The following is a 57,671-nucleotide window of genomic DNA, read 5'->3' as shown; positions in this document are numbered from 1 at the left end:
CAGCCACAGTTAATGGTACAGAACAAATTAGCGGAACAACCGCCAATGATTTTACCAACCCGGTAGTGTATACTGTTACTGCTCAGGATGAAGTTACCACAAAAGACTGGACTGTTACTGTAACTACAATTGCCTCAAGTGAGACAGAAATTTTATCTTATAGCATCCCCAACCAATTGACCTCCGAAATTGATGCTGCAGAACACACAGTGCATATAACCATGCCTATGGACACTGATTTGTCTGCATTAGTAGCTGATTTCACGCTGTCTACTGGTGCAACCGCTACGGTGGAGGGGGTAGTGCAGGAAAGTGGTGTCACAGTAAATGATTTTACCAACCCTGTATTGTACACCATAACAGCACAAGACGGCACTACTACTGCTGAATGGACTGTGACCGTGACAGCGCAGGAAATATCTCCGGCCGATTTTATTTCGTACAGTATTAATGGACAGCCTGGAGTGATAGATTATAATAATGCTTATGTCAGAGTAGAAATGCCAGCCGGAACAGATGTTGCCGCCCTCGTTGCCGAATTTGAAGTAGTGGATGGAACAGAAGTTACCGTGAGTGGCCAATCGCAGGCAAGTGGCGTTACAACCAATGATTTTTCCGAAATAGTGCAATACCGTTTAAATCCTGCTAATGGCATTCCCAGAAAATGGTATGTGGACGTAGTAGTAAACGGTGAGATGAATAATGGAACTCAAATTGAATATTTCGGATTTTACGGGCAAACAAGTCCCGCGGAAATTAATAACCAGACGCATACAATTTCAGTAAACCTTGCTTCTCAATTAGATGTTACTGCTCTGATACCCATGTTTTATTTGTCAGAGGGAGCTATTGCCTATATTGGCAATGAAATACAGTGGAGTGGCGAAAATATTGTTGATTTTAGCAACCCTTTAACCTACACTATTGTTGCCGAAAATGGAACTGATATGCAGGATTGGACAGTCGAGGTAACAACCAATCAAAATGCTTCAGCGGAGATTCTGACTTATTACTTCGATGATGTGCCATTGGCCAATCAGCAAACTACCATTTATGATAATTCCAATAGTATTTATGTGGATATTCCGGCAGGTACGCCGCGTGATAGTCTGGTGGCTAATTTCGAGCTCAGTTCAGGTGCCACGGCTACCGTTAATGGAAATGTACAGCAAAGTAGTGTGACAGTTAATGATTTTTCGAGTCCTGTTTCGTACGTGGTAACTTCACAAAACGGCGCCAATGAAAGAACCTGGACTGTTAATGTGCGCTATGTAACAGGAATTCAAGATGAGATGAACGAGATATTCAGCGTATATCCCAATCCCGCATCGCATATAGTGAAAGTGAAAGTTCCGGCAAACCAATACGGAATGCTCATTATTTCCGATATAACCGGTAAGGTTCAAAAAATTATTAAAACAGAATCAGAAGAAATGGAGATAGATGTGACTAACCTGAGTTCAGGCATGTATTTCGTAATATTCAGAAACGGAGCAATACAACTGACCAGACAATTGGTTGTTGATTAATGATACTTGTTTTTATTTAGAGGAGGCTGTCTGTTGAGGCATCCTCCTTTTTTATTCGTCAAGAATGTTTTTGTGCCGGGAGTATTAGAGTGTAATAGATTTTTTATTTTTACTTATTCAAAACAACTAAGAACAATAAATACTTATGAAGGAAAATAATTATGCAATTATTATGGCTGGTGGCATTGGAAGCCGTTTCTGGCCATGGAGCAGAACAGAACAGCCAAAGCAATTTCTGGATGTGCTGGGCACGGGCAAAACGCTTATACAGCAAACTTTCGAAAGAATAACCCAAATATGCCCGGCAGAAAACATCTTGGTGATTACGAATAAAAAATATGCAGGTACTATTGCAGAGCAAATACCGCAAATGCCAGAAGAAAACATTCTTAGTGAGCCACAAGGGAAAAATACGGCTCCATGCATCGCCTATGGGGCTTTTAAAATTAAAAAGCTGAATCCCAAAGCTAATATACTTGTTGCACCTTCCGATCACATCATCTTAAAAGACGACTTATTTGCCAGGGTGGTAAATGAAGGTTTCAATTACGTGAGTGAGCACAATGTTTTGCTTACCATAGGCATAGAACCACACAAACCGGAAACAGGTTATGGCTATATTCAGTCTGATGGCAAAGTAATAAAAGAGGACTCGGGTAATTGGCAATTATCCTCAGTGGATGCTTTTCGCGAGAAACCCGATTTGAAAACAGCAAAGACCTTTCTTGAAAGTGGAGACTATTTCTGGAATGCCGGCATCTTTATCTGGTCCGTAAATGCTATTTTAGACAGTCTGAATCAGTATTTACCGGAAATGTTTCAGCAATTTTCTTCCTGTGAGTCCGATTTTAATACCGGCAAAGAAGGAAAAGCTATAGAAACGATATTTGACCAGTGCCAAAGCATTTCAATTGACTATGGTGTGATGGAGAAGGCTAAAAATGTTGTCGTCATCAGTACAGATATTGGCTGGTCTGACTTAGGCTCCTGGAGTGCTTTACACGAATTGTCGGACGCAGATATTAATAATAATACCAGCAACAGCAATCAAACCTTGTTCTATAATTCAAAAGATTGTATTGTAAGGACGCTGGACAATAAAGTAACCGTATTAGAGGGTCTTGAAGACTATATCGTGGTAGAAGAAGATAAAGCCTTGTTGATTTGTCGGAAGCAAAACGAGCAAATGATAAAGCAATTTGTGAAAGATGTGGGTCATAAATTTGGGAACGAATATATTTAACAGGTAAGAAAAAAGGGGCTGTCTAAAAGGAATGATATCAAAATTTGACTTTTTAGACAGTTTTTTTTTGTTTTTAGTGCAAGTCTGAATGCCAGTTTCGGGTTATCCTAAAAAAAATTAATTCATTCATTATCAGATTAACAGTGAAAATGTTTATTTTCGCACTCATTTATAAAATGAATAGAAATTAGTTGTTAGTAATAACTTGATGTAATGCCGGGAGGTATTTAAAACGACACTATTTTGCAAAAAAAATATGGGTAATATGAGTGATAAATTTCAGGAGTACAAAGGATTAAATCTTGCTGGTGTAACCGATAGCGTGCTGGCTAAATGGAAAGAAGAAAATACTTTTGCAAAATCAATTGAATCCCGCCAGGGCAAGCCTTCATTTGTTTTTTACGAAGGGCCACCCTCTGCCAATGGAATGCCGGGAATTCATCACGTTATGGCCCGTACCATTAAAGATATATTTTGCCGCTACAAAACCATGAACGGTTACCAGGTAAACCGCAAAGCCGGTTGGGATACACATGGGTTGCCTGTTGAATTGAGTGTAGAGAAAAGTCTTGGTATAACCAAAGAAGATATTGGCAAAAAAATCTCTGTAGAAGAATACAATGCCACTTGTAGGAAAGAGGTGATGAAATATACAGACAAGTGGGAAGAGCTCACAGACAAGGTAGGCTATTGGGTAGACATGGACGATCCATATATCACTTATGATAATCGCTATATCGAAACACTCTGGTATTTGCTGAAAAACCTGTTCGATCAGGGCTATTTATACAAAGGCAAAACCATTCAACCTTATTCGCCGGCCGCAGGAACAGGACTTAGCACCCACGAACTTAACCAGCCCGGATGTTATCGCGATGTAAAAGATACAACCATCACAGCGCAGTTTAAGGTTGAAAAAAATAATGAAAGTGCTTTCCTTTTTGAGGATACAGATACCGATGTTTATTTACTGGCCTGGACAACCACACCATGGACCTTGCCTTCCAACACCGCCCTGGCAGTGGGCGCCAGAATTGAATATGTAAAAGTGCGTACTTTTAACCAGTATACCGGAGCACCCATTACAGTTGTGCTTGCCAAAGACCAGTTGTATACTTATTTCAATAAGAAGCATGAAGAGCTTGCACTCGAAGATTATAACGAAGGTGATAAAAAAGTACCTTTCAAAGTAATTGATACATACAAAGGCGACAAGCTTGCCGGAGTGCGTTTTGAGCAACTTGTACCCTGGGTAAAACCTGATGGCGATGCGTTCCGCGTAATTACCGGCGATTATGTAACCACCGAAGAGGGTACCGGAATTGTACATATCGCACCTACTTTTGGTGCCGATGATGACCGTGTGGCCAAACAAGCCGGAATTGCCCCATTGATTCTAATCGACAAAAACGGTTATGAAGAACCTATGGTCGATAAAAAAGGACGTTTCTACCCAATCGAAGCACTCGATAATGAGTTTGTGAAAAACTTTGTAAACGAAGCATATAAAGAATTTGCCGGTCGTTACGTGAAGAACGAATACGATGAGTCTGCCAGTGAAGATACGCCGCTTTTGGATGTGGATCTTAGTGTGATGCTTAAAAAGGAAAACAAAGCCTTTAAAATTGAAAAATATGTCCACAACTATCCACACTGCTGGCGCACCGATAAACCTATTTTGTATTATCCGTTAGATTCGTGGTTCATTAAAACTACGGCTTTCAAAGAGCGTATGCTGGAGCTGAATAATACCATAAACTGGAAACCACAATCTACTGGTGAAGGTCGTTTTGGAAAATGGCTCGAAAATTTGGTTGATTGGAACCTTTCCCGTTCTCGTTATTGGGGAACACCTTTGCCTATATGGTCCAAAGAAGACCGTTCACAGGTGAAATGTATTGGCTCTGTAAAAGAACTCATGGAAGAGATAGACAAGTCTATCGAAGCCGGGGTGATGCAGGAGAATCCATTCCCGGAATTTAAAGTAGGCGAGTACAATAAACAAAATTATGAGCTGATTGACCTGCATAAACCTTATGTAGACAAAATTGTTTTGGTAGCCGATGATGGCAAGCCCATGCACCGCGAACCGGATCTGATTGACGTGTGGTTCGATTCAGGAGCCATGCCTTTCGCACAGTGGCATTATCCTTTCGAAAATGAAGACAATCTGGACCAGGTGTATCCGGCCGATTTTATCGCCGAAGGCGTGGACCAAACACGTGGGTGGTTTTTTACTTTGCATGCCATCTCCACCATGACTAAAGATTCCGTGGCATTTAAAAATATTATTTCCAATGGTTTGGTGCTCGATAAAAAAGGCAATAAAATGTCGAAACGATTGGGCAACGCGGTTGACCCGTTCAAAGCCATGGAAAAATACGGTACCGACCCATTGCGCTGGTACATGATTACCAATGCACAGCCATGGGATAACCTTAAGTTCGACATATCGGGCGTAGAAGAAACCAGCCGCAAGTTTTTCGGCACACTATACAATACCTATTCATTCTTTTCATTGTATGCCAATGTAGACGCTTTTACATACAAAGAAGATGAGGTGCCGGTTGAGCAACGACCCGAAATTGACCGCTGGGTGCTTTCACTACTCAACTCACTGAAGCGCGAAGTGATGTCTTTTTATGAGGACTATGAGCCAACTCGCGCTGGTCGCGCAATTGAAGAATTTGTGCTTGAGTACCTTAGCAACTGGTACGTGCGTTTGAACCGTAAACGCTTCTGGGGCGGAGAGTATAACGATGATAAAGTAGCTGCATACCAGACACTTTATACTTGTCTGGAAACAGTAGCACGCCTGGCAGCACCTATCGCACCATTTTTTATGGATCAGCTTTTCCGCGACCTGAATGCTGTGAGTGGCAAAGACAAGAGCGAATCTGTGCACCTGGCCTACATGCCCGAAGTCAATGAAAAACGCATTGACAAAGATTTGGAAGAACGTATGGATTTGGCACAGCGAATCTCCAGTATGGTGCTTAGTTTACGCCGCAAAGTGAACATTAAAGTCCGTCAGCCGTTACAGAAGATTATGGTGCCGGTATTTGATCAGGAAACACGTCGCCGCATTCAGGCGGTTGAAGATATCATTAAAACAGAGGTGAACCTGAAAACAATAGAGATTCTGGAAGATACCACCGGTGTACTGGTGAAAAAAATTAAACCCAATTTTAAAACATTGGGGCCAAAATATGGTAAACAGATGAAAGCAATTGCAGCTGCCATCAACCAAATGGATCAGGATGCCATAGCCCAATTTGAGCAGGATGGAAGTTACAGCATCGATGCCAATGGCGAAACCATCAGCCTTGATTTGGGTGATGTAGAAATTATATCGGAAGATATTCCCGGTTGGCTGGTGGCCAACGACGACAAGCTTACGGTAGCACTGGATATAACCATTACCGACGAACTGAAGCAAGAAGGGCTGGCCCGGGAGTTTATCAATCGCATACAAAATATGCGAAAAGATTTGGGACTTGATGTGACAGATAAAATAAATTTGTATATTGGAACACACGAAGCAATAAATATTGCGGTAGAAACCTTTACAAAATATATCGCAGCGCAAACCCTGGCGAATGAAATTACGTTAACAGATAAAATGCCAGCGGGCAATGCAAAAGAGGTGGAGATAGATACAGACGTGAAAACCACCATTTTAATAGAAAAGGTTTAATTTCCGCTAAAAAAAGGAGGAGATATGACTGAAAAGCAACGTTATTCAGACGAAGAGTTGCAGGAATTTAAAAAAATAATTCTTGATAAACTCGATATGGCTAAAAAAGATTATGAAGATTTACGTGCCACTTTAGCGCATTCAGATGGGAACGACGTACAAGATACATCGCCCACGTTCAAGGTACTTGAAGAAGGCGCCTCTGTGCTTTCTAAAGAAGAAACCGGCAAGCTTGCCCAGCGTCAGTTGAAGTTTATTCAACACCTGGAAGCAGCCCTGGTACGCATCGAAAACAAAACTTACGGCATTTGCCGCGAAACCGGCAAACTTATTGCCAAGGAGCGCCTGAAAGCCGTTCCACATGCCACTTTGAGCATTGATGCAAAAATGGGTCGCCAGTAAATTTTTAGCCTTAGTCAATACAATACACTGATAAGCAGGTTTCGGCCTGCTTATTCTTTTATAAGCATTGGTTGCCAAATGGACCTTTAAAACAAGCCAATTTGATACAGTTTTGCCCTGTGCCATAACTTATGCCATAAAACTATGTCGAAAAATTTGCGTGTCATAATTCTTATCTTGCTTGTTTTGGCCGTAGACCAGACACTAAAGTTGTTGGTAAAATCGCATTTGATGCTTGAAGAAGAATACCCTTTGCTGGGCAACTGGCTTTATCTTCATTTTACGGAGAACAATGGTATGGCCTTTGGATTTCAGTTTGCCGGTGTTGCCGGAAAATACATACTTAGCAGCATCCGAATTTTGATAGTCATCGGAATTGGCTGGCTCATTCATTCTTTTTTGAGAAAAGATATCGGTTTTAGTGTTGTTTTTGGATTAGCCCTGATTATGGCTGGTGCGATAGGGAATATCATTGATAGTGCTTTTTATGGCATGTTCTTTACCGATAGTTTTGGTCGTGTAGCTGAAACCGTCCCCATGGGAGAAGGTTATGCTCCTTTTTTACAAGGTAAGGTCGTGGATATGTTTTACCTGGAATTGCTCAACTTCCACCTGCCCGAGTGGTTCCCTTTCTGGCCCAAACGCCATATGATTTTCTTCCGGCCAGTATTTAATGTAGCAGATATGGCCATTAGTTTTGCTATTATATATTTGCTTGTCTTTAAACGAAAATCTTTTAGAGAGGCTTTTCAGTAAAAAAATAAAATTTTTCCGGTTTTGCTTTATTGATTTGAGCTAAAATTTGCAGCTTATCATAAGATATTGTTATTTTAGGCGTTGGTTTTAATAACAATCATTACGTAAAACTATTTTTTAATGAAGAAAAAAGGGTTCATTTGGGGCGGTGCATTACTTGTAATACTCATCATTGTTTGGATTGCTTTTGGCTCTTCCGACAAAGAGCAAGCTGCACAAATTTATTATAAAGTCAAATACGATAATTTTGATGTGGTTGTAACAACCACCGGCGAGCTGCAGGCCGAAAACAGCATGGATATTCGTGGTCCGTCCGGGTTGCGGCGCAGTGGTTTGTACCGTATAAAAATAACCGATCTTGTGCCCGAAGGTACCATCGTAGATTCGGGCGATTTTGTGGCTTCGCTCGATAAGTCTGAGCTCTCGAAAAAGCTTAAGGATATTGAAACCGAAATTCAAACCAAACAAAACCAGTATCTGCAAACCAAGCTCGATACTACCCTTGAAATGCGGCAAACACGCGATGAGCTCATAAACCTTAATTATGCCCTCGAAGAGAACAAAATAAAACTCGAACAATCGAAATTTGAGCCACCCGCTACCATACGTCAGGCCGAAATTAATCTGGATAAGGCAAGGCGGAGATACAATCAGGCTGTTGAGAATTATAAAATTAAACGCGATAAGGCTGAGGCAAAAATGCGTGAAGTAGAAGCTGATTTGGCAAAAGTTAAGCGTAAAAAAATGGAGTTGATTGAATTGCTGGGCAAATTCGATGTGAAAGCCCCTAAAGGCGGCATGGTAATTTACCAGCGTAGCTGGGATGGCGCCAAACGTAAAGTCGGGTCATCCATAAGTCCATGGAATCCCATCGTGGCCACCCTGCCCGATATGTCGTCCATGATTTCCCGGGCATATATCAATGAAGTAGACATCAGTAAGGTTTCCGAAGGGCAGCCAGTTGAGGTTGGTATTGATGCCTTCCCCGACAAACGATTTAATGCTGAAATTATTGATGTGGCCAATGTAGGCGAACAACGGCCGGGTTCCGACGCCAAAGTGTTTGAAGTAATTATTCGTTTAAACGACACGGATTCGGTGCTCAAACCCGGCATGACTACCAGCAATCGCATTATGGTCTCGCACTTTGATTCCGTACTGAGTGTGCCGCTTGAGGCCCTCAAGGTTACAGACTCTACGCGGTATGTGTATAAGAAAGCAGCTGTGGGCCTGAAAAAAAGCCAGGTGACCACCGGAGAAGCCAACGATAATTTTATCATTGTGCAGGAAGGACTGAATGAAAACGAAGAGGTCACCTTAAACCTACCTGAAGAATAGTCTATGAACCGATTTTTGCTCGACATAACCATTGCGCTCGAAGCTATTCTGGCCAATAAGGTTAAAACCATATTAACTGCACTGGGTATTATTTTTGGCGTTGCTGCAGTGATTACCATGTTGGCTATTGGTAATGGTGCCCGTCAGGAAATTATGAATCAGATGAAAATGGTTGGTGTCAATAACATTATTGTTCAACCTGTTATTGAAAGCAACGAAGAAGAACAAAATGACAATCAGTCCCAGGCAAAAAGATTTTCCCCGGGATTAACACTAAAAGATGTCGCGGCTATAAAAGATGTGTTGCCTTCTGTAGAGCAAGTGTGCCCACAAGTAATACAAAACAAAACCCTTATAAGGCAAGGTAAGTCTTCTCGTGTAAAAGTTATCGGAACGGCCAATAATTATTTTAATTTGTTTAATAAAGAGCTTTCAGAGGGTAGTTTTTTTAATTCTTACCAGATCGAACACGGACAGCCAGTGTGTATTGTCACAGACCAGATTAAAGTTTCTATTTTTAACAATCAAAGCCCTATAGGCAAGGAAATTAAATGTGGCGATATCTGGTTGCGGGTCGTTGGCGTGGTAGAAAAACCGGTTCTTGATGAAAATAGTAGCGATCTCGGGCTTGTACGAGCTAATCAGGTTGTTTATGTACCCGTACAAACCATGTTGCTCAGGTATGTAAACCGGGCTCTGGTTACTAAAAAAGAAATTGAAGCTGAGGAAGATGAAGAAGAGAATACCTCCGAAGTAGAGAAGAAAAATTATCATCAGCTTGATAAAGTTATTGTACAGGTAAATAAAAGTGAAAAGCTGAAGCCCACGCGAGCCGTTTTGGCCAAATTGCTGCGTCGTTTACACAATGATGTGGACGATATTGAAATTATTGTGCCCGAACTTTTATTGCAACAGCAACAGAAAACACGCGATATTTTTAACCTTGTACTGGGCGCCATTGCCGGTATATCTTTGCTGGTGGGAGGTATAGGTATTATGAATATTATGTTGGCCACGGTAATGGAGCGGTTCAAGGAAATAGGTATACGCATGGCCGTGGGTGCCCGCAAAAGAGATATTCTGACACAGTTTGTGGCCGAGGCAGCTCTTATTAGTTTCAGCGGTGGTATCATAGGCGTGATATTGGGTATTATTTCATCGCATTTTGTGACCACCGTAACCGGCATCATTACCATCGTTTCTGGGTGGTCGGTAATAATTTCGTTTGGCATATCAGTGGCCATAGGTATTATATTTGGCTACATGCCTGCCCGAAAGGCTGCCACCCAGGATCCGATTGTTTCACTGAGAAGCGAATAATTATGAACCCAAATTGAGCGATTATCGCTCACGATAAAGAAATTGTATGCTTTTCACCTCATCTATTCGGTGAAAACCGACAATTTCTAAATCGGGGTTATCCCTAAGTAAAGCGTTTTTTCACTACGTTCAAACCGCTCAACTTAGGTATGAAGTAACCATGTTATTTTTTAATCAAAACACACAATATTTAGTTTCTTTATTTTCAGAAAACTAGAAATTTTAAACAGATGAGATTTATACAGCGAATAGCGATAATTATTTTGATATTGTTTACAGCGTATTTACAGGGTGCGGCACAGGAAAAGAACGAGCGCTTGGTTTCACTTAACGAGGTTATTGATATGGCCGTGCATAATTCGCCACGGGCCATTATGGCGCGGCATACTTTTAGAGCTTCTTACTGGAGTTTTCGTTCCTTCAAAGCCAATTATCTCCCTTCGTTGACTTTAAACAGCACACCTTTTGATATGAACCGTTCCTACGAATCTATCACCATCGACGACGGTAGCGACAAGTTTGTAGAAAGGCGTTCTATGAGTAACAATGGGTCGTTGGAGATTTCTCAGCGCATTGCACCTACCGGAGGAAATTTTTACCTGAGCTCTTCGCTCGAACGCGTGCGGCTTTTAACAGGCAATAAATCTACTACGTATCTTATCGCCCCAATTCGAATTGGTTACCGGCAACCTTTGGTAACTTATAATGCGTACAGGTGGGAAAGAAAAATTGAGCCTTTGAAATTTAAAGAGGCAGAGCGAAATTATTTGCTCACACTTGAGGATATTTCCCGTATGGCCATCCGCTACTTTTTTGACCTGGCCCTGGCGCAAATTAATAAAGAAATCAGCGAAACCAATTTTCACAATAACGATACCCTGTATAAAATTGCTGAGGGACGTTACAATATGGGAACAATTGCAAAAGATGAGCTGTTGCAGATGGAACTTAGCTATCTTACTTCTAAAAAAGCATTTAACGAGGCAGATCTCAACCTCAGGGTGGCCCGTTTTAATTTAAAGTCATACCTTGGACTTACAGACGCTAATTCGTTGAGGTTGGTAATACCTTCTGACATACCTAAATTTAAAATAGATGTAGATACGGCGTTACATTATGCCCATAAAAATCATCCGAAAATGCTTTCGTTTAAAAGGCAGCGCATAGAAGCCAACAGGGATGTGGCCGAAGCGCGTGCAGAAAATCTGTTTAATGCCAACCTGAATGCTACTTTGGGACTGAATAAGTTTAGCGAGGGGTTAGATAATGCATTTAACAATTTGGAAAATTCTCAAATGGTTTCTGTGGGGGTGTCTATCCCGATACTTGACTGGGGCGTGGGTAAAGGCCGGTACGAAATGGCCAAGTCGCAACGCGAGTTGAGTCTGGTAAATATTGAACAGGAACAGGTAGATTTTGACCAGGAAGTTTTTCTTGAGGTTACGCGTTTTAATATGCAGGACGAGCAACTTTTGATTGCTGCCAAATCAGATACAATTGCTCAAATTCGTTACAATATTACAAAGCAGCGTTTTAAAGTGGGCAAAGTAAGTATTCTGGACCTGAATGTGGCGCTGCAGGAAAAAGATGTTTCACGCAGAGATTACATTGCTGCGCTTCGCGATTATTGGCAAAATTATTACCGCATAAGGGGTTATACACTCTATAATTTTAAGCGTAGAAATGAGATTGAGGCTGATTTTTCCAGTTTAATCGATTAGTGTTACCGGAACAAAAAAATCAAATGTGGAACCCATACCCACAGTTGATTCAACCCGGATTTTTCCACCCATCATTTCTATAAACGACCGTGTGATGGCAAGGCCCAAACCTGTTCCTTCTTCAGGTTTAAATGGGCTGTTGTCTGCCTGTACAAACCTTTCGAATATTATTTCCTGGTTGTTTTTGCTTATGCCAATACCGGTATCCTGCACCCTGATTTTAAGTTGGTCATCTGTAAGTTGATAATTTACTCTCACTTCACCTTTTTGAGTGTATTTTATGGCATTGTCTATAAGCTTTCTTATGGCATAATCTAATTTATACAGGTCGGTTTGAATGGTTTTAGCAGGGTAGTTATTTGTCTTTTCTTCAACAATGAGTTTTAATGCTTTATTGTGTGCCAATGGTTCAAAATGCGCTTTAATTTGGTTGAGTAAGGAGGTAATGTCCACGTTTTCAATACGTGAGCGTGTTTGCCCTGACTCTATTTGCGCTATATTTACCAGGTCGTCAATGATGTTGAGCATCCGCTCACTGCTACGCTGAATTACATTGATGTATTTTTTTTGTGACATGGGTGTAATTTCCTTGCTGCGAAGTAGCTCGGCAAATCCAATGATGCCATTCATTGGTGTTCTTACTTCATGCGCAATATTGGCCAGAAAAGCTGATTTAAGCTTATCACTCTCTTCGGCCCGTTCTTTGGCCTCTTCTAATGCCAGATTGCTTTCGCGTAACTGTTCTTCAATTTCTTTTTGAGTCGAGATATCCGTAACAATTCCTTCCATAGCCACCGGATGCCCGTCATTATCGTAAACGAGTACACTACGCTGGTTCACCCATTTTAGGTTGCCTGCTTTGTTTTTTACCTGGAGCTCATAAGTGCCGGTAATCATTCCGTTTTTAAGTTCCAACCAGCGGCTGAATACGTATTTTTTCCATGCTTCAGGAATAAACTGCTTTATGAGTGAGGGTTTCCGGTAAAGTTCATCAGGGCTGTATCCAAGTATTTCCCTGGCTGCGGGACTTACGTATTCAAATTGCCCCTCGGGAATTTTTATTCGGTAGATGAGGTCTTTGGCGTTTTCTGCCAACCGGCTGAAACGTTCTTCACTATCGATAATTTTGGTAATGTCGCTAAATGCTACCACATAGCCCGATTCTTTAGTTTTACCTTTTACCGGATTCACAGACTTCGATATTTTATAGCTTGAGCCATCTTTTGATTTTAGAATGAAATAGGCTATTTGCTCATTGGCTGTTTTTACCGGTGTTGTGCTGAGCATATCATCGATGTTTTTGCCTTTGGCCTCTTTTTCCGTATGTCCGGTTAGTTTTTCAGCCAGGTGGTTCATGTTTTTTATTTTATTGTTCATGTCCACATCAATAATACCCTCCCCAACCACATTGAGGAGCGTGCGAAGGTAGTAGTGGTTCTGCTCGAGTTTATAAAGCAGACGACGGTATTTGAACACAGATATTATTAAAAAAACAGAAAGCAGCAACAGAATTGCTATTACAGCTACAATTTTCCAAAACAGCGCTCTGTCATGTTTATAGAGCGAGTAAGGTTCGTTTATTAATTTGCTGTTTTCAGGGAGCTTGTCAGTATCGATTTCAAATTTTTGCAGTTGCTCGTAATCGAATTTGTAATGATTGGGACTTTCCCATTTTATTGGAATTTGATTGGCTTTTTCTCCGTTCAGGATTTTTTTGGCCATTTCGCCGGCAGTTTTTCCCTGTTCAAATGCATCAACCATATAACCGCCCAATGTGCCATAGCCAAGGTTGAAATCCCATAAAATGTATACCGGCACAGCACTGCTTAATGCTATTCGTTTGGCGCTTTCACGGTAGCTGTAATAGGTGTCATTTACATCTCTGAAAAAGAGTACTAAAAGTACGGCATTTCTTGGGCTAAGTTTTGGTAGTTCCCTTTCCAACTCACCCATGCTTAAGTGGTTTAGTATTTTGACAGACTTAAACAGCGATTGCTTTTTTTGAGCCACTGTGGATAGTTTTTTGGTGATTTTTAGAGCTGTTGGGGTTTCATCGCTTACAACTATCAGTGTGTCTACTCCGGGTTGAAGGGTTTTGATTAATTGAAAATTTCTCATCAAATCAACTTCTTCGCTTACCCCTGTAATTTTATGAAAAGGGGTGAGATCCTGCTTTGAGGCATAATTAATTCCGCAGAAAACTATGGGTGTTTGCTCAAATATGGTATCGTGGTGTTTTTTAAGAAAGTTGAGTGCATTATTATCTGAAACTATTATCACATCATATTGATGTTTTTTGTGCTTGTGGTATATCAGTTCGAATAATATTCTTTGATAATCAGCATCAAATTGTCGTTTAGTATCCATGTACTGAACTTGCAGGTCACAGATTCCTGAAAGTTCATTTTCTATACCCCTTGTAATTTCATTGGTCCATTTAAATTGCTGATGATAGGAATGCAGAATTAAAACTTTTGGCAGGTCGTTGTTATTACTAAACAAGTAGTTTTGGGGCACAAAAGTTAAAAGTAGGAATAGATAAAATACTTTAATTGTGGTTGCTATGTGCCTAATCTTTAGTATCATGTTGGTTTGTGCTTGGCATTTCTATGAAAATATTTAACAATTTAGTTCTTTTATTTTAAAAGAAAAAGGGTAAAATGTCCTGAAAAAAAATAAGCTGCCGGGGTTACCAGCAGCTTATTCTGACGGGGTGTAATTGTATTACTCTTCTTTGCTCTTTGCTTCGTTTTTATCTTTTTCTAAATTATCCGTCGATTTCTCATCACTGGATATTTGCTGTGAGATGGTGTCTAATTTTTCCTGAAGTGCATTAAAAGCCGTACTGCTTTCGCTCATATCTTTGGTTTGCATTTTAAATAACACTTCTTTGAGCTTTAAGATCTCAATATCTTTCTCAAGCAGATTCTTTTCGCTTTTTTCTTGTTTCTCTTTGCTGGCTATCTTAAGCACTGTAAAGTGATAACTGTATTTTATTACAATTAAACTTAAAAGGCCCAGGACAAAGAAAAATACGATTGGGTATCCTGTAATTACAGCAAATCCGAGGTTAATTTTCAGCTCGATACTAAAAACAGCCCAGTTAAATGCCAGATAGTAAACCCAGACAAAGAGCCAGATTATGAGTAAGATATCAATAATAATTTTATGCTGATTGTTTTTCATATAAAACTATTTTAATTTTTGTTTATGATTTTTTTTCTTCCTCTTTAGTTATCTCGAGTACTTCCTTATCAATTCCTTCTAACTTGCTTATGAGGTTCTTGATGTCATTTTCATCCAGAAATCCTCTGGGAATTTTGTTCTCGTTGTTTTTTACGTCAAGGTAAAATCTCATGCCCAATTGCGTGGCATAGTGTTTCTTTTGATTGTTGAGCTTATTTACCTCATACTTATCTTTGTACTTTTCAGCAAGTTCCTGTGCTGAGTTTACGGCCTCTTTCGTGAACTCTGTGCTGATTTTGTAAGCATCAGAAGCAGATTCTGATATTTTACCAAAGATTTTCTCAGAATAAGAAGATATTTTACCTCCGATACGTTTAGCTTCTTCACCAACTATGCGGGCACCTTCCGATACGTTTTCTTTAGCATCGTCCCAAAAGCCGCTATCGTCTGTTTGTTGGTTGCTTTTTTGTTCTTGCGTTTTATCCTGAGTGTCTTGAGTCTTTTTTTCTTCAGTTTCTTTGGCTTTATCTTGTTCTTTCTTGGTTGTCATAATTATTCGATTTTAAAAGGTTAAAAAATAAATTCATTGCTCTGGATTATTGTTTTTTGGCTTTCTTTTTCCTTGCAGCACTGCGCCCAATTACATACAGCAACAATACAACAATAATTCCCACAATAATTAGGATTATGGTGGTTTTGGCTATTTTTTTAACATTTTCAGAGCGCTTTTCTTCAATCTGAGCCTGTTTTTCGGCCAGTTTTTTTCGTTCCATAGCAATCTCATTTTTGAGATTTTCTATGTTTTGGCGTTTGGCTTGTATCTCTTTTTCAACATTTTTGAGCAAATCTGCCCCTTCTGCAGTAGAATCAAATTGTGTGTCCTGAGTTTTAACGTCTTGTTTTTTATGGAGTTGTTGTTCCTGATCCGATAGCTTCGCTGCCTCTGTTTCAAGAACTGATTTTTGAGCTAAAATCTCAGATAACTCTTTACTTTTAACAATTTCAATTTGTTGGTCTACATTGGAGAGTTGGTTGTCTACAGCTTTTTTCTTTTCTGCAAGGCTTTCTTTAGCTTGTTTCAGCGATTTCATTTCATCTTCAATGTTTGTTTTCTCCTCTTTCAGTCTTGTTGTTTCTTTGTTTGTGAATTCCGTAATGATTTCGTTTTCGCTGTATTCCTCTTCCATCATTGTTCTCAACCTTGCCTGGAGCTCATCCACATCTCTCATCCATTCTTTAAGGTTAGAGATGCGTTTTTCAGCAACCATTGCCTTGCTTTCTTCGTCGGTGATTTTGCTCTCAATGTCTTTGATTTTGAGCGTATATTTTTCTAATTCACCTTCGTCTCCGTCATTTGCAAGCACCTGATTTTTTTCTCTCAGGTACACATTTTTTTCATCTTTGAGTAATTCAATTTTTTGCTGGGCAAGCTTTTGTTTTTGCTTGTTTATTTCTATTTCTTTTTGTTTTATCTTACGCTGGCCTTCAATCTCATCCAGCCTGGAGTCAATTTTTTCAATACCGGTTACAAGCTTTGTGCGGGCTTGCCTTTTCTGGTCTTTAAGCTGTTTTTCCTGCATGGATAATGTGTCTGTTTTTTCATTCAGGTTGCTTAGGTTTTTTTCTACAGCATTAATGCTGTCTTCCAGTTCGGCAAGACGGTTTATTAGCTTATTCTTCTTTTGTTCAAGGTCCGCTTTTTGTTCTTCTTTCAGGGATTTTGCAAATTTTTTCTCTTCCTCCTGAAGTTCACTTACATTTTTTTCTACTGTAGCCTTTTGCTCTTTAAGCCATTGTTGCTGCTGTGTTAGTGAATCTTTGGCTTTGTCCAGCTTATTGAATACTTCTTCTACAGATTCCTGTTCCTTTTCAAGGGCTTTTGTTTGCTTGTTTAATAGCTTTTGTGCCTCATCTTTTGTTTGTTCGTTGCTGCATGCCATTGTAAAAAGAAAAATGGCTATGGATAAGAAAATGGTTATTCGTTTCATAATATAATTAGATTTTTGGTTAATGATTCAGGCGTATTATCAAGAATCAGCTTTGAGCTAATCCTGAGGATCGGTTCGTATGTAAAAAATATCTTAAAACAGGAATGCAGGTAACCTGTTGGCGCTTAATATTCAGTGGCCCTGACTGGTATTTACGGTAAAGCTAACAGACAGGGTGTTGGCACGATTATTTTTCAATCTGTTCCACTGAAATGTGTGTTCTATGTTGAGAATATAACTCATTCATTTACAGTTTCTATATATTAAACGCAATGCATGGGTAGAAAGTTCAAAAAAAATGGTTTTTTCGATATGAAAAGGGCGAAAAGATACTAATTGATTGCTTTTCAGTTTTTAGCCGTACAATTTTTAACAGGAGGAAGTTTATCTGTACTTTCTTAATTTAATTTTTTACGTCAAACGCATCTCTCAAACCATAACCTAACACATTGAAAGACCATACCATAAGCATAATGGCAATTCCGGGAACAATGGCCAGGTAAGCCTGGTCTACCACTATGTAGCCGTAGTGATCACGAATCATGTTGCCCCACGAGGGCATAGGTGGTTGCACGCCGATGCCCAGAAAACTGAGTCCAGCTTCAAGAAGAATAGCAGTGGCGAAGTTGGCAGCTGAAATTACAATCAAAGGTCCGGTTGTGTTGGGCAGAATGTGTCTGAACATAATTCTGCGATTAGAAATGCCCAATACTTTGGCAGACATTACAAAATCCTTCTCTTTCAGGCTTTTTACCTGTCCGCGAACCACGCGAGCTACTTCCACCCACATAGTTAGCCCAACAGCCAGAAATATTTGCCAGAATCCTTTGCCCAAAACCATACTGATGGCAATTACGAGCAATAATGTGGGAATTGACCAAACCACGTTAATTAACCACATGATGAGTTTATCGGTAACTCCTCCGTAATATCCGCCTATCAGACCCAGTACAATGCCCACAAAAAGTGAAATTCCTACTGCTATGAGCCCAACAGAAACAGATATTCTGCTGCCTACTATAATGCGGCTTAGCAAGTCGCGGCCAAAGCGGTCTGTTCCAAGCCAAAAGGTTTGTTTGTTAATGGCTTTTTCCGGTATTTGCTTTTTTAGTTTTGATGAAGCAATGCTTTTTATTTGACCGTTTACCGTTGTGAATATGAATTTGTTATTTTTTTCCTGAATCGTTTTATCACGGTCAATTGCGAAAAATACATTGGCCAGGTGGTAGCTGCTCTGAAATTTTGTTTGGCTTGTACTTCCATATTCTGTAATAAAAATGCTGTCGCCTTTTATCTTGTATTTTTCAAAAGGTATGCGAATGTGCTGCGTGGGGAAGCCGTGCATAATTTTATAACCCCAGGAATGTGTTTCTGTTTTTTTGTTGCTTTTGATGTTCAGAAAAGAAACCGTTTTGCCCGGCTTTAGGTTGCTTAATGTAATTTGCTGATCATTTGCGTATGGTGTGTTGTCAGGTGCGATGGCATAAGCCAGAATAGCCATGACAAAAATTAATGATATGATAATTAACCCCGCTACGGCAACTTTAATTTTTAAGAAGTTTTTTAGCGTTCTGCTTATAATCATGGGGTTAATTAATTGCAATTATTACAGTGAGCAAAGGTATAAAAAATGTAAACGGGTTCGATTTCCCGCTTTTAATTTATCCGTTGTCATTCATGCTGTTTTTTTGATTTCTTTTAATGTACATAAAAATCATTGCTATTAGGAGTGTTACTCCAACAAAGAAAACCCACCACGGAAAATAATCTGGTGTATATTTCATCGAAAGTGCAGTTAACCTGTCAATAATGTTGCCTGTTTGAATTGTTTTAATGTTTGCAACCAAATACAATGAGTAGTCAAGTATAAATCCTATAAAAACAACAAAAGCACCACTGCCCAGCAACCACCATTCTTTTTTGTTTATTATAGCCGGCGCTTTGTACATTTGTGTAAATCGGAGAAGTGCTACGCCAAGGGCGATCATGATAAAAGAGACAATTACAGGTGCAATAACAGGGCCTGTCCAGTGTACGGGTATAAGGAATAAAATATCCCAGGTCATAAGCGATTCAGGCCATCCGAGTATCATTTTAAGAAAGACGTAGTAGAAAATATCCCAAATGGCAAATATAATAAGAAACCAGGCAAAGCGCTGTGTGAAACCTCTCCCGGCCAGCCATGCCACAGAACCTATCATTATTAGCGATGCGGCTTCTCTCAAAAATTCTGTAACGGCAACGCTGTCGCTTGTAAGTTTTAGCGGAAAGGAAAATCCTTCCGGGTAGTAGAGTTCTCGAAGGTAAACAACCACAGAGGCTTCAAACATGGCCATGGTAATGCCAAATGCAATAACCGGCCAGATGATTTTTCGTGAAAGGTGTAGTACGTTCTGCATTTTTTGCGTTGAATTTATAAGATTATCGGTTTTTTGTCAAAATAAATACTGATACTGTTCGTACACGGACGTTTTTTATTTTGTTCAACAAAATGTTAATTTTGCGTGCGCTTTATTTTTAAACCAATCTGCTATGTATTTGAAATATTTTGCATTGACCATGTTGATGTTCGCTTTGGGAATCTTTTCCATTAGTGGGCAGGAGAAAAAATCGCTCACTGTTGAGGATTTTGACCATTGGAACCACTTGAATAACGAAACAATTGCTCCAAATGGTATGTTTGTGGCTTATGAGATTAATCCATACCAGGGCGATGGTGTTGTGAAACTGTGGCACGCTTCTTTCAAAGAGAAAGTTGCTTTCCAGCGTGGAGATAATCCCAAATTTTCATCAGAATCAGGGTTTCTGGCATTCTCAATTAAACCTCAATACGACTCATTAAGGCAGAAAAAGCTCGATGGCGTAAAAAAAGATAAACTGCCGAAAGATTCATTGGGTATCTATTTAACGGAGTCCAAAAGTTTGAAAAAATATGCGCGGGTAAAATCATTCAGAATACCTGAAGATAATGGTGAATGGATTGCATGGCAACACGAAAAACCGATAGAAGACAAGGCTGAAAAAGATACAACAGTGGTCGACTCGGCTAAGGAGAAACCGGAAAAGAAAAAGCAAAAAGCCGATAAAAATGCACCGGATACTTATGAATTAGTGCTTCATAACCCATCGGAAGGTATTACTTACAAATTCGACCATACTACTGAGTATGCATTTTCAGATAATGGCAGATTACTGACATTCATACGGTTACAAAACGATTCTATGCTGCGTTCAGCAGTTGTTGCTTTTGATACCCGTAAAGAAAAAGCAGACACCGTTTTTGTGGCTGACGGATTAGCCAAAAAAGTTGAGCCGGGTATTGATGATAACCATTTGGCCTTCGTACACAGCGCCGATACCATAAAGGCTAAAGTCTACAGCCTGCATTACTGGAATGGTAGGGAGACATATAAGTTAGTGGATACGCTGACAACTGACATCCCCGAAGGTTGGACGGTTAGTGAGCATGGACGTGTTTACTTTTCAGATAATGATGAACGCCTGTTCTTTGGCGTGGCAGATGCTCCAAAACCTGAACCAAAAGATACTTTACTTGATGAGGAAAAAGTGAACCTTGACCTGTGGAGTTGGACCGATGGTAAATTGCAACCCGAACAACTTAAAGAGAAAAAGAGGGAAGAGAATCGTAGCTATCTCACAGTATACCATATAAAAGATCAAAAAATTGTGCAGCTTGAGCATACTAAGCTGAAAAATGTCCGCTTAACGCTTGATGGCAATGGAGATAAAGCCTACGGAGTCGACTATGAGCCTTACGAAAAGCGCGGTTCATGGGAGATGCCTTATTACAGGGATGTGTATGTTGTGGATGTAAAGACTGGTGAAAAGACCAAAGTGCTGGAAGAAATTCAGTCTGCTACAAGCATATCTTTTTCCGGGAAATATATAAATTACTACAACTATAGCGACAGTGCCTGGTATGTGTATGATATTGCTGAAAGAAAACACCGCAATCTTACGCAGAACTTAGATGTGCCATTTTATCGAGCCACACATGATTATCCCAATGAACCCTCTTCATACCGCTATGCCGGTTGGACAGAGGATGATGATTGGTTTTTGGTTTACGATGAGTACGATATTTGGCAGCTTGATCCCGCCGGCCAAAAAGATGCCGTATGCTTAACCAATGGCTTTGGCCGTAAAAACAACATTCGTTTTCGTTATCATCAATTAGATCGCGATGCTAAGTACATCGATCCAAAAGCTGATTTATGGCTTACGGCTTTTGATGAAAAAACCAAAGCATCTGGCTACTATGTGGCCGAAGCTGGTGGGAAAAACAACCCGGAAAAAGTGATAATGGACGATTATCGTTTTTATGCTCCGCAAAAAGCGGAAAATGCAGACCAGCTTATCTGGCAAAAAAGCTCATTTAAGGCTTATCCCGACGTATGGTACAGCGGTATGGAAATTACAAATCCCGTAAAAGTTTCAGAGACTAACCCACAACAGGAAAACTACAAATGGGGCAGTGTAGAGCTTGTAAAATGGATAACTTCAGAAGGTACAGAAGAAGAAGGCATGCTTTACAAACCCGAAAATTTCGATCCCGATAAAAAATACCCGATGATGGTGTATTTTTACAGGTTATATTCCGACAGGCTTCATGCCCACTGGGCACCTTCACCAAGCCGTTCCATCATTAACACAACTTTTTATACCAGTAACGACTATGTTGTTTTCATTCCCAATATTCGATATAAGGTAGGATATCCCGGTGAAAGTGCCTATAACTATGTAAGTAGTGGAACCGTTGCATTGCTTAATCAACATGATTTTATCGATAAAGACCATATTGGCATTCAGGGCCAAAGCTGGGGTGGATATGAAGCGGCCTATATCATTACTAAAACCGATATGTTTGCCGCAGCCTCTGCTGGTGCTCCAGTTACCAATATGACATCGGCCTACGGCGGTATTCGCTGGGGAAGCGGTATGAGTCGTATGTTCCAGTATGAAGAAACCCAAAGTCGAATCGGAGGTACATTGTGGGAAAAACCATTGCATTATATCGAGAATTCACCGGTTTTTTATGCCCCAAAAGTAAATACCCCCCTGCTGATGCGCCATAATGATGGTGACGGCGCTGTACCCTGGTATCAGGGAATTGAGTATTTTGTGGCGCTTCGCCGCCTCAATAAACCCGTGTGGCTGCTTAACTATAATGGAGGCTCACACAACGAACGCGGCAAAACTCCAAACCGAAAAGATCTGAGTATACGCATGAAGCAATTTTTCGATCATTATCTCAAGGAAAAGCCCGCTCCGGTATGGATGAAAGAGGGAATACCTGCCGTTAAAAAAGGCAAAACCATGGGGTATGAACTGGAGTAAATCCCGATCGCGAATTTCATGATATTTTTGAGGGCCTCATTTCAAACGGGGCCCTCTCTTTTTGTACAGATGTATGCTTATCTGACATTTTTTCTCTCTCTAAATCAAACGATATACCTGTTTTTTAAAATTAGTCTGTATTTATGGGCGACAAAAAGTCGCTCATTATTCGGTTTTTGGTGACATATTGGCCTGTTTTACTGCTGGCATAGCATTTGATTTATGTTGAATGAAAGCGAAAAAGTAAAACAAAAAAAGAAAGGAGGCCACTATGTTAGCACGGAAAAATGAAGTATTCCCAACGATGTCCAAATTATTTGGTGACTTCTTTGATAAAGAACTCACAGATTGGACCAATAGCAATTACTCCGCAACAAATACAACGTTGCCTGCGGTAAATATTAAGGATGAAGAAGACAAATTCCTGGTAGAAGTTGCAGTACCCGGAATGGAGAAAAAAGATTTTAATATTGATCTGAAGGACAATATGTTGACTATTTCTTCTGAAAAAGAAGATAAGAAAAACATGGAAGAAGATAATTTCACCCGCAGGGAGTATGCTTATCAATCGTTCAGCCGTACATTCACATTGCCAGAAAACATTGTGGATGCGGATAAAATAGCAGCTAAGTACGAGAATGGTGAGCTTCGAATAACCATTCCTAAAAAAGAAGAAGCTAAACCCAAACCTGCTCGTACAATTAAGATTTCTTAAGGTGCCGTCAGGCACCCGGGGTATCAGATTATTCTGATACCCTTTTTTTTGAGATTCAAAATTAGTTTGATTTGAGTTTTATAATTATTTTAACAAATCAAAAATTCAATACTATGAAACGGTTTGTTTTCCTGGCTGCTTTAATACTGATTGCAGGGAGTTGCGATGCACAGAAAAATGATAAAAAAATTTTCAATAAATCAGATAGTAAGAGTTTTGAGCCTCAAACCGAAATTAAAGTGAACAAGGAATATGACGACGACGGAAACCTGATACGTTACGATTCTGTTTACTCATCTTACTATAGCAGCGTTGAAGGGGATACTGTTTTTCAAGATAGTATTTTTAATAACTTTATGAATCAGTTTCAGTCTCAGTATCCATTTTCGTCAGAACCCTTTTTCGATGAATTGTTTTTTATCGATTCTTTGTTGCATTATGATTTTTTTAAAGACGATTTCTTTCAAAACAGGTTTGAGCAAAACCTGTATCACATGGATGAATATTTTCGGCGCATGGACTCCCTTAAAAACTATTATTTCAAACGGCATTTAAAAAAACAAAAATCAATGGGTGAGGATTTATAGAACGTTGGTTTAATGGGTTTTCCTGTTGTGGCCGGTTGTTTTTTGCCGGCCTCTTTTTTTATGGGTTTTAACTTTCGTTTTGTAATATACATGAAATTAGCGTATTCGTCGTTATTTATCTCAACGATGACTTATTTTTGTATATGCAGAAATTTTGGTTTGTGATTATTTTCAGTCTTCTTTCTGTTACTGCTTTTGCCCAGCAGTCAAATCTTTATAGCCAGTATTTCAGCATTTCAGATACCATTCAATTTGATACCGTACCCACCGTAAATGGAAGTGTTATAGTTCGAACTTCTTCTGGAATCATTTCAGATAGTGATTACCGTATTGACTATAAAAAATCAGCAATTTTTTTATTGCAAACATCTGGTTCTGATTCTGTGGAAATTGTTTGGCGCCGTTATCCTGTTACTTTCTATGCTGATTATTTTCACAAAAGCAAGGTATTACTCAAAACCAACAAGCCCCTTCCATTGGTACGGAAAAGAAACCAGCGCAACGAAATTTTTCAGGAATCGGATATAAACCGCTCCGGAAGCATATCCCGGGGTTTTACACTTGGCAATAATCAGGATGTTACCATGAACTCGAGCCTGAATCTTCAGCTTTCCGGAAAATTAACCAATGATTTGTCCGTAGTAGCGTCCATTACAGACAATAATATTCCGGTACAACCCGAAGGAAATACCCAACAATTGCAGGAATTCGATAAAATTTTTATCCGGGTTTTTAATGAAAAAATTAATCTTGTTTTGGGCGACTATCAGCTCCAAAGACCTGCAGGAACATTTTTAAATGTCAATAAAAAACTGCAGGGTATTCAGGTTTCCAACAAATTTGCGTTGGGGAATCAGGATTCGTTACAAATTAAAAATACTGTTTCAGGCGCTGTGGCCAAAGGAAAATATTACCGTCAGCAACTGCAGCCTGTGGAGGGCAATCAGGGACCTTACAAATTGAAAGGTGCCAATGGCGAGCGGTTCATTATTATTATTGCAGGTTCGGAGCGGGTCATAATCGATGGTGAAGAGATGAGGCGCGGACAGCAAAATGATTACACGATCGATTACAATAGCGCTGAAGTGACTTTTAATCCTTCAGTGCCCATATCCAATGACATGCGTATTTATGTAGAGTTTGAATATACTGAACGGAATTATACGCGATTTCTGGTATCTGATTATGCGGAATTTACAAAGGGCAATACACGCGTTTGGATGAACGTGATCAGTGAAAGCGACAGTAAAAACCAGCCCGTAGATCAGGACCTCGACCAGGAGCAAATTGATGTGCTGGCCAGCGTGGGAGATAATACCGATGCAGCTGTCGTGCCCAATATTCATGATCAGGAATTTGATGATGATATTATTTTATATGCACGCCGCGACACCATTGTAGATGGACAAACTTATGAAATGTATTATTATTCCAACAATCCGGATTCTGCAAAATATCGTTTGGGCTTTAGCCTTGTTGGCGTGCAAAAAGGAAATTATGTACAAGCCAATTCTCTCGCCAATGGAAAGGTTTATCAATGGGTAGCGCCTGTGGGAGGTGTACCACAGGGGAGTTATGCGCCCGTGGTAAAACTCACTGCGCCTCAATCACAGCAAATGGTCACCACCGGAGCCGAAATAAAACACAGCAAATTTAGCACGAGTCGAGTGGAGGTGGCCTGGTCCAGAAATGATGAAAATACTTTTTCAACCCTGGACCAGTCAGATGATCATGGTTTGGGCGTTAATTATGCGGGACAGCATAGAATACTAAGTGATTCTTTGCGCAGCCTCACTTTGCAATCAAAGTATCAGTTCGTGCACAACAATTTTAATCCATTTGAGCGGTTTCGCAGAGCCGAGTTTGAGCGTGACTGGAATACCCGCGAGCTGACGATTGAATCGCATCAGCATTTGGCAGGGCTTGCGCTTCAGTTTCAAAAAGAAAGAACTTTAAGTTTTGCTTTGGGAGCAGATCAATATTGGGTGCCGGGTTCGTTCAGGGGAACTAAAGGCTCTGCAGATGCTATGTGGCAAAATCGGTTGTTTCACCTCAAAAGTCGCATGAGTTACCTGCGCGCAGAAAATGATAGTTTGCATAGTGACTTTTTCAGGTCGAAGTCTGCTTTAGGTATACCGTTTTGGAAGCTTGAAGCAGGTGTGCGTCAGGAACTAGAAATGAATACTTTTCGAAATGCCGAAGATACACTAAATGCTGCTTCATATGAATTTTTTGAGTACGAAGCTTATTTGAAAAACAGGAAACTTGAGGGTGTGGAGGCCGAATTGAATGCCATTTACCGCTTAGATCATCAAGCTCTGGGTGGCCAAATGACGCCAAAAAAAGAACGTAAAGGTATTTCCCTTAACATGGCCTTGAATGGTAACTCTAAAATGAAATGGCGGCTTGTGGCCAATTACCGGCAGGTTCGCATACTGAATGACTCCCTGGTTAAAGTTAACATTCCCGACCAGCATGTGAGCGCCCGCATCGAGAATCGCAGCACTTTGTGGGATGGCATCATTCGATCTTCCACCTTTTATGAAGTAAGCACAGGACTCGAAAGCAAAAAAGAGTATGCTTACCTCGAAGTGGAGAAGGGACAGGGGAATTATATCTGGATAGACCGGAATGAAAATGGTGTAAAGGAATTAAATGAATTTGAAATTGCACAAATACCTGCAGAGGCCGATCATATCAGAATGTATATTCCGACGGATGATTATATTTCGGTATATGCCAATCAGTTTAAACAAAACCTGCAAATTAATTTTCGTAAATGGAAGGTGAGCGAAAAGAAAGGGCTCCGTTTTCTGGCCAGGTTCTCAGACCGGTTTTCCTTTAGTGTGAACCGCAAAGTTACTAACGATAATTTCGTTGTGTATGCCAATCCCTTTAATCTGCACAATGGCGATTCAACGCTGGTTTCCAACAGTCAGTCGTTCCGGAATATGTTCAGTTTTAATAAAACCAACCCGAAGTTTGGTGCCGACCTTATTCTGAGTCAAACTGTGAGCAAAAACTTATTAACCAACGGTTTTGAAGGAAGAGAATTGCAAATAGCTGAGTTGCAAACCCGCTGGAATGTTACACAGTTTCTTACTTTGCTAAACACAGCATCGTTAAGTGAAAAGTCTAAAACCGCAGAATATTTTACAGGTAATAATTATAATATTCGCAACTTTAAAGCAGACGCAACTTTTCGTATTCAGCCCCGGGTTTCTTATCGCTTTGAACTCCAGTATAAGTACGATGAGAAAGAAAATACACGGGGCGCTGAGCGAGCTGTTCACCACGATGGCGGTGTGGCTTTTCATTATGCCAAAGCGGGTAAAAACAGTGTTGATGCTGCTTTTCATTATATCGATGTTACATTCAATGGTACGGGTAATAATTCTCTGACTTACGAACTGCTCAATGGGTTACAAAGAGGGGCCAATTATACCTGGGAGTTGAACTGGAACCGGCAACTCTCCAAAAGTTTTCAAATGAGCATACGCTACAACGGTAGGGCAGGAGACGATACAAAAACTATCCATATAGCCAGTATGCGTGTTAGAGCTATGTTTTAGGTAAAAAAGAGGCTGTCTGAAAAGTCGAATTTTTATGTTTTCCCTTGTCAGACAGCCTTTTTTTAATCATTTTGCTATTGTTTTATAAACTTGAACGTATGCACAGCATCGCGGTCAATTATTTTGATTAGGTAAATACCTTTGTTGTAATTTTCAAGAGGTAAAATATACTGATCACTATCAATAAACGCTTCTGTTTGCTGCTTGCCATTTATGTCGTATAAAACAGCTTTTGCGTTGTCTGCATTACGAATGGTTAAATGGCTCGTTGCCGGGTTAGGATACATCTTTATTTTGTTTTTCAGGCTATAAATACCCACGGGCGTGTCACCAGACAAGCTTATTGTGCGTGTGGTAGCGCCCGTGCTTTCATGCAATATTTCAGCAGTGAAAGGACCCTGCGCAGTTGGTGCATATTTTACATAAATTTCAGTTTCTGTCACACTTCCGCTGGTTTGGGTAAGTGTTTCACTTGTACTCCAGGTAGTGCCATCGGTTGAGATGGTGAAAGAGCTACCTGCGGATACAGTCAGTAAAATATCGTTGGTGAGGTTAGCACCTGAGATGGAATAAATGTTTACAGAGTCTTCATTTATGGTCACTTCACCAAAATCTATTGCGGTTTCTGAAATTAAAATGTTTGGTGTGTTAGGTGCAATTCCTTCGCCTGTAACATCTACATATTGGGTGGGGGCGCCATCACTTTGGTTGGTGATGAGACTCTGGTAAGTTGTTTCTGCAACCGGGCTAAACTGCACATAAACGATTTGGTTTATTGTGCCTGATGAGTGTGCAACAGTGATAGCAGTTGCGAAACCACTTCCACTTGTGGTTGAAACCAGGTACCCTTCCGGAGCTGTAACGGTTACGTCATTGCTTAGGCCTGAAGCTGTAAGCTCATATGAAAGTTCATTTGATTCACCCGTTGTGATAACTCCAAAATCAAGATTGTCGGGTGTAACAGATAATCCGCTGTTCATGTCTATAGAAATGATTTCGTTTTCAGAAACTGCAACAGCACCTTCTACAGTTTCAAATCCTGTAGCATCTACCGTGTAGGCCAGACTGGCATTTGAAGTTGCATAGACATCTGTGAACAGGGCTTCACCGTTTGCGCCGGTTGCTTTTTGTCCGTACCCTGCAAGCGCTACTGTGGCATTTTCTAAGGGTGTTCCATTATTCGAAACTACAAATGTCAGGTTGTAAGTGGCGATAGCATCAGAAGGTAACTCAATGTAGTCGATCCAGCCGCAATCACTTCCATTGCTTACTGATCCGTCTTTTTCGTATTCCCAGGTAAATGTATGTGATCCTGCTGAGATGTTGTAGCTAAACTCCTGCCAATCAGATTCTCCGCTCCAGGAGTCCTCTTCATTTCCATCAATGTAGAATTTCAGAAAATCATAACCTGACTCAGACGATACTTTACGGTAGAAACTAATTATTCCGGCATCTGTGTTGGCTGTTAGCGTCATCGTGCTTACCTGATCGTCGCTTACATTGCCGGACTCAACACTGTAACTGCCTTCGTAGGCTTCGGTTGTTGTGCGGAACCAATCGGCATTTCCTGATAGAGAAATACTTGCTGGTATCTCTGTTTCGAATGTGATGGCTTCTGATGGTACGAGGGCAAAATCTACAACGTTGTTCTCCGTTGTCACCGTAACTGTTTTATTTTTCTGGGCATACCCGTTTTTATAAGCAACAATCTCATATTGGTCTTCAAAAACACTTATAGTGTAGTGTCCATTGACATCTGTATTCACTGATGAAATGGATGTACCCGGGAAACTAATTTCTGCATTTTCGAGTGGCAGGCCGGTTTGGCCGTCAATAACTGTACCTGTAAGTTGAACTTCGGCAGCAGGTTGAAGCGTAACATCGAAATTGGTTGTGGTTTCCCAATCAGAAACTGTAATGGATTGGGTTTGAGCAATATAGCCTTCTGCAGAAAAGGTTACATTGTAGGTTCCCGGTTCAATGGGTCGGTAATAATCGCCAACATCCGTGTCAGTATACACTTCGGAGTTATCCTCATCGTGACTTAGAATTTCAACTTTCGCATGCAATGGGTCATTATTCGGGTTGGTTACCGTACCATAAAAACCGTAAGCCGTGGCTTCTATAAATCCAATAAGAGCATCTCGGTTATATGTCCAGTGGGCGGGTAAATTTTCTGAATCGAGCATTTTTTGATTGGAAAGTTCAAGTGTGATTTCTCTGCAATGATGGTAATAGAGCATGTTGTCTTGTCGGCTACCATCAACTACGTACCAATCGCCACCATGTGTCACACCATTGTCTTGTCCGGTCATATAACCGCTGGGACTGTTGTATTGCGCTGTGTCGGCATAATTGCGGGATACATGCTCAAACCAGTTGTGGTCTGCATGTGTTTTTACATTGGACGTCCAGCTGTCCCAGGGGTAATTTACCAATTCGATACCACTGTGTAAGTTTGATGAACCTACGAAGTTATGGGCTTCGGCAAAGGCTATTTGCATTTGTATTTCAGCTTCATATTGTGAGCCCGGGTTTGGTAATTCAGGTGATGGAAAATTGCGATTCAGGTCTACGAAGTTGGAATTGGAACGTGTCGCCCCTGAAATAGTATTGTCTCCGCTTGCATAGGCTCCGTCGGGATTAGAGAGCGGGTTAATCCATATTTCGAAATTGTTCACGAGGTTTGTCACACGGTCCATAGTTCCGTAGTTTTCAAGCATATGGTCTATGAGCCTCAACAACATAATGTACGAAACTATTTCGTCTCCATGCATTTGACCCGTGTAATAATATTCTGGTTCAGCCTCTTCAACGTTAGGGTTATCGGTAATTTTAAGTACAACTATGTCTCTGCCGTCTTCAGAAGTACCAATGGTTTCCAGGCTGCAAATATCAGGGTGATTGGTAGCAAAGTCATTCATCATCTGAAGGTACACATCGTGGGTGGGGTAGCGGTCCCAGTTGGCCATTTCAGCTACGGTTGTAGCCATTGTAAGAGATTTGCCGGTTGATGGATGCGGCAAGTACTCAAAATCGTAATCCAACGTTTTAAATTTTTCTAATTCATTTGCGTTGGCATAAGCTACCACCGTTTTTCCATCAAAATCATCGATCGAAACAATGGATGAAATTTTTCTTAATTCCTTTTTGCTTTCAACATTAAATTTAATGATACTTTCCTGAGCCTTTACTGCAAAGGCCATTATACTAATAAGGGTTACGAATAATAATTTTTTCATGATAAGTCGGTTCTGTTTTATTTTACGATAATTTTTTGGTTATAGTTTTCTCCTTTATACGATTGTATACGAATTAGGTATATGCCAGAAGGTGTGTTTTGGAGGTCGATTTTATATTTGCTTTGTTTCTGGCTTAATTGTAATTCCTTCATGATTTTCCCTTCTGATGTAATAAGCTGGATTGTATTCATGCCAGCGTGCGATGGCATGTCTATGTAGGCAAAATTAGCAGCAGGTTGGGGATAAATATGAATTTCTCCGTGCACAGGCTTATGTGCTTCTATTGCTACATGGTTGGTTTTAAAATGGAATGTTTTACCTGTGTACTGGTAGCTATCGCCAACGGTTACCACAATGTCGGGCAGTATTGCCATTGGAGCAGGAGCTGTACCGGTAATATTCCATTCATTGGTATTTGCTGTTTCCAGTGTAATCCATTCGGGAGCAAGCAGTAAATCTCCTGTTAGCGGGTCGTTTTCGGGATCTGATGCTGAAAATGGATGGGCGAACGGTTCGCCTTCCGAAACATCGATTTCACTGTCAGCGGTAATTTCCGGCGGGAGATTGTTATCAGGAGGGTTATAACCGGGTATGGGAAACATGATGTTGTCTATCCATGCACAATCATCGCCATTAGAAACGCTGCCATCTTTTGAATAAGCCCACTGGAATGTGTGGGTTCCTGCTGAAACAGGGTAGGCGGCACGACTCCATGAAATTTCGCCATCCCAGGTGTCCATGGAAGTTCCGTCTATGGTGAATTCCAGATAGTCCCAAAGTGTACTACTACCATCTTCGCACGATACCTTGTACATGAAGCTGATTGAATCGGCTTCGGGTACATCCATGGTTATGCTTAGCTCACTCATTTGATCGTGATCAATATCAGGCGAGCAACTGCTGAAATTGCCTTCAAATGTACCTTCTGTAGTGGCTTCCCATGGGTGTGTGACATCATTTACCCAATCGTATTTGGAGAAGTCGCCGGTTTCAAAATCTTCCAGTGCCTGGCCTACAATACAGTTAAATTGCATTTCGGGTAGCTCAAAGTTGTCGTAAGCTCCGCTGTAAACCAGACTAAGATTACTACCGCTGCTTTGTTCATTGCTTGCCTGTATGGCAAATTCTATTGCCACACTGGTTTCATCGCCAGTTGGTATGTAGTTTACGGTATCGTTCAGTATGGTGATGTTTTTACTCGTGTTTTCAATATGTGCCATCACATTTTGTGGCATTATGCTTCCTTTGTTTTCCAGTTGCACGATTAGTTTTATAATCTCCCCCGGATCAAAAATGCCATTTGCATTACCACTTATTTCGTCGTTTAAAATCGCGGTTTGCCAGTTAAGGTTCGGAGCACGACTAATTAGTGTTTTTTGCATTGTGTGCGTCAGTTCGTCATCCTGGAAAAAACTAAAGGTAAGCACAATGGGTAACTGGTCAGGAATTGTATCGCATATGCTTAAACCAAATGCTTCAGCAATGTTGGTTTGTTGGAGTGCATTTACCGGTTCAAGTGATACAATGGTATCGCTTATTTCAATATATGGATTTTCGGTGCTCACTTTCAATAAAGTTGAGGCTGAAGCATTTTCGCCCACATTCTCAAGCAGTAAATTTGGTGTGTAGGTGTTGCCATAAATTGGTTGTTGTTCGCCGTCAAGGTCGATTTCCGATACAATCAGATAGCCTTCCTGTGGCCGTTGTAAGGTTTCCTGTACGGTGTCTTTGAGTACATTGTAACCACTGCTTATGATGTCAATTTCTCCGAGTTCAGAGAATGGTTGCGCTAAAGTAATTTCTGCTTCACCCGTTTCGTTAGTTGTGCCGGTTCCGTAAAATACATCGGCAATTTTAATGACCACGGCAATGTTTTTTGCGGGCTGCCCATTTTCTGTGGCATTCACCGTAATGGTCGATTCACCTACGTATACATTTCCGGGAACTGTAACTTCAATATTTCTTGGGTCGTTTGTCCATATGGGCAATAAGGGTTCGCCCAGGGCATTGCAATCATAAAAACACCAGCGGAGTGCTCCGGGTTCGTGTTGTCCGGCTGCCTCAACCCAGCCTGATGTTTCAATTTTGGATATCATGTGGGCTTCAGCAAGGCTTTGGATACTGTCGCCATACAGGGCATTCATAAATTCGCGGTGTATATGCTGGCTTGGACCTTCGGTTTGTCCTTCGTTGAACCAACCATAGCGGCTGTTGCCAACAAATGCTACGGCAAAATTATCAATTTGGAGCATCTCTTCAGCAATGCAGTCGCTATCGTCAAAAGCACCGCAAATGCATCCATGAGTATAAATGAGCGGAAAGTTATGTGTGATGCCGTTGACCTGGTCGAAATTACTGTTAGTAATATCGCTGTTGTACAGGCGCATTGCGTAATTTGAGTTGCTGTGGCCAACATGATGGATGAACGGGTGCCCGTTATTTATTTCATTGATAATGTCGCTCGATGACCACGATGCATTTCTGTCGTAAAGGCTGTCAAACGGATGCGAATCGGGAATACCTGTGGTGGTATATCCGTTATCGTCGTGTGTGCCGTGGATGAGGTCCAGGTACTGAGCGCCCCAGGTAAGCGGGTTGTCATAAAGATGCTCACTTGCAAGTAAGGGGTTGTTAAGCTCGCCCGTGATGGGCTGATTGGTATACATTTGTGTTTTATTGAGCATTTTGGCCAACTCCTCATGGGTTGTAAATGGCATGCGTGCCAGGGCAATTTCGGGAATTAGGTCATCTTCTTCAGGCTCTGCCCACTGGTTATCACCGTCAGTATTCCAGTTGCCGTCAAGTGCCATGTAGTAGAGGTCTGCAGGAATGTCGTCATCTTCATACACCGTACTCGATTGTACCTGGCAAAAGAACCCGCGGTGCGGAATATGCTCCACATCGCCACCCAATAAAACGTACATTACGTCATGGTTTTGGTAGTAGTCGATGATGGCGTTCCGGATTTTTTCCTGCAGGTCAATCCCATCATAATTAGATTGGATAGATTCTACTGTTAGTACCTCTGCTGAAAGGCCTCTCAATTCATAATCCTGAATCATTGGGTTGAAATCTGAGGTGAACTCATCAGGTGTGATAATGATAGCATCTATTACGTTGGTTTTTGACTTTTGATGTTTCTGGTAGTCTTTTATTGCTGCAGTATGGTCGCAAAAATTCAGCACACGTGCATTAACCTTTTTTCTGTCAGATAGCATTGATGTGCCCTTTTTATCAGTGTTTTTGTAATGAACAGTAAGTTTTACCGTTTGTGCAAGCTCAATTTTTTTAGCAAGGGGATAATATTCGATGGGTGAAAATTTTATCTGGGCTATATCATACCCGTTCATGCGCTCCTGGTTTACAACAATGGTTTGCTGAAAGTCCAGATTTTTTTCTTTGGAGTAGCGGGACTGATTTTTTATAAACCCACTATCTTTTTCAGCCGATAAAGGCTGCACATGTTGCATTGGCATTAAATCGTGTTCGAGCTTAATGTGCTTTTTCTTTGCAACGTCTATTTTTACATCTGAAACTTGTGCCCCGGGAGGGAGTAAAATATTTGTGAGACAGTAGGGCTGAGCGGGGTTTCCCGGTGCTGCCATGTTTTTTGCTCCTGGTAGTGAAAGTATACTGTGCTCATTTTGAGTTGAAAGGGTGTGTTTTTCGAATGTAAAATTTCTTACAATCGTTTGCGCTGATGCGGAAATTGTCCACGCCAGCATAGTGACTAATAATAAGAACCTCATAGCTTTCTTTTTTGGATTTTGGAAAGCCATAAATTTAGCCAAAATTTTATGAGGACAAAGTATTTATTTGATTTTTAACATCTATGATCTCTTCTAACGATAATCGGCCTCCGATTTTTGAGATTATTTTTCCGGCCATTACAGCACCGCATTTTCCGGATTTTTCCAGTGACCAATCATTGAGTAGCCCAAATAAAAAGCCTGACGCAAAAAGGTCTCCTGCACCTGTTGTGTCAATGGCATCAACACCAACAGCTTCGACTTTTACTTTTTGACTGCCTGATTGGATAAAGGCACCTTTCTTCCCCACTTTAACTATAGCAACTTCAACATGTTCAGCAATTATTCCCAGGGCTTCTTCAGGCTCCTCACCGGTAAATGCTTTTGCTTCTTCTTCGTTGGCAAAAAGAATATCGACATACTGTTTTACAATACCCCATAAAAACTCGTAATTATCTTCAACCACATTAAAGCTGGCCAAATCGATGGAAACTTTTGCGCCGGCTTGTTTTGCAAGGGCCACGGCTCTTTGTAACAGTTCATGATTTTGCACTAAATAGCCTTCGACGTGAAAAATATCGTAAGCTTCGAACATTTCCGGTTTCAGGTCGCCGGGGGAGAGTTCAATGGCTGCCCCGAGATGAGTGGCAAAAGTTCGTTCGCTATCGGGGGTTATCATGGCGATAGCCTTGCCGGTAGCTGATTTGCTTTTAATAAAAGTAGATGAAATGCCTGCATTCTTCAGGTCGTTGTGGAAAAAATCGCCCAGTTCATCTTCGCCAACTTTACCAATGAACCCGGTTTGGCCGCCCAATGCTGCAATTCCATGAACCGTATTCCCGGCTGATCCTCCACTCAATTGTTGCACAGGCATATTTTTTGTTTTTAGCATCACAGCGTCACTTTGCACTATATCTACCAATTGCATACTACCCTTTGGAAAATTAATTTCATTGAGCAGGTCATCGTTTGGTATCTGCACAAGCATATCAACCAGGGCATTGCCCATTCCAAGTATTTTCTTCATATTCAGGCTTTTAGTTTCTTTTGTGGCTGTTGAAAGCCATACAAAGATGCTGCTTTTTACGTTGATTTACAAATATTAAAAGCGCCTGTTTTTTTGTATTGTAACAGAGGCCTTTAGTTGTCATACCATTTTTTTGTGCAATAAGGTTGTTTTTTTTTCGAAAAAAAATTTTGCAAATTCCAAAATAGAGTTTACTTTTGCATCGCGTTTGAAACAAAACGACGATCTAAAATTCCTCCTTAGCTCAGTTGGTTTAGAGCACATGACTGTTAATCATGGGGTCCTAGGTTCAAGTCCTAGAGGGGGAGCAAAGAGCACTGGCAGCAATGTTGGTGCTTTTTTTTGTGGGCTTGGCTCAGTTGGTTTAGCGCATCCCGTAGGTAATTGATATTATTATTTCAACACATCTCAACGATTTTATGCCGCATAAGTCCGTTCAAATCCCTTTGTCGCTGAAAGAATATAAACATAAAAGAACCAGTCATTCGTCTGAGGCCATTGCTGGCCAGTATTTCGAACCCGGTGATATTTTATATAAAAACGAGATCGTACAGTTAAGTTTAATTCGTTTGCATTGCTATTTACACCACCCTCAACTGAGTTTCGAAGCTGACTGGGGGATGGAAATGGCCGAACAGATGGAAATGAAAGACATTATTCGGGGCCATGTAAACTCGCATAAGGAAATGTTGCGAAAAATGATTAAGAAATTTCTTTAGCTACATGTTTTGCAGTAAAATCGAGCTTCATGCCAATATAGAAAAATTGCAAATTTTTAGTTTTGGAGAAAAATTATTTCTTTGAATATCAGGAGGGTTCAAGGCTCAAGTCTTAAATGAATCTTATTGTATTTGGGCTTTTTTAATGCAAGAATGTCACTTCTTTAAAGTAATAATGCCGGATATCGCCCTGGCTGTCTTTTATGGTAAGGCGCCCATCGTAATCGACTTGTTGAATTTGGCCAGTAAACCTGCCATGAACATCTTCAAAATGGAGTAGCTTGTTTTTTCCATAAAGCAGGCTGTGGTAATTTTGGTAAATCAGCGCTTTGTTTTTTTTTAGTTGAAGATATTGTTTGTCTATACAATTGAATAGTTCTTTTGCTATGGATTCTAACTCAAAGTGCTTTCCGGCAACTATGCTCAGAGAGGTTGGGTTTGGGGCATTAATGAAACGTGTCTGGTTTATGTTAAGGCCAATACCTGCAATGGTACGTGTAATGGCACTTGCTGTAAATTCATTTTCAATCAGTATACCACCTGCTTTTTTGTCTTTTATGTAAATGTCATTGGGCCATTTGATCTTTACTTCGTTGCTGTATTGATTTAGAAATGTTGCTATTCCAACTGAAATGGCCATCGACACAAGGAAGCTGTTGGCAGGTTCAAGAAATGTGGGTTCAAACACAATGCTTCCTGTTATATTCTGTCCTTTTTCGCTTTCCCACTTGTTGGTGCCTGTACCACGTCCGCTTGTTTGAAGTTTTGCAAGTAGCACTGTGCCTTCTCCCGCCTCGCGATCTGCTTTTAAAGTGCTGTTTGTGCTGGTAACCTCGTCAATATAATTAAAATTTAATTGCATGAGCAGAAAGTGCTTTTAAACGATACAAATTTAGCAGTTTCTGGTAAGCGAATAAGTCTTTAAGGATTTATCTTCCACTTTTTCCATTCGTCTACAATACCAATGCTCACATTTGTTTGGGGCGTTTGTTCTTTTTCGTTGATTAATACAGACTTAAGTGCAACAGTTTTTTTAAGGTAATCTGATAAGGCTCCATATGTGATGTCTCCTTTAGATTCCTGAAGTTTTTTTAATAAATAGTAAGTAAAAAAACCGTGGTGCTCATCATGATAGGGTAACGATGACTGATTTCCACTTGAAGCAGAAAAACTTACAATATTGCCCCTGAGGGTGTTTTCGCGAGGCTTTATTTTAACACCTCTTGCAGCAAGAAGTCCCTGGTTTCGGGCCCCTCCGCTAAAGCAGGCGTCAATAAACACTGTTACTTTTTCAGAAGGAAATTCTGCAAGGGTGGTGTAGAGCCCTTGCAAACTTATACCCAGTTCCGGGTTTTTACCACTAACATCTACAGGCATAAGGTATGGAGCTTTGGTTTTTTCGTCGGGCAGGCCATGTCCTGCGTAGTAAACCAAAACATCAGCATTGCCACTGGTATTTTTTAAAATGAGTTTTAGTTTGGCAATGGCCTGGTTCATTTGTCCTGTAGTAGCATCAAGTATAAAAGTAATGTTTTGTTCAGGTATGCCCAGTAAATTTTGCGCATAAATTTTAAATGCACTTGCATCATTTCTTGCGTAGGCCACATTTACCTCCTCAGCCAGGTCTTTTTGGTGCGATGAGTAATCTTCGTTGCCAATAATTACTGCAAATCGATTGGGTTTTTGTGAGGCTGAGCGGGGTATGTTTTGATCAACCGACGAAAGTTTTCGGAATTCATAATTTTCAACATCGGGTGTTTTTCCATACTCTTTTTTATCGGCGGTTTTATGCCGGGCATCATTAGCATCCTGTCCATCCGGCTGATAGGCATAGGTAAAGTTTTTAAAAACCTTTAGAGCATTGTCAATGCTTTTCTTTACAGATTTTTTTGTGTAAAATGATGCTTTAGTTGTTTCATCAATTTCAAATACAGTTTCGTATTCGCAATTGATAAATTCTAAATTTGTACGTATCTCAACAGCAACATTGGAGGCGTTTTTCACGAGATAGTTACAGGTGAGTATCTCGCAACTGCTACCCTGATTGGTGTAAAGAATGCTTTTGTCTAATGGTTTCGGGAATCCTGCTGCAGCCAGATGTTTGGTGATGATTTGCTCAGCATAGTCGTTGTACTCAGCATTTCTTTTTTCTGGTTTTAGCACAATGGATTTATACTTATTCAACAGCATAATATTGTTGAATTGTGCCTTAACTGTGTTGCAGCTTAAGATGACGACTGTCAGTGCAAATATTTTCAATATGTGTTTCATGGCCCCTTGATGTTATTAGGTTAAAAAAAGTAATATACCCTGAGCATTTACCCAGGGTATAAATTTTTACCAGTCTAAAGTGTATGATGCTGTAACCTCTATGCTGCTTGTTCCGGCCTTTCTGTATCGAGCTCCGAATCTTAATCGGGAGAATGTGTCTGTTTCTATTCCAACAGCAAAACCTGCATTGGCCTCAGGGTTATAGGTATCGTCCTCTTCTCCGTCTACCTCTCTTGTAGCAGATGAAATGGTTGAAAGCATTGGTCCGACAAGTACCCTTAGATGATCTGATAATGGAAAGAAAACGAGTATCGGCACATCTATGGTTTGATGTTTATAATCAATGTCGATAGTTGTACCAGCTGCATCTTGTTCATCGCTTCCGGTTTGGAAATTGTAAATAATTTCTGGCTGAACGCCAAATCTGTCAAAAATTTCAGCGTTGATGAATACGCCTGCGTGAACCCCAAATCCACCATTGACATTTTCAATAGTGGTGGCGCCAAATCCGAACCGCGGCCCATAGGTAAACTGACTGTAGGCGCTGGCGGTTGATATAAAAATAAAGAGAATTATAATGGTCCTTTTCATATCTGTATAATTTTGATATTAGTGTTCATCCGATGGCTATCTGATGGAACTGCATTTTTTAAAATATGCGCTTCAGGAATGATTGCTCCTTGGATCGTCCTTCTCTTCCTGGTAGCACGAGTTTGTTGTTTTGAAGTATTCTGTAAATCTCTACATTTGGAATGGTGTCTCTAATGCTGTCGTATTGCGAGATGTATTGTTCTCCAATCACATTGAGGTTATTTTGATGAATCATGAGAAATTCACTGTCATCCACGCCGTGTGTTGTTGTGAAGGAGTGTAGCTCCCCATCGACAAACATGGTGTAAAGTGTTTTGTAGTCTTTGTCATAATAAATTTCCCCTGAAGTTTGTGATTCTTCGTTGGTGGTTCTTCGCGAGAACTCATCGCGGTTAAGTGTAGAGACTTTAAGCTTTCTGTTTTTCAATCGGTAGTTGAATGTTAAAAGCTTGTTGCCTGTGGTTTGCATGTGATAGACATTATAAGGCTCTACACCCAAAATGTTTACCACCTGGTTGAGTTTCATGCCGTTTTTCAATCGGCTGATTTTGTCTACATCTGTAAATGGTGGTGCGATGTACCTGTTGCACCCAACTAAAATAAAAGCTGATGCGATCAACAGTAATAAAATTTTTTGATTCATAGTATAAGTAATTATAGTTAGCAATTACTTATAAATTTAAGGAATTTAGACTATTAGGCGAAATTTTTTTTTAAAACAATGTGCGGGTTCTTTTTAGGTAATTCCTTTTTTTCTGGAGATGCAACCTCCTGGATAAAGCTTTTTTTAAGTATTTTCTCCTTCAAGGGTATAAATTACGTTTTCCAGTCTGTCTTTCACTTCTTTGGCAATTTGCGATAACGCATCATTATCGATTACCTGCATGGAGGTAAATGGGTCGATAGATGCAACTTCAATTACCCCGGGCTCGGTTTCCTGCAAAATCACATTGCAGGGCAGCATAACACCAGCTTTGTTTTCAATGGTTAATGCTTCATGCCCAAGGGGAGGATTGCATGCGCCAAGGATGGTGTATTTGCGGAAATTAATGTCCAGCTTTTCTTTAAACTTTTCCTGAATGTTAATTTCAGAGAGAATTCCAAAACCTTCATCTTTCAATGCATCTTTAACTCGGGCTAAAGCTGACTGAAAGTCGGTTTGTAGCGTTGTTGAGATGTAGTAATTCATGGCAGTGGTTTATAAATTTCTACGATTTTTTTTCATTTTTGTTTGCTATAAATCCAGATAGTCAGGGTTATTGTACGGGCTCAAAATCATCATAAAACCCATCCCATGCCCACCATAACGCATTATAAGCATTGGGTGATTCGAGGTTTGCGGCTCCAGAAAGGTTTACCGGCTTGCCAAAAATATCATATTTTATGCCTTGTGCGTCTCTTAAAATGATTGGGAATTCATTTTCAACCAGGGTGAGTCCGGAATTATTATTGAAGCTGACTATGAGTCCCATCTCACGATAACTAACTATAACAATATTGTCTTTTGTGATTATGGACGGTCCGTTGGGTAAATCGTTATGACTGATGGTGATAACATAATCATCTTGTATTACTCCGTAAACATTTTCACCTGGCGAATACAGGGGCGTAGATATATCATCGTCTCCGGGATTTGCATCTTTATAGCCGTTTTGCTCGTTTTTTTTTGCAGATGATTCGAATGCTCCATTATAAACTTTTGCATTTGGGTAATAGGTTTTAATCATACCCAATGTGCTTTCAAAAGAGTGGAGTGTTTGGGGCTGCGTAAGATCCTGTCCGCCGTAAATTTTTTCAATTAACATTTGAGACCATAACCGGCGATGCTCAATATCGTAAAGTACCAGGTTCTCACGGTACAATAATCCTGAGGCGGCAAATGTGAAAACCGTATCGCCTATTTTCCGGTCCCAAACCATCGAGGTTCGTGTAAGTGGACAATAATTCGGTACAAAAAATTTGTCTCCCGATTCCTCATTAAGTACCTCAATGCCCATGTAATTGAGGGGGTAGGCAAATACCTGTCCACCCTGCCGGGTGACCAATACCCTTGACGATTCAGGCATATCAATAGCTGATGGAGTGGTGTAGTTGACCATTGTAACTATTGGGAAAGTTTCTCGGATACTCGTACCCGACATTTCAGTTGTATCTACACGCCAATAAAAACCGTGCTTGTTATTCGTTGATATATTTGCGTCATCTGGCTCGCAAGATAAAAGTATCAGTGCTGTGGATATTAGAATGAAAGCTCTCATTTATTCTTTTTAATATTAGTCGGCTATTTATGTAAAACCTTACAATTGAAATATGTTTTTGGTTTATTATCGTGAGATTTAATTTTTCGGACTCACGTATATAAGCATGTCAATAAAATGACAATTATTGTTAGATTTGTTAATGGTGAATGGAATCTTAATTAAGCATTATGAGAATCGTACTTTTAGCTATAGTTTTGAGCTTGTTATCATATACAGGACAGGCACAAATAGAAAAGGAAATAAAATCTTATAAAGATAGCACTGTTGTGCTCACCAATAAGGCAAAATCATTAATGCTGAAGTATGCCGCTGAAGAAAGGCCAGAAAAAGTGGCCGAGATTTACGGCTATATTAATGAGCGTGTGACCGGCCGTAAGACTAATTTATATACCTATTCTTCTGAGCTGTATGTGTTACTGCTGTCAAGGCAATGGGAGTTATGGATAGAGCATGCAAGAAAATGCAGACAAAGGTTTGGAGATGATCTTTATCCGGGCATCAAAGATTACACCGAACAGTATTTTTATGAATTGCAAAATCAGGTGCCTCAATTAAGACAAGCACTGAATACTTCAGACCTGCCAGAAATAGACAGAACTATGCTTAAGATTTTTCTCGAATTAATTGAAGCGGGAGGGGTCAATAAGGAATACGAAACAGCACTGAAGAAATTTAAAAGAAATTACCCCCGAACGAAATATGATGATTTTATTGACAGATATTTGCCGGTTGTAAATATTGATTTTATGATTGCCAGTGAATTTGGCCCCCAGGTATTATTACCAACCGGTGAGCTGGGCAACACCTTAAATTGGAATGTGGGTTTTTATTTTGGCGGGACGTTTCAAATTGAAAAAGTGTATTTAAATGTTTCTGTGGGGTTTGGTAGTTTGGGACTGAATTACCCGGTTGATGCACAACTTGACGCTGATGAGGTTACTTTTGAAAAAGATGAAGACTTCTATTTCTACGACTATAGCGTTGAAGCAGGATATACCGTTTATGAGAAAAATTCAATGCGTTTTACACCTTACTTTTCATTTGGAGATGCTGAATTAGATAGCCCTGATTTTAATTACGAAGGCGACGATACCTTTATAGATGTATTCAGTTCAAGGTCTTATGGCCCGGGGTTAAGGTTTAATCTGACACTGACAGAGTTCAACTATCGTACTTTTTACGGGCATTCATTGCCTGCACAGCTTGATTTATTCGCAAAGGGTGGATACCGTTTTATGTCGGGTATTGATGACGAGTTGTTTTCAGGTGGTATGGCTTATTTAAGTGTTGGAATCGCTTTTGGTATGAATTATTAAACTGCCTTTATTCAGTACCCTTTTGTTTGGCCCGGACTTTTTTCAATTGTTTGATGAATCCTTTTTCCAAAAAGCTGTTTTTATCGAGCCGGCATAGATTTTCATACATTGGTTTGGTTACTGTAAAAGCAAGTAAGTTTGGTGGCAGATACTGTCGCATGGCCATATCTGTGGCCCCAATAACGGCTTGTGGCTTATTTAAGTCCTCGAAAAGCGATACAGACTGCATGCATCCCGAGCCAAATGGGGCCAAAACAGGTTCGGGATCATTTTTGGTGGCATAATATTGGGCTCCGATCATCAACATGCTAAGTTGATCGGGGTTCACCAGGAAGGTGATGGTTTTTACATATTTGTAAAGCTCATTTTTTAAAGGTCCATAAAGAATATACTCGTGCTCCGGTTTATATTCTTCTGATTCACGAATCCACTCGTCCATTAAAGCATGATTTGCTTTTAAACCCTCGTCGTCGGCTAAAAATTTAATGAAATCTTCATGCGACTGCAAAGGTTGATTAAAAAGGTGGTGCGAAGCCCCGCCACAACCAAAGTTGTTTTTTGTTAGCGCTACTGTTTTACCGTCGAGCCACTTTTTATAAAACGAATACATGCAGGCGTGCCCCTTTTTATTGGGCGCTATCACCGGGTTGAAAGGCTCAGTTTCCGGAGCATCATAAAAGGCAATTAATGGTTGGTCGATTTCGGTTTTTTCCAATAGGTACGAAGGGTCAACTTCCATTTTCAGTGGTTTATGTGTTAAGGCAAACAATTTAATGAATATAATTGAGGAATAGAAATCCAGACTGCAGCTTTATAATTCCTCCGCCAAGTTAAATTTGACGGAGGAATCTGTTGTTGCACTATAAATTTTCAATCACTGTGTCGAGTTTTTCTTTTACCTCTTTGGCGATCTTTGATAATTCCTCATTGTCTACAACCTGCATTGAAGCAAATGGGTCTATTGCTGCTACCTCTACTTCATTGTCTCCGATTTCCTGCACAATTACATTGCAAGGTAGCATCGTTCCGATTTTGTTCTCAGATTGTAACGCTTCAAGGGCCAATGGGGGGTTGCAGGCACCAAGGATAGTATACTTTCTGAAATCGACCCCAAGCTTTTCTTTAAGTTTTTCATTGATTTTAATTTCAGACAATATACCGAAGCCTTCGTTTTTTAAGGCCTCTTGTGTTTTTGTGATTGCTGAATCAAAATCGCTTTTAATTATTTTTTCTGTGTAGTACTTCATAATTTATTTGTTTATTGGTTTTAGATTTAATTTTCTTTTTAGTAACTGTGCATTTATGGCCACTATCACAGTACTTAGGCTCATTAATAATGCCCCTAGTGCCGGATTAATCAGTATGCCGTAGCTGATGAGCACACCGGCTGCAAGCGGAATTGCTACCACATTATAGGCTGTTGCCCATACAAAGTTCTGAATCATTTTTGTGTAGGTGGCCTTGCCAAACTTTATCAGAGCTGCAATGTCATTGGGATTACTGTTCACAAGGATAATATCAGCGGTCTCGGCAGCAATATCGGTTCCTGAACCAACAGCTATGCCCACATCTGCCGTAGCCAGGGCAGGGGCGTCATTGATGCCATCGCCTGTCATAGCTACCACTTCACCTTGACTTTGAAGCTCTTTTACTTTTTCTTGCTTTTGGTCGGGTAAAATGCCGGCAAAATAGCCATTCATCTTCAACTCTTCGCTTACACTTTTGGCCACATTTTCATTGTCTCCCGTAATTATGTATGTTTTAATGCCATTAGCCTGAAGTGACTCAATAGCTGAATAAGATTCTTCTCTTATTTTATCTGCCAGGGTTATGAGTCCGATAACTTTGTTATCAACCAATACATAAATTACCGTTTCGTAATCTTTTATTTCTTCTGTTTGCGGTATATCAATATTGTTATCTTTTAAATATGCTGGCCCGACTACCGCAACTGCCATGTTGTTTACCGAAGCTTGTATGCCTTTTCCTGTAATGCTATCAAAATTCTTCGCTTCCGGAATTTGAATGTTTTCTGTTTTTGCCTTTTGTAAAATACCATGGGCAAGTGGATGGTCCGAATGATTTTCAACGGCAGCAGCCAACTCCAGTACTTTCTCCTTTTTATAATTTGTGTCCATGGGTTTAATAAGATTTACACCAAACGTACCTTCTGTAAGGGTGCCTGTTTTATCAAAAGCCAGAAGTGTAATTTTTCGCGATTTTTCAAAGGCTGTACGGTTTCTAATCAACAATCCGTTTTGTGCCGAAATTGATGTTGAAATTGCAGCAACTAAAGGCACTGCAAGTCCCAGGGCATGCGGACAGGTAATAACCATAACACTTGCCATTCTTTCCAGTGCGAAAACAAATGGTTTTCCGAGTACGAGCCAGGTTGTTAGTGTTCCGGCACCTACAGTTAGTGCTATAATGGTTAACCAAAAGGCAATACGGTCGGCGAGGTTCTGAGTTTTTGATTTTTTTGCCTGGGCGGAGCGCACCATTTCGATCACTTTGTGTAAATATGCATTTTCTCCTGCCTGCTCAACCTTTATTTTTAGCGAACCATTTCCATTGATTGTACCTCCGATAACATGGTCGTCTTTTTGCTTTGCCTGTGGCTTTGATTCACCAGTTACCATCGATTCGTTAACTTGGCTCTTACCTTCGAAAATAATCCCGTCTGCCGGAATTTTTTCTCCCGGTTTTACCAGTACTTTGTCGTCCTCTTTAAGGGAATCGATCTCAACATCTTCAGTATCGATCCCTTTTAACTTGTGGGCAGCCGATGGCATAAGGGCAGCCAGTTTTTGAAGCGATTGTGATGCCCCAACAACCGATTTCATTTCAATCCAGTGTCCAAGCAGCATAATATCAATTAGGGTGGCCAACTCCCAGAAGAATGTTTTTCCTTCTAATCCGAAGGTTGTTGCTGTGCTGTAGCCAAATGCAACAGTTATGGCAACGGCTATCAGGGTCATCATTCCCGGACTTCGTTTTTTTAATTCATCAAAAAGCCCTTTAAGGAACGGCCATCCACCATAGAAGAAAACCACAGTAGATAATGCAAACAAAATCCATTTATCACCGGGCACTTCCAGTGTGTAGTTTAGGATGCTTTGAACAAGCGGTGACAATACAAGTATTGGTACAGTGAGTGAGAGCGAGATCCAGAACCGTTTCTGGAAATCTTTAATCATCATCTTATGGTGTTCGGTGTGGTCATGATTACTGTGATGGTGGTTATGTGACTTGTGTTCATGATTGCCATGATTTGTTTCTTTTTTGTGCTTGTGATCATGGTGCTTATCCTGGTTGTTCATACTAATTCTTTGTGGTTTTAATTAGCTTAATTTTAGTGCTTTATGTTTGCTTTAGTATGACAAGAACGAACGGTCAATTGTTTAAATAAATGGGGGTACAAAAAAGCCCGGTTTGGCAATTCCAGACCGGGCTTTCTTTATGAATTTATTGTTTACAGGGTTTCAAAAAGCTCATCACTGGGTTTACGAACCTTGGCTTGATGGTGGTAGGTGTCTTCTTCTGATCTGTATCCAATGGCAGCAATTACAGCTGCATTCAGGCCTCTTTTGTCTAATCCAAGAATTTTATTGTATTCTTCGGGTTTAAAGCCTTCCATCGGTGAGGAGTCTATTTTAAGTTCGGAGGCAGCCGCCAGCAATGTTCCAAGTGCAATATAGGTTTGGTTTGCTGTCCATTGGTCAACTGTATTGCCTTTAGCTTCAATGCTTTTTTTCATTGTTTTGCTAAACCCTTCCAGTGCTTCAATATCCTGATTCCTTGTTTTGGCTGTGAGTTTTACGTATTTATCCACGTCTTCGGGTGTGGGATTTGTGTAATTGCAAAAAACCACCAGATGCGATGCGTCGGTAACTTTTTCCTGGTCGAAAGAGGCCGCTCTCAGCTTTTCGCGCACTTCTTCATCTTCAATGATAAGGATCTTGTAGAGCTGCAATCCATAGGAGGAAGCCGAATAGCGCACTGCTTCTTTTATTTTTTCCAGGTCGGTGGGTGCAATTTTTCTGCTCTTATCGTATTTTTTGATGGCGTACCGCCATTTCAGGTTTTCAGTTATTTGCATATTATTCTTTTTTAATGGTACTTCAATAATCAGTATTTTCGCTGTGATATGGTAAACACCGATACCCGGTTTTTTGATCACGTGGACTGTACTTTTTTTCGCAACTATATTAAAAACGGTACGTTAAGTGCTAAGTCTAATTTGCAATTCGGCTAGCAATAGAAAGATTATTTTTTGTTTGAATACTCATTATCTTTATCAAAATTTAGTATTAGAATTTTCAGTGATGTATAAAACTTTTTTGATTTTCTTATTGGTACTTTGGACTTTTGGTTTTTCCTCATGTGATAAACCTAATCAATTTACACCTGGACAACAAGAGCTAATCATGGCCAGCGATACTTCACAAGCCATGCGTGTTTGGTCAATTGCGAATACCGAAGATTCACTGCTGCTTAGGCAAAAGAGCAAGCAGGTTATTCCCGATTCAACTGATGAGGTTTTACAGGCATTAGTGCATCGGCTCTACAAAACCGTTACAGATAGTGTGTCATTAGGTGTGGGTATATCGGCCCCCCAGGTAGGTATATTGAAACAAGTGATTTGGGTGCAGCGTTTCGATAAAAGTGGCTTTCCGTTTGAATTTTATCTGAATCCACGCATCAGGCAATATTCGGAATTGACCCAGGAGTGCCGCGAGGGCTGCCTTTCGATCCCTGATCGCATGGATACCCTCAATTCCCGCTCTTACGCCGTTTTACTTGAATATCAGAGTATGGACGGGCAGCAACACGTGGAGATGGTGGAGGATTTTACTGCTGTGATCTTTCAGCATGAGATCGATCATTTGAATGGAATTCTGTACACGGATCATCTTGAAGCGGAGGTGCAGGCCGAAAATAGCACAAAATGAAACTGAAGCCATCAGCATAAGCGTTGCAGCATGGCTGAATTACAAATTTAGCCGAATGTTCATGCAGTTGATTGTGGGTTTGTGCCAGAAAATCGGAGGCGTCATTGCGAGGGCGAAGCCCGTGGCAATCTGTTGCAATCAACCGAACCGGAAACTTGAAACAGATCACTTCACTGGCGCTCGTGATGACGGCTCCGATTTGGGTTTTGTGCAGTTTAAACAGCGACGTTATCGTCCATTCGGAGACATCATCGCGAGGGGCAAAAGCGACGCAACGAACTGTAGTATTCAACCCTGGCGGAAGCCACGGTTTATCATAAATAAGTTCACTTTTATTCTGTATAGCAAACCGATTGTTCTCTGGCTTTTTGCATCAATTTACGTGTAAACTGACTCAAATCTTTATGCATTTGCGTTCTCGCTGATTTTGTGACGGCCGTTGTGTCACAATGTTCATCAATGTATGTGTTTTCAGCTTCCGCACATCCATCCGGGTCATTGTCTGTGGCAAGGTCAGCGTCGCAATAATAATTTTCGCCGTCGGGATTTACGTAATAGCAATCTCCGCCATCGGTCGGACAGCAAATTGTCGGTATATCGCAATATTCGGGAAGTCCGTCGAAAGCTTCACAAAGTTCGGCTTCCTCTTCTTCACATCCCCAGTTAAAGGCCAGGAAAATTCCAAGTAGCGCCAGTGGTAAGAAATAAATCTTTTTTTTCATAGTCAGGTTTTTTTTATTTATACTTCTTTTTCAATTTTTGATAAATGTTTTTCAATTATTGCTTTGAATGCTTCGGGATCTCTGTAACCCTGATAAACATATTTTTCAATTATAAAGCTGGGCGTTCCTTTTAACTTTAAATTGTCAAATTCCTGTATGTTTTGCTCTAAATATTCAGAAGCTTTTTGTCCGTCTATACATTCTCCAACAAAAGGATCTTTCACGCTGAATTCATCGATCATGCTCTGGAAGTCTTGTGTGTAGACCACTTTAGGTTCATGTAAGAGTAATTTGTGCAAATACTGAAAGTTTCCATATAAGTTTACACAAACAGCAGCCTTGAGCGCTCGTTTTAACCTGGAGTCTTTTGTTTTGGATGTCAGTCGCATCACAATTTTGATGCTTTTCTCTTCCATTAAGGAACTCAATTCAGGCATAACGTCTGTAAAAAACTTTCGGCAGTAGCTGCAATTGTAACTGGCATACATATATACGGATAATGTAGCGCTGTCGTTACCAAATACTATGTCTAAAGGTTGTTGCTTTGCTATATTTATTATTGCCTTGCTTTTGGCCTCAGGCTTTTTATCGTAATACTGCCATAGTTTTATTGCCAGCAAAACTATTATTGCCAGGGAGAGGGTATAAGCTATAATATGGTTTTTAGTCAATCGCATTTGCTGTTTACTTTTTTTCTTTTTGAGCCTTGCCTTCTTTTCGGTCGAGGTCGGTACTGAAGTTCACCAGCCGTGGATGGAAAATCAGGTTTAGTCCTCTTTCTTTAAGTCGTATTCTAGTTTGCATCATACGGCGAGCAGCTTTACTATCTGGACCATATTTTGTTTCTCCCTCCAGGTCTTTAGCAATAATGGGTGTTCCTCTTCTGTTGGCTTCATCATCACCTTCGAATACAGTGCTCTCAAATCCCTGTTTTTTCAGTACTTTTTTGTTTTTCCCAAAAATCACGTCGCTGAAGAACATAATAAAGTGATATTCATAATCTTCATTGAAGCTTTGCATTCCATAGGCTGACATGTCAATTTTATTACTTATGATATCAGTTTTGGGGAAGAAAATTTCGTTTTTGTATATGAAGACATTGCTTCTCAATGTTCTGAAAACCAGGGTGTCAAGGTCGCTTAGTGCAGGTACCGGATATTCAGAAACTTCCATTAGTGGTTCGTAATTATAAATGGCACCGTTTTCGAGTTTAAAGTCTCCGAGTACATTAATTTTGTCGTACACAACATCAAAATTATCTGTAAAAATTACTCTTCCATCGAGGGTGCTGGTAACTTTACCGCGTATGTTTTCGGCAGTAAAGTCATCCTGGTCGAAGTTGTCTGCATCTACCAGCATTTGATGTATGTCTACATTTTCCATTTCGTTTTTGAAATAGAATGTTATCAGCGTATCTTCTGGGGAATCTTTTCGGGTATCGTACACAGCCGATGTAATGATTTTTCCTCCAAAAGCATCGAATGTGAGTTTGTCGGCCACATAAAGGCTATCGTCAACGCGGAATTTTGTGGAAAGGTTCTCAAGGTAAATGTTTTCGTATTTAACACTATTAAGTGCAAATGTTCCACGCACGATGTACGGCGGAATATAAGTTTCTTCTGTACTTGTGGTGTCAGTGTTTGCAGCAGTTTCTTTGGTTACTTCCCTGTTTGATTCAGTGTTAGGTTGTGCTTCGGGTTTTGATTTGTTTTCAGCAATTTCTGTATTGGCGCTTGTGTCTGCTGCAGTTGTGTCTTCTTCCATGAATGGTAATACCATTGCATAGTCAAATTTGCTGAGTTTGGCGTGGGTGTTGACTATAATTTTTTTGTCTTTTTGTTCCAGCAGGAATGCTTTGTATACGTTCCATATTTCGGTGGAGTCCAGCCAAAAGTCGAGTCCGTGCATTTGAGCATGCACATTATCAATTCTCATGGTGTCGTTTGCCATGGCAAAGTCAAGGTTCAGCTTGTCTATACTGGTTAACGTATCATCGGGCATGGCAAAGTTGAAATTTGCTATGTTTAGTCCGAATTCGCTTTGTTCAAATACGATAGGCATTATTTGAGTTTCAATGGAGTCAAGGTCTACCGTGCCGTGCGATTTTAACCCAAATGCAACCTGCCCGCCCATTTTATCGACCAAACTATCCGGCATAAGTTGCTTTAATTCATCTAAATCTAACCTCAAATCAGAAGTTAAATTGAATGTTGGTTTTGATAATCCTTTGACATGTGCTTTAGCATTAAGTGTGGTGTTGCCCATTTTTAAGTAAAGCGAATCCACATTGGCTCCCATGTTGTCCATGTCGCTGACAAGGCCAAGAATATCGGCCATTAGCACAACATTATCAATTTTTACATTGTATCCCGGTGCTTCCATGGTGAACTTATCGAGTACCATGCGTTTATTTGGGCTGTAGGAGAAGTTTGCTGAGAAGTTTTCTACTTTCTGCATGGAGTCCATGGCTGTGGCAATGTCGCGAATTTGCACATCCAGTTTGGTGCGTGTAAGAAAATAGTCGGCACTGTTCAGGCCAGGGTTTTTAGGTAGTGTGCCATGTGTGGTAAATTGAAAGTCGACTTCACCCCGCAGGTATTCAACGGTGCCTTTGGGTAATAATGCTGCAAATTCATCGAGGGTAAGGGCAGCATTGGTTTTGACCCGGTAAACAGGTTGTTCGAAATTTTTTACATTAAATGATGCATCAACACGGCTTTTTGGGGTGGCGAGATGAAAACTTTTAAAGTTGGCGGCCATTGTTTGCATGTTATTCGGGTCTGGTACGAACACACTTCCTGCGAAAGCCAGGTTTTCTATGGCCGGGTATTCAGTTGTGATGATGCGGCCACCTTCAAGTGCCATATCTGTATTGACCGCCGGCAGGAGCAGAGTATCGTAGAGGTAACCTTTTACTTTGCCCGAAAGGTTTAATATACCTCCCATTTCTTGTAAGCCGTATTCGGCCAGCATTTCTTTGGGGGCATATTTGCTTAATTCTTTGAGGTTTACATCTTCGAGGTTGAATTGCATGTCCATATAGATGGAATCCCGTATCATGGCATTACCACTCGCTGTTAATTTGGCGCCATCGGTTAAAAAGTTGAGCGATTCCAGTTCTACGGCGCCATCATCATAGTCGACCATAAAGGCCAGTGACGTCCGGTTCATCAGGTTGAGGTTTGTGCCGTTGTATTTACTTTTGGTTAGTACAACTTCGCCTTTGAGGGAGCCTTTGTAATATTCGTCAAGCACGCGACCTGAGATGTCCATTTCCGGGATATGAAGTAAAGCTGCTGCACCCATGGATTCGTCTCTGTAGTTGATTGTAACGTCGCGGATAGTTAAGTTGCTAAGGAGCACATCAAGTACACTTTCAGAGGTGTCTGAAGTAATGGAATCTTCTTCCACATCTGTGGTATCACTCTCCATTAGGAAATCAATGTTGGTTGCTCCTGAGGAATCTACGAAGTAATTGAAAGCAAAGCCTTCTATTTCAATTTTCCGGATTTTAATTTTATTGTAGAATAATGGTCTTGATTTTATGGACACATAAAGTTTGTCAAGACTTAGCAGGGTATCATTGCTTTGGCGGTCTGTTGTATCGGTTTGGTTTTTCCGGTATGGACCTACTTTGAGCCCATGAAATGCTACTGTAGCATATGGAAAATTGCGTGTAATATGGAGTTCCACATTGTCTACTTTCACTGGAGCATCGAACATTTCTGTAACTTCATCAAGCGCCAGACGAGTGATGGTGTTTTCAGAATGTAATGCTATGCCTACTGCAACGAGTATAAGTACAATAAGCGATAGTAGCGTAATGAGCAGAACTTTTCCTGTTTTTTTGAGTATGCGTCCGGTTTTCATTGTAAGGCGTTTTAGGTCAGACCTGTATTATTATTGCGCAATGTGTGAATTTCTATTGTTGACTAATTTACTGATTTTATATGAAGCAAACTGAATAAACACATAGTGTTTTCATTATTAGTTGCAGGTTGACTCGCTATCTGAAAATTTGATTGAGCCAGGTGTCTTTATAGCTACTCAGGGTTTCTTCAACTTCTTCACTGCGGAGGTGTATGGCCACAATTTTGCCATTTCCGTCAATGAGGTAATTGGCAGGTACGGCTTTTATGCCGTATTTTTTTGCAGGCTCACTTCGCCAGCCCCTCAAATCGCTAACATGGTAAGGCCATTTCAAATTATCATCTTTTATGGCTTTTAGCCAGCTTTCTTTTTTGGAGTCGAGCGAAACACTGAAAATTGTAAACCCTTTACCATTAATAAATTTCGTGTTTTTATATTTTTCATAAGCTTCAACCAGGTTAGGGTTTTCTTTTCTGCAGGGCACACACCAAGATGCCCAAAAATCTATGAGCACCATTTTTCCGCGCAAATCCGACAGTTTTATTTCTTCACCATTGTGGTTTTTTTGAGCTATTTCTGGCGCCATGTCTCCAACTTTGACATTCTGTGCATTGGTTGGCAACCCGAGTAAAAGGCCAAAAACAAATAATAAGAAAAATGGTCTTTTTATCATAGTAAGTTTATTTTTCTATCTGTATTATTGAATAATAATGGCTAACCACCATGATAAAATTAATAAAATATTCTGTTTTTGTAATCTTATGCCAATGTTTTCCGGAATTTGTTGTGCAATATCGCTGTATGATATTGTTTTATTAGCCAATATTATTGTACTGAATTTACTATTTTTAGGGTTTGTAACAGATAATAGAATTTTTTATGCGTAAAGATTCAGAATTGCCAATAGCCACGGCAGAGTGGGGGTGGCGGTACCATCATACAGGTATTCCCATGAATCATAAAACGGCCGGAGAACGTTATATTCCACATTTGAAGTTTTATGTTTCAGGTTTTCCTGAAAGCCCTGTAGGTGTGGAGTGGATGCGTTTTGAGGCGGATTGCCATTTGCCTGAAATAATTCAAAAGTTACCACATGTAGCATTTGAAGTTGATGATTTGGATGCCGAGCTTGAAAAACACAACTTCAAAATGCTTACACCTCCAAACCCACCTTCTGATGGTGTGCGTGTAGCAATGATTGAAATCAATGGAGCTCCCGTTGAGTTACTGGAGTTCGACCATTGATTGTTTTACTTGCCTGTTGTGCTGAAGGTCAATAGCTCAACTATCCGCTCTGCAGCTCCTTTGGCCGACGCGGGATTTTGCCCCGTCACCACTCTGTGGTCTGAAACCACCTTTTTTTGAAATACAGGCGATTTTTTGAACTGCGCACCACGCATTTTTAATTTCGATTCCAGTAAAAATGGTACTACATCATCAAGGCCGGCTGCATTTTCTTCTTCGTTGGTAAAGCCGGCTACTGTTTTGTTTTTTAATAAGAAGTTATTGTCTGAAAGCTTGATGTTGACTAACCCTGATGGACCGTGACAGACTGCTGATACTAAACCACCATCTTCGTAGATTTTGCGACTCGCCTGCTGAAGTGCTTTGTTTTGCGGAAAATCCCACATGGTACCGTGTCCACCTGCATAGTAAACGGCACGATATTCAGAAGGGTTGACCTGATTGGCTGGAATAGCATTTTCAATGGCTTGCTGTGCTTCTTTATCGTTCATGAATTTTTTATTGAGCGAGTCCTTCATGTTCATGCCATCAATTGGCGATTTGCCTCCTTTGGGGCTAGTGAATGTAATTTGAAAACCAGCTTCTATAAAAGTGTAATACGCATGTGATACTTCTGAAAGGTAATATCCGGTTGAGTCTCCTGTTTCACCGAGTAAGCCATGGCTTGTAATGGCTATTAGTATTTTGTTGAGTGGTTTTGGGTTTAGTTTCACCGGATTTATTTTTAAGATATCATAAGCTTTTCTGTTTTCGGGTTGCAAATGTATCTGTGAGGTGGTGAAAAATATGTTGCCAGCCGTATCTTTACTAAATGAATCGGCCCAGTGTATAATACTGTCCTGAATTATTTGAACCAATTTCCCATTATTTTGCAATACATTTATGGAATTGTTTTCCAGTCCTCCCATCCATAGGTTACTTTGATCGTCGAAAAGCATACCGTCGGTTGCGGGAATATGCATTACGGTATCTATTGAAGCCGCCAGCTGCTTTTTTGTTATGGACTTACTTTGCAGAGCTGATGTAGGAATGCGATATAAAGTATGCCCGCTCAGAGCTGTGAAATATAAATGTTTGCGATTTGGACTGAGGGCAATGCCATCAGCATCGATACTGTTTTTCCACATTTTGCCATTTACCACAAGGTAGTCTGTTTCGGCATGTGTGGCAGAATGCTCGTCCAATAAGCGTTTAGCCTCTCCTGATTTTAAGTCAAGCACGATAAGGGCTCCGTTGCCCGAGTCTGTTATGTAAGCTGTTTGATCTGTATTGTCGATTCTTACATCATTAAAATAGGAGTTTTTAGTGTACTCTTTATTGTCAAAATTATACTTGTTTATAAGCTTGTCTGTTTGCAAATCAAATTGATAGAGCACCGGACCAATACTGTCTACTCCCCGAAATTGGGCGTTGCGGGTGTCAAGTACCCATAAGTGATTTTGCTTGTCGACAAAAACAGATTGAACAGCCAGAAAGCCATCGGGGTTGTTGCGGTTGTTCCAGTTTTTTGTAGGATAGGGTACAGCTTTACCATCAACAATTTCAGCTACTGAAACAGGTGTGTTGTCTGACCAAAACGGGAAGTTGACAAATATTCTGTTGCTATTGCTTACAGCTACACCTGTCCATTGGTGATTTGATTGTGCAATTGTCTCAACTGCTTTTGAGTTCGTGGTTGTGGATTGTTGCTGGCAACTAAAAAGTAACAATCCTGCCAGTAGTGTTGGTAGCAATTTTTTAATCTGCATAGGATCTCTTTTTGAGAGCCTAAACAACCAAGTTGCTGCAATTGTTGCTGTTTATTTCTTTTAAGTGTTTGTTAGGAGTTTATTTTTGAGTGTTTTGCTACTATTCAAAAGGGCCATTCCTGTTCGATTTTTTGCAATCTGCTTTCAAGTACTTGCAGATTTCTTTTGCCCTCACGTAATTTCTTTTGTAAACTTCTGTTTCCCCATAGATACCGGATAAATGGCATGGCTATAATGGAAGCTGTAATCATGGCTAATTCAGTGAGTATGGATGAAACTAACTGATCACTATTGATGATTGTAATGGTTGCTACAATGATAGTTAAGACCAGGCTCCATGCTAAGTTTTTCTTTAGTTGGGCTTTATGTTCCCTTTTGATTTTTTCCGGATTAATACAGATTTCAATTTCTTTTTTTATTTCGTCTGTTATTTTCTTTTTTTCTTCTGCTAATTTGCGCCGATCATATTTTCTGTTGTAAAGGATTTTTCCGGCAGCCAGCTTTTTAGGGAAATCGATACTGCCATCATGTTTGAAAAAGAAAAAGAGTTCATCTTTGCTTTTTTTAGACAGCGTGTTTTCTTGTGATGTCATTGGTTTACTTTTTCAAATAATAGATTTTTTGCTCTTGGATTGTTTATTACCAGGCTTATAGTTGCTCCATTTTCTTCTAAAAATGAAATCGATTGTATTAAGCCTGAATTACTTATAAATGTCAAGCTTTTGGAATGTTCAAGAATTATATCTTTCGGAAATATGGGACTTTGTATTTTCAATTTATCGTTTTCATATTTAATTTCATATTTAACATCAAGCTCCTTTGAATAGAATGTTCCTGTTAATTTATCGTAATTAATATTTGGTTCTTCTTCAACCCCTCCTTCTTCTTCTTCAACTTTCAATGCTAAGTAACTTTTGCCATTTTGATTAAGCGTATGACTATTTACTTTACCATTTCTTAGATGAAATACAAGTTCAGCTTTGGCTTCTTTTACAAAAAATGCTGAATCTGATTTAGCATATAATTTATAATCTTTATTATATACGTTTGCAAAATATTCATCACCCTTTTTAAAGAAAGTCAGATAACAATCTTTGTCATCAACCTGTTGGTATTTGCCGGCACACAAAGCGAAAAATTCATCGTTTATTTCTTGCTCTGTTGACTCACTTTTTTTTGTTTTTTTCTCTGTCTCATCACCAAATAAAATATCAGCAATGTCATTCATCATTTTTTGAGGGCGTAGTGTTCCATTATTACTTAAAATAACCACACCAATACTTTCTTCAGGAAAAAAGACTGTTACCGACTTGTAGCCTCCCCATGACCCATCATGTCCATAAGCTTTCTTATTTTTTATTTCAGTTATGTACAAGCCATATCCATAATCTATGGTTTTATTTTTGGCTAAACTTCCTTTTTGAGTCATTTTGTCAAAGGCGTTATTTCCACGCAATGTCTTACTGTGAAAGTTGATTATCCATTTTGACATATCTGAGGTGCTGCTCCTAAGTGAACTGGAACCAGGGGCGCTGAGATTATTAGAAAAAGGGAGGTAATTATTTCCGGTATAAACATAAGAATTGGCAACAACATCTGCTTTTTGATTACTGTTTCCGACAAAATATGTGTTGTTCATCTCCAGGGGAGCAAATATATAATTATGCATCCAGCTATTAAATGTTGTATCTGTAACTGCTTCAACTATTTTTGCCAAAAGGTTGTAATTGGAATTACTATATGAAAATGCAGTACCCGGGGTAAAATTCAAACTTTCCTGTTTTTTTAGCATTTCATAAATATCATCCAATGAAAGTGGTTCATCGGGCTGCCATCCTTTTAAACCAAATAACCCAGGCCAGTCTCTAATACCGGAACTGTGATGAACAAGTTGATATATTGTAATATCATTCATAACCTCTGGCAAATCAGGCAAATACTTAATGATTTTTTCATTCATATTAATCTCACCTTTTTCTTCTAAAAGAGCTATTGCCATTCCTGTAAACTGCTTACTTACAGAAGCTATGTCAAAAATTGTGTTTTCAGTTATTTGCAATTCTTTGTCTAAATTGGCTGAACCAAAACTTCCTTTATATAGGATAGTATCTTTTTTTGTAATTATTACCGCCAGTCCGGGTTTCTTCTCTTTATCTATATCGTCTGATTGATTATAAACTTGTTGTTCAAAGTACGAATCTAATTGGGATTTTAATTCCTTTTCCTGTTCCGGTTTGCACTGGATAAGACTGGCAATTACAAATAATGCCAATACAAACGTTCCAATTTGTGTCTTTTTCATCATGATTTTTTTTGTTCCATTTTTACAGATGTTTTTCAAATTGCTTTATTTCGCTAAAAAGGTTTTCGATGTTTTCCTCGTCACACTCCCAGTCTATACGCACCAATCCCAGGTAAGATTTGGTGCTGAATTCCGGGATGAAGCTCATATCAAAATCATTGATGATGATTCTGTATAGCGGGTTCTTTTTCATAAAGTTGAGTATTTCATGCTGGATTTTCTGGTCGTAAAGAATTTTTGCGGC

At 40.1% G+C, this 57,671-nt stretch carries 43 protein-coding genes and 1 tRNA gene (2 of these 44 cut by a window edge); 17 read left to right on the top strand and 27 right to left on the bottom strand.

From position 1 onward, the window contains the following. From ACTB0Y_RS07730 to ACTB0Y_RS07695, 8 genes are all read left to right on the top strand, one after another. A protein-coding gene (locus tag ACTB0Y_RS07730; RefSeq protein ID WP_463206240.1) for a DUF6242 domain-containing protein crosses the window boundary here: on the top strand, window positions 1–1,529 show its 3' portion. Its footprint begins 2,023 nt before the window's first position; the window shows 1,529 of its 3,552 coding nt (coding positions 2,024–3,552); the start codon falls outside the window, past its left edge; the stop codon is at window positions 1,527–1,529. A 145-nt stretch (window positions 1,530–1,674) separates the two neighbouring features. Then, window positions 1,675–2,772 (top strand): mannose-1-phosphate guanylyltransferase, encoded by a 1,098-nt coding sequence (locus ACTB0Y_RS07725; RefSeq protein ID WP_463206239.1) that lies wholly within the window; start codon window positions 1,675–1,677, stop codon window positions 2,770–2,772. Between the two features lie 265 nt (window positions 2,773–3,037). Next, window positions 3,038–6,469 carry an isoleucine--tRNA ligase gene (gene ileS / locus ACTB0Y_RS07720; protein WP_463206238.1) on the top strand — a complete coding sequence of 1,144 codons (3,432 nt, stop codon included), beginning with the start codon at window positions 3,038–3,040 and terminating at the stop codon, window positions 6,467–6,469. Between the two features lie 24 nt (window positions 6,470–6,493). Then, window positions 6,494–6,871 (top strand): TraR/DksA family transcriptional regulator, encoded by a 378-nt coding sequence (locus ACTB0Y_RS07715; RefSeq protein WP_463206237.1) that lies wholly within the window; start codon window positions 6,494–6,496, stop codon window positions 6,869–6,871. Between the two features lie 144 nt (window positions 6,872–7,015). After that, window positions 7,016–7,627, top strand: coding sequence for a lipoprotein signal peptidase (locus tag ACTB0Y_RS07710; RefSeq protein ID WP_463206236.1), 612 nt, complete (start codon window positions 7,016–7,018; stop codon window positions 7,625–7,627). Window positions 7,628–7,747: 120 nt separating this feature from the next. Next, window positions 7,748–8,965 carry an efflux RND transporter periplasmic adaptor subunit gene (locus ACTB0Y_RS07705; protein WP_463206235.1) on the top strand — a complete coding sequence of 406 codons (1,218 nt, stop codon included), beginning with the start codon at window positions 7,748–7,750 and terminating at the stop codon, window positions 8,963–8,965. A gap of 3 nt (window positions 8,966–8,968) precedes the next feature. Further along, window positions 8,969–10,285, top strand: coding sequence for an ABC transporter permease (locus tag ACTB0Y_RS07700; protein WP_463206234.1), 1,317 nt, complete (start codon window positions 8,969–8,971; stop codon window positions 10,283–10,285). Window positions 10,286–10,515: 230 nt separating this feature from the next. Next, complete coding sequence (locus tag ACTB0Y_RS07695; RefSeq protein WP_463206233.1) at window positions 10,516–12,006, top strand: TolC family protein; 1,491 nt, start codon at window positions 10,516–10,518, stop codon at window positions 12,004–12,006. Here ACTB0Y_RS07695 and ACTB0Y_RS07690 read toward each other — a convergent pair. The 6 genes from ACTB0Y_RS07690 to ACTB0Y_RS07665 form a co-directional block, all read right to left on the bottom strand. After that, the gene (locus tag ACTB0Y_RS07690) at window positions 11,995–14,592 is read right to left on the bottom strand and encodes a sensor histidine kinase (RefSeq protein ID WP_463206232.1); all 2,598 of its coding nucleotides are present in this window, start codon (window positions 14,590–14,592) and stop codon (window positions 11,995–11,997) included. The genes ACTB0Y_RS07695 and ACTB0Y_RS07690 overlap by 12 nt on opposite strands. A gap of 138 nt (window positions 14,593–14,730) precedes the next feature. Next, the gene (locus ACTB0Y_RS07685; RefSeq protein WP_463206231.1) at window positions 14,731–15,192 is read right to left on the bottom strand and encodes a hypothetical protein; all 462 of its coding nucleotides are present in this window, start codon (window positions 15,190–15,192) and stop codon (window positions 14,731–14,733) included. 22 nt (window positions 15,193–15,214) lie between these two features. Beyond that, window positions 15,215–15,742, bottom strand: a complete 528-nt coding sequence (locus ACTB0Y_RS07680; RefSeq protein WP_463206230.1) for a hypothetical protein — start codon at window positions 15,740–15,742, stop codon at window positions 15,215–15,217. A gap of 46 nt (window positions 15,743–15,788) precedes the next feature. Next, the gene (locus ACTB0Y_RS07675) at window positions 15,789–17,180 is read right to left on the bottom strand and encodes a hypothetical protein (protein ID WP_463206229.1); all 1,392 of its coding nucleotides are present in this window, start codon (window positions 17,178–17,180) and stop codon (window positions 15,789–15,791) included. Between the two features lie 403 nt (window positions 17,181–17,583). Continuing rightward, window positions 17,584–18,765 carry an ABC transporter permease gene (locus ACTB0Y_RS07670; protein WP_463206228.1) on the bottom strand — a complete coding sequence of 394 codons (1,182 nt, stop codon included), beginning with the start codon at window positions 18,763–18,765 and terminating at the stop codon, window positions 17,584–17,586. A 76-nt stretch (window positions 18,766–18,841) separates the two neighbouring features. Continuing rightward, window positions 18,842–19,579: a hypothetical protein gene (locus ACTB0Y_RS07665; protein WP_463206227.1), complete on the bottom strand. Its 738-nt coding sequence runs from the start codon at window positions 19,577–19,579 to the stop codon at window positions 18,842–18,844. Window positions 19,580–19,712: 133 nt separating this feature from the next. Between ACTB0Y_RS07665 and ACTB0Y_RS07660 the strand changes: the two genes are divergently transcribed. The 4 genes from ACTB0Y_RS07660 to ACTB0Y_RS07645 all read left to right on the top strand — a co-directional run bounded on the left by ACTB0Y_RS07660 (window position 19,713) and on the right by ACTB0Y_RS07645 (window position 27,412). Further along, window positions 19,713–22,538 carry a S9 family peptidase gene (locus ACTB0Y_RS07660; RefSeq protein WP_463206226.1) on the top strand — a complete coding sequence of 942 codons (2,826 nt, stop codon included), beginning with the start codon at window positions 19,713–19,715 and terminating at the stop codon, window positions 22,536–22,538. Window positions 22,539–22,809: 271 nt separating this feature from the next. Further along, window positions 22,810–23,253, top strand: coding sequence for an Hsp20/alpha crystallin family protein (locus ACTB0Y_RS07655; RefSeq protein WP_463206225.1), 444 nt, complete (start codon window positions 22,810–22,812; stop codon window positions 23,251–23,253). Window positions 23,254–23,366: 113 nt separating this feature from the next. Next, window positions 23,367–23,840: a hypothetical protein gene (locus ACTB0Y_RS07650; protein ID WP_463206224.1), complete on the top strand. Its 474-nt coding sequence runs from the start codon at window positions 23,367–23,369 to the stop codon at window positions 23,838–23,840. A gap of 161 nt (window positions 23,841–24,001) precedes the next feature. Then, window positions 24,002–27,412, top strand: coding sequence for a hypothetical protein (locus ACTB0Y_RS07645; RefSeq protein WP_463206223.1), 3,411 nt, complete (start codon window positions 24,002–24,004; stop codon window positions 27,410–27,412). A 74-nt stretch (window positions 27,413–27,486) separates the two neighbouring features. Here the strand turns inward: ACTB0Y_RS07645 and ACTB0Y_RS07640 are convergent, their stop codons facing one another. The 3 genes from ACTB0Y_RS07640 to ACTB0Y_RS07630 are packed head-to-tail and all read right to left on the bottom strand — an operon-like array spanning window position 27,487 to window position 35,430. Next, window positions 27,487–30,654 carry a M14 family zinc carboxypeptidase gene (locus ACTB0Y_RS07640; protein ID WP_463206222.1) on the bottom strand — a complete coding sequence of 1,056 codons (3,168 nt, stop codon included), beginning with the start codon at window positions 30,652–30,654 and terminating at the stop codon, window positions 27,487–27,489. A gap of 17 nt (window positions 30,655–30,671) precedes the next feature. Continuing rightward, a complete protein-coding gene (locus ACTB0Y_RS07635; protein WP_463206221.1) occupies window positions 30,672–34,403 on the bottom strand; it encodes a C25 family cysteine peptidase in 3,732 nt (1,243 codons plus the stop codon). A 46-nt stretch (window positions 34,404–34,449) separates the two neighbouring features. Next, window positions 34,450–35,430 (bottom strand): adenosine kinase, encoded by a 981-nt coding sequence (locus ACTB0Y_RS07630; RefSeq protein ID WP_463206220.1) that lies wholly within the window; start codon window positions 35,428–35,430, stop codon window positions 34,450–34,452. A 233-nt stretch (window positions 35,431–35,663) separates the two neighbouring features. On the opposite strand from ACTB0Y_RS07630, the gene ACTB0Y_RS07625 reads away from it, so the two are divergent. Next, window positions 35,664–35,738 (top strand) — tRNA-Asn (locus ACTB0Y_RS07625). 111 nt (window positions 35,739–35,849) lie between these two features. Further along, window positions 35,850–36,149 (top strand): hypothetical protein, encoded by a 300-nt coding sequence (locus ACTB0Y_RS07620; RefSeq protein WP_463206219.1) that lies wholly within the window; start codon window positions 35,850–35,852, stop codon window positions 36,147–36,149. A 142-nt stretch (window positions 36,150–36,291) separates the two neighbouring features. On the opposite strand, the gene ACTB0Y_RS07615 is transcribed toward ACTB0Y_RS07620, so the two are convergent. The 6 genes from ACTB0Y_RS07615 to ACTB0Y_RS07590 all read right to left on the bottom strand — a co-directional run bounded on the left by ACTB0Y_RS07615 (window position 36,292) and on the right by ACTB0Y_RS07590 (window position 41,269). Next, window positions 36,292–37,011 carry a biotin--[acetyl-CoA-carboxylase] ligase gene (locus ACTB0Y_RS07615; protein WP_463206218.1) on the bottom strand — a complete coding sequence of 240 codons (720 nt, stop codon included), beginning with the start codon at window positions 37,009–37,011 and terminating at the stop codon, window positions 36,292–36,294. A 59-nt stretch (window positions 37,012–37,070) separates the two neighbouring features. Beyond that, complete coding sequence (locus ACTB0Y_RS07610; protein ID WP_463206217.1) at window positions 37,071–38,420, bottom strand: caspase family protein; 1,350 nt, start codon at window positions 38,418–38,420, stop codon at window positions 37,071–37,073. Between the two features lie 66 nt (window positions 38,421–38,486). Next, entirely contained in the window at window positions 38,487–39,011 is a 525-nt protein-coding gene (locus ACTB0Y_RS07605) for an outer membrane beta-barrel protein (RefSeq protein ID WP_463206216.1), read from the bottom strand. A 58-nt stretch (window positions 39,012–39,069) separates the two neighbouring features. Next, window positions 39,070–39,654: a hypothetical protein gene (locus ACTB0Y_RS07600; protein WP_463206215.1), complete on the bottom strand. Its 585-nt coding sequence runs from the start codon at window positions 39,652–39,654 to the stop codon at window positions 39,070–39,072. Window positions 39,655–39,798: 144 nt separating this feature from the next. Then, on the bottom strand, window positions 39,799–40,200 hold the full coding sequence (locus tag ACTB0Y_RS07595; protein WP_463206214.1) for a DUF302 domain-containing protein: 402 nt from the start codon (window positions 40,198–40,200) through the stop codon (window positions 39,799–39,801). A 67-nt stretch (window positions 40,201–40,267) separates the two neighbouring features. Then, a complete protein-coding gene (locus tag ACTB0Y_RS07590; RefSeq protein ID WP_463206213.1) occupies window positions 40,268–41,269 on the bottom strand; it encodes a DUF3179 domain-containing (seleno)protein in 1,002 nt (333 codons plus the stop codon). Window positions 41,270–41,439: 170 nt separating this feature from the next. Here ACTB0Y_RS07590 and ACTB0Y_RS07585 point away from each other — a divergent pair, with 170 nt between their 5' ends. Next, window positions 41,440–42,588 (top strand): autotransporter outer membrane beta-barrel domain-containing protein, encoded by a 1,149-nt coding sequence (locus ACTB0Y_RS07585; RefSeq protein ID WP_463206212.1) that lies wholly within the window; start codon window positions 41,440–41,442, stop codon window positions 42,586–42,588. Between the two features lie 7 nt (window positions 42,589–42,595). Here the strand turns inward: ACTB0Y_RS07585 and ACTB0Y_RS07580 are convergent, their stop codons facing one another. From ACTB0Y_RS07580 to ACTB0Y_RS07565, 4 genes are all read right to left on the bottom strand, one after another. Next, on the bottom strand, window positions 42,596–43,327 hold the full coding sequence (locus ACTB0Y_RS07580; protein ID WP_463206211.1) for a DUF169 domain-containing protein: 732 nt from the start codon (window positions 43,325–43,327) through the stop codon (window positions 42,596–42,598). A 121-nt stretch (window positions 43,328–43,448) separates the two neighbouring features. Continuing rightward, complete coding sequence (locus tag ACTB0Y_RS07575) at window positions 43,449–43,835, bottom strand: DUF302 domain-containing protein (RefSeq protein ID WP_463206210.1); 387 nt, start codon at window positions 43,833–43,835, stop codon at window positions 43,449–43,451. A 3-nt stretch (window positions 43,836–43,838) separates the two neighbouring features. Beyond that, entirely contained in the window at window positions 43,839–45,908 is a 2,070-nt protein-coding gene (locus ACTB0Y_RS07570) for a copper-translocating P-type ATPase (RefSeq protein WP_463206209.1), read from the bottom strand. Window positions 45,909–46,060: 152 nt separating this feature from the next. Next, the gene (locus ACTB0Y_RS07565; protein WP_463206208.1) at window positions 46,061–46,687 is read right to left on the bottom strand and encodes an NAD(P)H-dependent oxidoreductase; all 627 of its coding nucleotides are present in this window, start codon (window positions 46,685–46,687) and stop codon (window positions 46,061–46,063) included. Window positions 46,688–46,913: 226 nt separating this feature from the next. Here ACTB0Y_RS07565 and ACTB0Y_RS07560 point away from each other — a divergent pair, with 226 nt between their 5' ends. Then, complete coding sequence (locus ACTB0Y_RS07560) at window positions 46,914–47,540, top strand: peptide deformylase (protein WP_463206207.1); 627 nt, start codon at window positions 46,914–46,916, stop codon at window positions 47,538–47,540. Window positions 47,541–47,872: 332 nt separating this feature from the next. Here the strand turns inward: ACTB0Y_RS07560 and ACTB0Y_RS07555 are convergent, their stop codons facing one another. From ACTB0Y_RS07555 to ACTB0Y_RS07540, 4 genes are all read right to left on the bottom strand, one after another. Continuing rightward, window positions 47,873–48,262, bottom strand: a complete 390-nt coding sequence (locus ACTB0Y_RS07555; RefSeq protein WP_463206206.1) for a hypothetical protein — start codon at window positions 48,260–48,262, stop codon at window positions 47,873–47,875. A gap of 17 nt (window positions 48,263–48,279) precedes the next feature. Further along, entirely contained in the window at window positions 48,280–48,939 is a 660-nt protein-coding gene (locus ACTB0Y_RS07550; RefSeq protein ID WP_463206205.1) for a DsbA family protein, read from the bottom strand. Window positions 48,940–48,946: 7 nt separating this feature from the next. After that, window positions 48,947–52,132, bottom strand: coding sequence for an AsmA family protein (locus ACTB0Y_RS07545; RefSeq protein ID WP_463206204.1), 3,186 nt, complete (start codon window positions 52,130–52,132; stop codon window positions 48,947–48,949). Window positions 52,133–52,268: 136 nt separating this feature from the next. Further along, window positions 52,269–52,805 carry a peroxiredoxin family protein gene (locus tag ACTB0Y_RS07540; protein ID WP_463206203.1) on the bottom strand — a complete coding sequence of 179 codons (537 nt, stop codon included), beginning with the start codon at window positions 52,803–52,805 and terminating at the stop codon, window positions 52,269–52,271. 206 nt (window positions 52,806–53,011) lie between these two features. Here ACTB0Y_RS07540 and ACTB0Y_RS07535 point away from each other — a divergent pair, with 206 nt between their 5' ends. After that, window positions 53,012–53,377, top strand: coding sequence for a VOC family protein (locus ACTB0Y_RS07535; protein WP_463206202.1), 366 nt, complete (start codon window positions 53,012–53,014; stop codon window positions 53,375–53,377). 5 nt (window positions 53,378–53,382) lie between these two features. Here the strand turns inward: ACTB0Y_RS07535 and ACTB0Y_RS07530 are convergent, their stop codons facing one another. From ACTB0Y_RS07530 to ACTB0Y_RS07515, 4 genes are all read right to left on the bottom strand, one after another. Beyond that, window positions 53,383–55,125 carry an L-dopachrome tautomerase-related protein gene (locus ACTB0Y_RS07530; RefSeq protein WP_463206201.1) on the bottom strand — a complete coding sequence of 581 codons (1,743 nt, stop codon included), beginning with the start codon at window positions 55,123–55,125 and terminating at the stop codon, window positions 53,383–53,385. Window positions 55,126–55,229: 104 nt separating this feature from the next. After that, the gene (locus ACTB0Y_RS07525) at window positions 55,230–55,718 is read right to left on the bottom strand and encodes a hypothetical protein (protein WP_463206200.1); all 489 of its coding nucleotides are present in this window, start codon (window positions 55,716–55,718) and stop codon (window positions 55,230–55,232) included. Then, complete coding sequence (locus ACTB0Y_RS07520) at window positions 55,715–57,427, bottom strand: serine hydrolase domain-containing protein (RefSeq protein WP_463206199.1); 1,713 nt, start codon at window positions 57,425–57,427, stop codon at window positions 55,715–55,717. Before ACTB0Y_RS07520 ends, ACTB0Y_RS07525 begins: the two co-directional genes overlap by 4 nt. A 22-nt stretch (window positions 57,428–57,449) precedes the next feature. Then, window positions 57,450–57,671, bottom strand: the 3' end of a protein-coding gene (locus tag ACTB0Y_RS07515) for a hypothetical protein (protein ID WP_463206198.1). It continues 375 nt past the right edge of the window; the window shows 222 of its 597 coding nt (coding positions 376–597); its start codon lies beyond the right edge, outside the window; the stop codon is at window positions 57,450–57,452.

The organism is Salinivirga sp., from assembly GCF_055145285.1.
The sequence above is the reverse complement of the archived record's forward strand: the minus strand, read 5'-3'. Positions and strand labels throughout refer to the sequence as shown.

Coding starts and splice junctions, on each gene's coding strand:
- ACTB0Y_RS07725 (WP_463206239.1), top strand. CDS start 1,675: ATGAAGGAAAATAATTATGCAATTATTATGGCTGGTGGCATTGGAAGC.
- ileS (WP_463206238.1), top strand. CDS start 3,038: ATGAGTGATAAATTTCAGGAGTACAAAGGATTAAATCTTGCTGGTGTA.
- ACTB0Y_RS07715 (WP_463206237.1), top strand. CDS start 6,494: ATGACTGAAAAGCAACGTTATTCAGACGAAGAGTTGCAGGAATTTAAA.
- ACTB0Y_RS07710 (WP_463206236.1), top strand. CDS start 7,016: ATGTCGAAAAATTTGCGTGTCATAATTCTTATCTTGCTTGTTTTGGCC.
- ACTB0Y_RS07705 (WP_463206235.1), top strand. CDS start 7,748: ATGAAGAAAAAAGGGTTCATTTGGGGCGGTGCATTACTTGTAATACTC.
- ACTB0Y_RS07700 (WP_463206234.1), top strand. CDS start 8,969: ATGAACCGATTTTTGCTCGACATAACCATTGCGCTCGAAGCTATTCTG.
- ACTB0Y_RS07695 (WP_463206233.1), top strand. CDS start 10,516: ATGAGATTTATACAGCGAATAGCGATAATTATTTTGATATTGTTTACA.
- ACTB0Y_RS07690 (WP_463206232.1), bottom strand. CDS start 14,592: ATGATACTAAAGATTAGGCACATAGCAACCACAATTAAAGTATTTTAT.
- ACTB0Y_RS07685 (WP_463206231.1), bottom strand. CDS start 15,192: ATGAAAAACAATCAGCATAAAATTATTATTGATATCTTACTCATAATC.
- ACTB0Y_RS07680 (WP_463206230.1), bottom strand. CDS start 15,742: ATGACAACCAAGAAAGAACAAGATAAAGCCAAAGAAACTGAAGAAAAA.
- ACTB0Y_RS07675 (WP_463206229.1), bottom strand. CDS start 17,180: ATGAAACGAATAACCATTTTCTTATCCATAGCCATTTTTCTTTTTACA.
- ACTB0Y_RS07670 (WP_463206228.1), bottom strand. CDS start 18,765: ATGATTATAAGCAGAACGCTAAAAAACTTCTTAAAAATTAAAGTTGCC.
- ACTB0Y_RS07665 (WP_463206227.1), bottom strand. CDS start 19,579: ATGCAGAACGTACTACACCTTTCACGAAAAATCATCTGGCCGGTTATT.
- ACTB0Y_RS07660 (WP_463206226.1), top strand. CDS start 19,713: ATGTATTTGAAATATTTTGCATTGACCATGTTGATGTTCGCTTTGGGA.
- ACTB0Y_RS07655 (WP_463206225.1), top strand. CDS start 22,810: ATGTTAGCACGGAAAAATGAAGTATTCCCAACGATGTCCAAATTATTT.
- ACTB0Y_RS07650 (WP_463206224.1), top strand. CDS start 23,367: ATGAAACGGTTTGTTTTCCTGGCTGCTTTAATACTGATTGCAGGGAGT.
- ACTB0Y_RS07640 (WP_463206222.1), bottom strand. CDS start 30,654: ATGAAAAAATTATTATTCGTAACCCTTATTAGTATAATGGCCTTTGCA.
- ACTB0Y_RS07635 (WP_463206221.1), bottom strand. CDS start 34,403: ATGAGGTTCTTATTATTAGTCACTATGCTGGCGTGGACAATTTCCGCA.
- ACTB0Y_RS07630 (WP_463206220.1), bottom strand. CDS start 35,430: ATGAAGAAAATACTTGGAATGGGCAATGCCCTGGTTGATATGCTTGTG.
- ACTB0Y_RS07620 (WP_463206219.1), top strand. CDS start 35,850: ATGCCGCATAAGTCCGTTCAAATCCCTTTGTCGCTGAAAGAATATAAA.
- ACTB0Y_RS07615 (WP_463206218.1), bottom strand. CDS start 37,011: ATGCAATTAAATTTTAATTATATTGACGAGGTTACCAGCACAAACAGC.
- ACTB0Y_RS07610 (WP_463206217.1), bottom strand. CDS start 38,420: ATGAAACACATATTGAAAATATTTGCACTGACAGTCGTCATCTTAAGC.
- ACTB0Y_RS07605 (WP_463206216.1), bottom strand. CDS start 39,011: ATGAAAAGGACCATTATAATTCTCTTTATTTTTATATCAACCGCCAGC.
- ACTB0Y_RS07600 (WP_463206215.1), bottom strand. CDS start 39,654: ATGAATCAAAAAATTTTATTACTGTTGATCGCATCAGCTTTTATTTTA.
- ACTB0Y_RS07595 (WP_463206214.1), bottom strand. CDS start 40,200: ATGAATTACTACATCTCAACAACGCTACAAACCGACTTTCAGTCAGCT.
- ACTB0Y_RS07590 (WP_463206213.1), bottom strand. CDS start 41,269: ATGAGAGCTTTCATTCTAATATCCACAGCACTGATACTTTTATCTTGC.
- ACTB0Y_RS07585 (WP_463206212.1), top strand. CDS start 41,440: ATGAGAATCGTACTTTTAGCTATAGTTTTGAGCTTGTTATCATATACA.
- ACTB0Y_RS07580 (WP_463206211.1), bottom strand. CDS start 43,327: ATGGAAGTTGACCCTTCGTACCTATTGGAAAAAACCGAAATCGACCAA.
- ACTB0Y_RS07575 (WP_463206210.1), bottom strand. CDS start 43,835: ATGAAGTACTACACAGAAAAAATAATTAAAAGCGATTTTGATTCAGCA.
- ACTB0Y_RS07570 (WP_463206209.1), bottom strand. CDS start 45,908: ATGAACAACCAGGATAAGCACCATGATCACAAGCACAAAAAAGAAACA.
- ACTB0Y_RS07565 (WP_463206208.1), bottom strand. CDS start 46,687: ATGCAAATAACTGAAAACCTGAAATGGCGGTACGCCATCAAAAAATAC.
- ACTB0Y_RS07560 (WP_463206207.1), top strand. CDS start 46,914: ATGTATAAAACTTTTTTGATTTTCTTATTGGTACTTTGGACTTTTGGT.
- ACTB0Y_RS07555 (WP_463206206.1), bottom strand. CDS start 48,262: ATGAAAAAAAAGATTTATTTCTTACCACTGGCGCTACTTGGAATTTTC.
- ACTB0Y_RS07550 (WP_463206205.1), bottom strand. CDS start 48,939: ATGCGATTGACTAAAAACCATATTATAGCTTATACCCTCTCCCTGGCA.
- ACTB0Y_RS07545 (WP_463206204.1), bottom strand. CDS start 52,132: ATGAAAACCGGACGCATACTCAAAAAAACAGGAAAAGTTCTGCTCATT.
- ACTB0Y_RS07540 (WP_463206203.1), bottom strand. CDS start 52,805: ATGATAAAAAGACCATTTTTCTTATTATTTGTTTTTGGCCTTTTACTC.
- ACTB0Y_RS07535 (WP_463206202.1), top strand. CDS start 53,012: ATGCGTAAAGATTCAGAATTGCCAATAGCCACGGCAGAGTGGGGGTGG.
- ACTB0Y_RS07530 (WP_463206201.1), bottom strand. CDS start 55,125: ATGCAGATTAAAAAATTGCTACCAACACTACTGGCAGGATTGTTACTT.
- ACTB0Y_RS07525 (WP_463206200.1), bottom strand. CDS start 55,718: ATGACATCACAAGAAAACACGCTGTCTAAAAAAAGCAAAGATGAACTC.
- ACTB0Y_RS07520 (WP_463206199.1), bottom strand. CDS start 57,427: ATGAAAAAGACACAAATTGGAACGTTTGTATTGGCATTATTTGTAATT.